The organism is Polynucleobacter sp. UB-Piko-W3, from assembly GCF_018881635.1.
Taxonomy (GTDB): Bacteria; Pseudomonadota; Gammaproteobacteria; order Burkholderiales; family Burkholderiaceae; genus Polynucleobacter.
Genome location: NZ_JACVPY010000002.1, coordinates 632,282 through 689,952 on the forward strand (window position 1 = coordinate 632,282; position 57,671 = coordinate 689,952).

At 46.1% G+C, this 57,671-nt stretch carries 50 protein-coding genes, 4 tRNA genes and 1 riboswitch (2 of these 55 running past the window's edge); of the genes, 21 read left to right on the forward strand and 33 right to left on the reverse strand.

Annotated elements, in window-relative coordinates:
* Positions 1-587, forward strand: the 3' portion of a protein-coding gene (locus ICN31_RS03550; RefSeq protein WP_216258651.1) for an arylesterase. 82 nt of this gene lie to the left of the window's left edge; 587 of the gene's 669 nt are visible here — the last part of the coding sequence; the start codon falls outside the window, past its left edge; its stop codon occupies positions 585-587.
* On the opposite strand, the gene ICN31_RS03555 is transcribed toward ICN31_RS03550, so the two are convergent.
* The 9 genes from ICN31_RS03555 to ispD all read right to left on the reverse strand — a co-directional run bounded on the left by ICN31_RS03555 (position 584) and on the right by ispD (position 9,814).
* The gene (locus tag ICN31_RS03555; protein ID WP_216258653.1) at positions 584-2,047 is read right to left on the reverse strand and encodes a peptidylprolyl isomerase; all 1,464 of its coding nucleotides are present in this window, start codon (positions 2,045-2,047) and stop codon (positions 584-586) included. The genes ICN31_RS03550 and ICN31_RS03555 overlap by 4 nt on opposite strands.
* A gap of 102 nt (positions 2,048-2,149) precedes the next feature.
* Positions 2,150-2,225: transfer RNA gene (locus tag ICN31_RS03560), tRNA-Val, on the reverse strand.
* A 104-nt stretch (positions 2,226-2,329) separates the two neighbouring features.
* Positions 2,330-4,762: an endopeptidase La gene (gene lon, locus ICN31_RS03565; RefSeq protein ID WP_216258656.1), complete on the reverse strand. Its 2,433-nt coding sequence runs from the start codon at positions 4,760-4,762 to the stop codon at positions 2,330-2,332.
* Between the two features lie 178 nt (positions 4,763-4,940).
* The gene (gene clpX / locus ICN31_RS03570; RefSeq protein ID WP_216258658.1) at positions 4,941-6,302 is read right to left on the reverse strand and encodes an ATP-dependent Clp protease ATP-binding subunit ClpX; all 1,362 of its coding nucleotides are present in this window, start codon (positions 6,300-6,302) and stop codon (positions 4,941-4,943) included.
* A 19-nt stretch (positions 6,303-6,321) separates the two neighbouring features.
* Positions 6,322-6,951, reverse strand: a complete 630-nt coding sequence (gene clpP / locus ICN31_RS03575) for an ATP-dependent Clp endopeptidase proteolytic subunit ClpP (protein ID WP_216258660.1) — start codon at positions 6,949-6,951, stop codon at positions 6,322-6,324.
* Positions 6,952-6,993: 42 nt separating this feature from the next.
* Positions 6,994-8,331 (reverse strand): trigger factor, encoded by a 1,338-nt coding sequence (tig, locus tag ICN31_RS03580; RefSeq protein WP_216258662.1) that lies wholly within the window; start codon positions 8,329-8,331, stop codon positions 6,994-6,996.
* A 54-nt stretch (positions 8,332-8,385) separates the two neighbouring features.
* Positions 8,386-8,472, reverse strand: a tRNA-Leu gene (locus ICN31_RS03585).
* Positions 8,473-8,551: 79 nt separating this feature from the next.
* On the reverse strand, positions 8,552-9,055 hold the full coding sequence (gene ispF, locus ICN31_RS03590; protein WP_216258665.1) for a 2-C-methyl-D-erythritol 2,4-cyclodiphosphate synthase: 504 nt from the start codon (positions 9,053-9,055) through the stop codon (positions 8,552-8,554).
* Between the two features lie 9 nt (positions 9,056-9,064).
* Positions 9,065-9,814 carry a 2-C-methyl-D-erythritol 4-phosphate cytidylyltransferase gene (gene ispD / locus ICN31_RS03595; RefSeq protein WP_216258667.1) on the reverse strand — a complete coding sequence of 250 codons (750 nt, stop codon included), beginning with the start codon at positions 9,812-9,814 and terminating at the stop codon, positions 9,065-9,067.
* Positions 9,815-9,837: 23 nt separating this feature from the next.
* Between ispD and mfd the strand changes: the two genes are divergently transcribed.
* Together mfd and serB are read left to right on the forward strand one after the other, a co-directional pair.
* Positions 9,838-13,380 (forward strand): transcription-repair coupling factor, encoded by a 3,543-nt coding sequence (gene mfd, locus ICN31_RS03600; RefSeq protein ID WP_216258669.1) that lies wholly within the window; start codon positions 9,838-9,840, stop codon positions 13,378-13,380.
* 20 nt (positions 13,381-13,400) lie between these two features.
* Entirely contained in the window at positions 13,401-14,288 is an 888-nt protein-coding gene (gene serB / locus ICN31_RS03605; protein ID WP_216258671.1) for a phosphoserine phosphatase SerB, read from the forward strand.
* Positions 14,289-14,296: 8 nt separating this feature from the next.
* On the opposite strand, the gene ICN31_RS03610 is transcribed toward serB, so the two are convergent.
* The 7 genes from ICN31_RS03610 to ICN31_RS03640 all read right to left on the reverse strand — a co-directional run bounded on the left by ICN31_RS03610 (position 14,297) and on the right by ICN31_RS03640 (position 21,917).
* Positions 14,297-15,481, reverse strand: a complete 1,185-nt coding sequence (locus ICN31_RS03610; RefSeq protein ID WP_216258673.1) for an acetyl-CoA C-acyltransferase family protein — start codon at positions 15,479-15,481, stop codon at positions 14,297-14,299.
* A gap of 69 nt (positions 15,482-15,550) precedes the next feature.
* Positions 15,551-16,909: a 30S ribosomal protein S12 methylthiotransferase RimO gene (gene rimO, locus ICN31_RS03615; RefSeq protein ID WP_216258674.1), complete on the reverse strand. Its 1,359-nt coding sequence runs from the start codon at positions 16,907-16,909 to the stop codon at positions 15,551-15,553.
* Between the two features lie 2 nt (positions 16,910-16,911).
* On the reverse strand, positions 16,912-17,472 hold the full coding sequence (gene phaR / locus ICN31_RS03620) for a polyhydroxyalkanoate synthesis repressor PhaR (protein WP_216258676.1): 561 nt from the start codon (positions 17,470-17,472) through the stop codon (positions 16,912-16,914).
* Positions 17,473-17,586: 114 nt separating this feature from the next.
* On the reverse strand, positions 17,587-18,327 hold the full coding sequence (locus ICN31_RS03625; protein ID WP_216258678.1) for a 3-ketoacyl-ACP reductase: 741 nt from the start codon (positions 18,325-18,327) through the stop codon (positions 17,587-17,589).
* 39 nt (positions 18,328-18,366) lie between these two features.
* A complete protein-coding gene (phaC, locus tag ICN31_RS03630; protein WP_216258680.1) occupies positions 18,367-20,007 on the reverse strand; it encodes a class I poly(R)-hydroxyalkanoic acid synthase in 1,641 nt (546 codons plus the stop codon).
* Between the two features lie 111 nt (positions 20,008-20,118).
* Positions 20,119-20,880 carry a peptidoglycan editing factor PgeF gene (pgeF, locus tag ICN31_RS03635; RefSeq protein ID WP_216258682.1) on the reverse strand — a complete coding sequence of 254 codons (762 nt, stop codon included), beginning with the start codon at positions 20,878-20,880 and terminating at the stop codon, positions 20,119-20,121.
* The gene (locus ICN31_RS03640; RefSeq protein WP_370624259.1) at positions 20,877-21,917 is read right to left on the reverse strand and encodes an RluA family pseudouridine synthase; all 1,041 of its coding nucleotides are present in this window, start codon (positions 21,915-21,917) and stop codon (positions 20,877-20,879) included. Before ICN31_RS03640 ends, pgeF begins: the two co-directional genes overlap by 4 nt.
* Here ICN31_RS03640 and ICN31_RS03645 point away from each other — a divergent pair.
* Positions 21,911-22,828 (forward strand): outer membrane protein assembly factor BamD, encoded by a 918-nt coding sequence (locus ICN31_RS03645; protein ID WP_255530904.1) that lies wholly within the window; start codon positions 21,911-21,913, stop codon positions 22,826-22,828. The genes ICN31_RS03640 and ICN31_RS03645 overlap by 7 nt on opposite strands.
* A gap of 81 nt (positions 22,829-22,909) precedes the next feature.
* Here ICN31_RS03645 and alr read toward each other — a convergent pair whose 3' ends face one another.
* On the reverse strand, positions 22,910-24,001 hold the full coding sequence (gene alr / locus ICN31_RS03650) for an alanine racemase (protein WP_216260745.1): 1,092 nt from the start codon (positions 23,999-24,001) through the stop codon (positions 22,910-22,912).
* 74 nt (positions 24,002-24,075) lie between these two features.
* Here alr and lplT point away from each other — a divergent pair, with 74 nt between their 5' ends.
* A complete protein-coding gene (gene lplT / locus ICN31_RS03655; RefSeq protein WP_216258684.1) occupies positions 24,076-25,395 on the forward strand; it encodes a lysophospholipid transporter LplT in 1,320 nt (439 codons plus the stop codon).
* Here lplT and ICN31_RS03660 read toward each other — a convergent pair.
* From ICN31_RS03660 to scpA, 8 genes are read right to left on the reverse strand one after another with little or no spacing between them, the layout of a single operon-like run.
* Complete coding sequence (locus ICN31_RS03660; protein ID WP_216258686.1) at positions 25,392-25,925, reverse strand: DNA polymerase III subunit psi; 534 nt, start codon at positions 25,923-25,925, stop codon at positions 25,392-25,394. The genes lplT and ICN31_RS03660 overlap by 4 nt on opposite strands.
* On the reverse strand, positions 25,922-26,437 hold the full coding sequence (gene rimI / locus ICN31_RS03665) for a ribosomal protein S18-alanine N-acetyltransferase (RefSeq protein WP_216258688.1): 516 nt from the start codon (positions 26,435-26,437) through the stop codon (positions 25,922-25,924). The genes ICN31_RS03660 and rimI overlap by 4 nt, the downstream gene beginning before the upstream one ends.
* Positions 26,437-27,165, reverse strand: coding sequence for a tRNA (adenosine(37)-N6)-threonylcarbamoyltransferase complex dimerization subunit type 1 TsaB (gene tsaB, locus ICN31_RS03670; protein ID WP_216861391.1), 729 nt, complete (start codon positions 27,163-27,165; stop codon positions 26,437-26,439). The genes rimI and tsaB overlap by 1 nt, the downstream gene beginning before the upstream one ends.
* 35 nt (positions 27,166-27,200) lie before the next feature.
* Positions 27,201-27,668: a VOC family protein gene (locus tag ICN31_RS03675; RefSeq protein ID WP_216258689.1), complete on the reverse strand. Its 468-nt coding sequence runs from the start codon at positions 27,666-27,668 to the stop codon at positions 27,201-27,203.
* 9 nt (positions 27,669-27,677) lie between these two features.
* Positions 27,678-29,702 carry an acetyl-CoA carboxylase biotin carboxylase subunit gene (accC, locus tag ICN31_RS03680; RefSeq protein ID WP_216260749.1) on the reverse strand — a complete coding sequence of 675 codons (2,025 nt, stop codon included), beginning with the start codon at positions 29,700-29,702 and terminating at the stop codon, positions 27,678-27,680.
* A 26-nt stretch (positions 29,703-29,728) separates the two neighbouring features.
* Entirely contained in the window at positions 29,729-31,261 is a 1,533-nt protein-coding gene (locus ICN31_RS03685; protein ID WP_216258691.1) for an acyl-CoA carboxylase subunit beta, read from the reverse strand.
* A gap of 10 nt (positions 31,262-31,271) precedes the next feature.
* Positions 31,272-32,297: a methylmalonyl Co-A mutase-associated GTPase MeaB gene (gene meaB, locus ICN31_RS03690; RefSeq protein ID WP_216258693.1), complete on the reverse strand. Its 1,026-nt coding sequence runs from the start codon at positions 32,295-32,297 to the stop codon at positions 31,272-31,274.
* 15 nt (positions 32,298-32,312) lie between these two features.
* A complete protein-coding gene (scpA, locus tag ICN31_RS03695; RefSeq protein ID WP_216861425.1) occupies positions 32,313-34,439 on the reverse strand; it encodes a methylmalonyl-CoA mutase in 2,127 nt (708 codons plus the stop codon).
* 152 nt (positions 34,440-34,591) lie between these two features.
* Between scpA and ICN31_RS03700 the strand changes: the two genes are divergently transcribed.
* Entirely contained in the window at positions 34,592-35,230 is a 639-nt protein-coding gene (locus ICN31_RS03700) for a GntR family transcriptional regulator (RefSeq protein ID WP_216258697.1), read from the forward strand.
* Between the two features lie 71 nt (positions 35,231-35,301).
* On the opposite strand, the gene ICN31_RS03705 is transcribed toward ICN31_RS03700, so the two are convergent.
* Both ICN31_RS03705 and ICN31_RS03710 read right to left on the reverse strand, forming a co-directional pair.
* Positions 35,302-35,655, reverse strand: a complete 354-nt coding sequence (locus ICN31_RS03705; RefSeq protein WP_216258698.1) for a cytochrome c — start codon at positions 35,653-35,655, stop codon at positions 35,302-35,304.
* 13 nt (positions 35,656-35,668) lie between these two features.
* Positions 35,669-36,034 carry a cytochrome c gene (locus ICN31_RS03710; RefSeq protein WP_216258700.1) on the reverse strand — a complete coding sequence of 122 codons (366 nt, stop codon included), beginning with the start codon at positions 36,032-36,034 and terminating at the stop codon, positions 35,669-35,671.
* A 179-nt stretch (positions 36,035-36,213) separates the two neighbouring features.
* On the opposite strand from ICN31_RS03710, the gene ICN31_RS03715 reads away from it, so the two are divergent.
* Entirely contained in the window at positions 36,214-36,672 is a 459-nt protein-coding gene (locus ICN31_RS03715) for a RidA family protein (RefSeq protein WP_216258702.1), read from the forward strand.
* Here ICN31_RS03715 and ICN31_RS03720 read toward each other — a convergent pair.
* Positions 36,669-37,319, reverse strand: coding sequence for an NTP transferase domain-containing protein (locus ICN31_RS03720; protein ID WP_216258704.1), 651 nt, complete (start codon positions 37,317-37,319; stop codon positions 36,669-36,671). The two genes, ICN31_RS03715 and ICN31_RS03720, sit on opposite strands and share 4 nt — an antisense overlap.
* Before the next feature lie 55 nt (positions 37,320-37,374).
* On the opposite strand from ICN31_RS03720, the gene ICN31_RS03725 reads away from it, so the two are divergent.
* The gene (locus tag ICN31_RS03725) at positions 37,375-38,334 is read left to right on the forward strand and encodes an XdhC family protein (protein ID WP_216258706.1); all 960 of its coding nucleotides are present in this window, start codon (positions 37,375-37,377) and stop codon (positions 38,332-38,334) included.
* A gap of 14 nt (positions 38,335-38,348) precedes the next feature.
* Here the strand turns inward: ICN31_RS03725 and parC are convergent, their stop codons facing one another.
* A complete protein-coding gene (gene parC / locus ICN31_RS03730; RefSeq protein WP_255530905.1) occupies positions 38,349-40,790 on the reverse strand; it encodes a DNA topoisomerase IV subunit A in 2,442 nt (813 codons plus the stop codon).
* Positions 40,790-42,778, reverse strand: a complete 1,989-nt coding sequence (locus tag ICN31_RS03735; RefSeq protein ID WP_216258710.1) for a DNA topoisomerase IV subunit B — start codon at positions 42,776-42,778, stop codon at positions 40,790-40,792. Before ICN31_RS03735 ends, parC begins: the two co-directional genes overlap by 1 nt.
* A 79-nt stretch (positions 42,779-42,857) precedes the next feature.
* On the opposite strand from ICN31_RS03735, the gene ICN31_RS03740 reads away from it, so the two are divergent.
* From ICN31_RS03740 to thiE, 10 genes are all read left to right on the forward strand, one after another.
* Positions 42,858-44,078, forward strand: a complete 1,221-nt coding sequence (locus ICN31_RS03740; RefSeq protein WP_216258713.1) for a CaiB/BaiF CoA-transferase family protein — start codon at positions 42,858-42,860, stop codon at positions 44,076-44,078.
* A gap of 3 nt (positions 44,079-44,081) precedes the next feature.
* Positions 44,082-45,308 (forward strand): MFS transporter, encoded by a 1,227-nt coding sequence (locus ICN31_RS03745; protein ID WP_216258715.1) that lies wholly within the window; start codon positions 44,082-44,084, stop codon positions 45,306-45,308.
* Positions 45,305-45,445, forward strand: a complete 141-nt coding sequence (locus ICN31_RS03750; RefSeq protein WP_216258723.1) for a hypothetical protein — start codon at positions 45,305-45,307, stop codon at positions 45,443-45,445. The genes ICN31_RS03745 and ICN31_RS03750 overlap by 4 nt, the downstream gene beginning before the upstream one ends.
* 51 nt (positions 45,446-45,496) lie before the next feature.
* A tRNA-Arg gene (locus ICN31_RS03755) sits at positions 45,497-45,571 on the forward strand.
* Positions 45,572-45,819: 248 nt separating this feature from the next.
* Positions 45,820-46,662 (forward strand): NUDIX domain-containing protein, encoded by an 843-nt coding sequence (locus ICN31_RS03760; RefSeq protein WP_216258725.1) that lies wholly within the window; start codon positions 45,820-45,822, stop codon positions 46,660-46,662.
* A 66-nt stretch (positions 46,663-46,728) separates the two neighbouring features.
* Positions 46,729-46,836: riboswitch (TPP riboswitch) on the forward strand.
* A 70-nt stretch (positions 46,837-46,906) separates the two neighbouring features.
* Positions 46,907-48,814, forward strand: a complete 1,908-nt coding sequence (gene thiC, locus ICN31_RS03765) for a phosphomethylpyrimidine synthase ThiC (RefSeq protein WP_216260751.1) — start codon at positions 46,907-46,909, stop codon at positions 48,812-48,814.
* A gap of 17 nt (positions 48,815-48,831) precedes the next feature.
* Complete coding sequence (locus tag ICN31_RS03770) at positions 48,832-49,980, forward strand: FAD-dependent oxidoreductase (protein WP_370624260.1); 1,149 nt, start codon at positions 48,832-48,834, stop codon at positions 49,978-49,980.
* Positions 49,971-50,168 carry a sulfur carrier protein ThiS gene (thiS, locus tag ICN31_RS03775; RefSeq protein ID WP_088526158.1) on the forward strand — a complete coding sequence of 66 codons (198 nt, stop codon included), beginning with the start codon at positions 49,971-49,973 and terminating at the stop codon, positions 50,166-50,168. The genes ICN31_RS03770 and thiS overlap by 10 nt, the downstream gene beginning before the upstream one ends.
* 13 nt (positions 50,169-50,181) lie before the next feature.
* Positions 50,182-51,003, forward strand: a complete 822-nt coding sequence (locus ICN31_RS03780) for a thiazole synthase (protein ID WP_216258729.1) — start codon at positions 50,182-50,184, stop codon at positions 51,001-51,003.
* Complete coding sequence (thiE, locus tag ICN31_RS03785; protein ID WP_216258731.1) at positions 51,000-51,923, forward strand: thiamine phosphate synthase; 924 nt, start codon at positions 51,000-51,002, stop codon at positions 51,921-51,923. Before ICN31_RS03780 ends, thiE begins: the two co-directional genes overlap by 4 nt.
* Positions 51,924-51,955: 32 nt before the next feature.
* Here thiE and thiD read toward each other — a convergent pair whose 3' ends face one another.
* Entirely contained in the window at positions 51,956-52,840 is an 885-nt protein-coding gene (thiD, locus tag ICN31_RS03790; protein WP_216258733.1) for a bifunctional hydroxymethylpyrimidine kinase/phosphomethylpyrimidine kinase, read from the reverse strand.
* 21 nt (positions 52,841-52,861) lie between these two features.
* Between thiD and ICN31_RS03795 the strand changes: the two genes are divergently transcribed.
* Positions 52,862-52,936, forward strand: a tRNA-Asn gene (locus tag ICN31_RS03795).
* A 388-nt stretch (positions 52,937-53,324) separates the two neighbouring features.
* Positions 53,325-54,356: a tripartite tricarboxylate transporter substrate binding protein gene (locus tag ICN31_RS03800; protein WP_088526163.1), complete on the forward strand. Its 1,032-nt coding sequence runs from the start codon at positions 53,325-53,327 to the stop codon at positions 54,354-54,356.
* A 70-nt stretch (positions 54,357-54,426) separates the two neighbouring features.
* Here the strand turns inward: ICN31_RS03800 and ICN31_RS03805 are convergent, their stop codons facing one another.
* Positions 54,427-56,085: a thiamine pyrophosphate-binding protein gene (locus ICN31_RS03805; RefSeq protein WP_216258734.1), complete on the reverse strand. Its 1,659-nt coding sequence runs from the start codon at positions 56,083-56,085 to the stop codon at positions 54,427-54,429.
* Between the two features lie 161 nt (positions 56,086-56,246).
* Between ICN31_RS03805 and ICN31_RS03810 the strand changes: the two genes are divergently transcribed.
* Positions 56,247-57,116, forward strand: coding sequence for a fumarylacetoacetate hydrolase family protein (locus tag ICN31_RS03810; RefSeq protein WP_216258737.1), 870 nt, complete (start codon positions 56,247-56,249; stop codon positions 57,114-57,116).
* A gap of 17 nt (positions 57,117-57,133) precedes the next feature.
* On the opposite strand, the gene ICN31_RS03815 is transcribed toward ICN31_RS03810, so the two are convergent.
* Positions 57,134-57,671 carry the 3' portion of an SDR family NAD(P)-dependent oxidoreductase gene (locus tag ICN31_RS03815; RefSeq protein ID WP_216258739.1) on the reverse strand. Its footprint extends 194 nt past the window's final position, so the window shows 538 of its 732 coding nt (coding positions 195-732); its start codon lies off the right edge, out of view; it ends in the stop codon at positions 57,134-57,136.

A 57,671-nucleotide genomic window follows, 5' to 3' on the forward strand; every position in this document is an offset into this window, starting at 1 on the left:
CATCAGCAAGCTCAAATTCCACTATTTTGGTAATGGGCGATAGCCTCTCTGCTGAATACGGTATCTCCAGAGGCTCTGGCTGGGTCAAGCTACTTGAGGGGCAGCTTCAAAAGCAAGGTAGCCAATGGACTGTGTTCAATGCAAGTATTAGCGGGGAAACTAGCTCAGGTGGTCTTGCGCGTATTACCAACCTACTGCAGCAAAAGAAGCCCGGCATTGTCATGCTCGAGCTAGGAGCTAATGACGCATTGCGAGGTCTGTCCCTGAATGAGACCGAAAAGAACTTAAGCAAGATAATTCAACTGAGCAAAAAATCAGGGGCCAAAGTATTGTTATTTGGCATGCAAATTCCGCCCAATTACGGTCAGGACTATACAAAGAAGTTTAAAGACCTGTACCCCAAACTTGCTAGCCAAGAAGGAATTGAGTTGGTGCCATTTTTTATGGCAGGAGTTGTCAGCAATGCGGATCTATTTCAGCCGGACAATATTCATCCTAATGAAAAAGCCCAAGCTACTCTTTACAAAAACGTATGGGGCGCTATGGCCCCATATCAGTCACTCCTTAACGGCAAAAGAGCTGATTAGCTACCTGCACCTGTTGAGGGCGGCCTCAATGAATTGATGGTCTTTACTTTTGCGCTATCACGCCAAAAAGCCATAAATCCTGCTAACTCAGCCTGAGCTGCTAGTGCTTGTATCTGCTGTGACTGCGCTTTGTGCACTTTTGCATCTACACCAGCAGGTTGGCGAATCTGATCAACTCGATACAAGGTTGTTCCAATGCCTGGATTAGCAACGGATACATAAGCAGGCAATTTATCTTGGCTTACTGACATTACATCGTCTAGTGCACTACCAACTAGGTTTGCTGGTTTATTGCGAGAAACCCAAACTGCAGCACCAAAACCAGAGGTGCTCTTTGGATCTTTTTGAAGCTCTGTGTAACGCTCTGCAGCAGCAGCTATAGCTAACTTCTCTGCAGATCGCTGACTTACTTGTCTTCTCACTTCAGAAGAAACCTCTGCGAAAGGTAATATCTGAGCAGGATGAAAAACGACCACTCTTGCAGAGACAAAAACACCAGGCGAGATTTGTACTGCCTCGATATTGCGTTTATTTTTTAGGGCTTCATCACCAAACAGCGCTTGCACTACCTTCGGGTTGGCAAGAGGGTGATCTCTTGATACACCACTTGCGCCAGAACGTGTCACACCCTTTTGATTCTGAATACTAAGCTTTAATTTATCTGCAGCGGGCTTCAAGCTATCGGACTGGTCATAAGTCAGATTAGCAAATTGGTCGGCCTTTTCGCTAAAGACTTTTGCCTCCTCTTTAGGGTCGGCCTTGAGCACTATGTACTCAACATCAACGAACTCAGGGCTCTCAAAAAGTTTAGCGTTGGCCTGATAAAAAGCCTGAAGTTCTTCTTGCGTCGGATTTACCTTGGGTAGGTAAGCTTTAGCCTCAAATGGCATAGTTTGTATTTGACGCTCTGTCTCATAAAGCGTGGAAATTATTTCAGAAATTTTCGGGCTGGCTAATTCAGTGCGGGCCACGGAATTGACCAGTTGAGCTATTTTGAGATCAAATGCCTGACTAGCATAGAACTGCTCTTCATTTAAGCCATTATTAACTAAGAGTTGCTTAAAGCGCGCATCGTCAAAGCTACCATCTTCTTTGTACAAGGCTCGAATTTGTGGAATATTTTGTAAACTCTTTACGAGGGCATCTTTGCCAACTTGCAGACGTAAATCTGTTACTGCAAAACCGAGAATGCGTTGCTGTAGTAGCTCATTCAAAATGGCCTGTCTAAATGGAAGGCTTTGGGTAATCTGCGGATTTCCACCAACGCGCTCAGCTTGGCGCTTAGCTGCATTGTCAACTTCCTGTGCAGTAATGGGTTTTCCATTGATCTTCACAAGATCAGTTTCTTTATCCATGAAGCTGGAATAGCTAGAGATTCCAAAAAAAGCAAAAGAAGGAACGATCACCAGCATCAGTGCAAGCTGCATCAGCTTTTGGTGCTTACGGATGGTATCAAACATGAATAAGTTCGCTAGTAAAAAAATATCAACTATGTGAGTGTACTAGGCGGCGGGATTCGGAAGCTTGGACGCCTTGGAACAGGCTCAGAAGAAGTAAACATTTGGTGGGCGCTGAGAGGCTCGAACTCCCGACATTCTGCGTGTAAGGCAGACGCTCTACCAACTGAGCTAAGCGCCCCAAATATTACAGAAAGGATTGTAACCTAAGTGCATAAAAACGCGAGTTTCCCGTCAAATCAGCCCTACATGTAGAGCTAGAAAAGACGGAAAACACCGCTACTTTTAGTGCTTGAGAATCTCGCCTGAAGACAATTTCTCGTTAGCTTTGCTAGCCTCAGATGCTTTCTTAGCAAGTTCTTCAGGTGTTGGGTCTGGCAAGGCTACCGGCATACGCTCCAATGCAAGCTCTAATACCTTATCAATCCAGCGCACAGGAATGATTTCAATTGCATTCTTCACGTTGTCCGGAATATCAATCAAGTCTTTCACATTCTCTTCTGGTATCAAGGCTAACTTGATACCGCCGCGATGGGCCGCCAATAGCTTCTCTTTCAAGCCGCCAATCGGTAGAACCTCACCACGTAAGGTGATCTCACCAGTCATTGCAACATCTGAGCGAATTGGAATTCCGGTGAAAACAGAAACCAAAGCAGTTGTAATGGCAATACCAGCAGAAGGACCATCTTTTGGAGTGGCGCCATCAGGAAAGTGAATATGAATATCTTTTTTCTCAAACGCTTCATCAGTAATGCCAAGAATCTTGGATCTAGAGCGCACCACAGTACGCGCAGCTTCAACGGACTCTTTCATAACGTCGCCAATAGAGCCTGTACGAGTAATAACGCCCTTACCTGGCATGACTGCTGCCTCAATAGTCAAGAGATCACCACCAACTTCTGTCCAAGCGAGACCGGTAACTTGACCAACCTGATTTTCTTTAGCTGCTAAACCAAAGTCATACATCCGCACAGATAAGAATTTCTCAAGATTATCAGCATTGACCACTATTGGAGCGGCCTCTTTCTTCAAGAGCAAAAGTTTCACTACCTTACGGCAAATCTTGCTAATTTCTCTTTCTAAAGAACGAACGCCTGCTTCACGAGTGTAGTAACGAATGATATTGCGAACAGCGCTTTCCTCAATCTTGAGCTCATCCTTTTTTAAACCATTGTTCTTGATTTGTTTCGGGATAAGGTAATTCACAGCAATGCTGGTTTTTTCGTCCTCTGTGTAACCCGCTAAACGAATAATCTCAAGCCGATCTAATAACGGTCCCGGAATATTTAAGGAGTTAGACGTTGCAACAAACATCACATCCGAAAGATCAAAGTCAACCTCGACGTAGTGATCTTGGAAAGTATGGTTTTGCTCTGGATCCAACACCTCTAACAAGGCACTAGCAGGGTCGCCACGGAAATCCATACCCATCTTGTCAACTTCGTCCAAGAGAAATAAAGGGTTACGGACACCAACCTTAGTCAGGCTAGAGAGAATCTTGCCGGGCATTGAGCCAATATACGTGCGGCGATGACCTCGAATCTCAGACTCATCACGCACGCCGCCTAAGGCCATCCGCACAAACTTACGGTTGGTAGCGCGCGCAATTGATTGACCCAAGGAGGTCTTACCAACTCCTGGAGGGCCAACTAAACAGAGAATGGGCGCCTTAACGCGGTCAACACGCTGCTGAACTGCGAGGTACTCCAAAATACGTTCTTTAACTTTATCTAAGCCGTAGTGATCCTCATCCAATACTTTTTCAGCATTGCTCAGGTCGTTATTAATCTTGGTTTTTTTCTTCCACGGAAGATTGACCAAGGTATCAATAAAGTTTCGAATCACTGTAGCCTCAGCTGACATCGGCGACATCAACTTTAATTTCTTGAGCTCAGACTCAGCCTTTTTCAAAGCCTCTTTCGGCATGCGCGCAGCTTTAATCCGCTTCTCGAGTTCCTCGAGGTCGGCACCCTCTTCGCCTTCGCCTAATTCTTTTTGTATAGCTTTAACCTGCTCATTCAGGTAGTACTCGCGCTGGCTCTTTTCCATTTGACGCTTGACACGTCCACGAATACGCTTCTCTACTTGCAAAATGTCAATTTCGCTTTCGAGATCGGCCAAGAGACTTTCTAAACGCTGCACTACATCAGTCATCTCAAGCAGGCGTTGCTTTTGCTCAAGCTTGACTGGCAAATGAGCGCAGATAGTATCTGCTAAGCGGCTTGGATCATCTATACCACCGAGCGAAGACAAAATTTCTTGTGGTACCTTCTTGTTCAGTTTTACATACTGATCAAATTGGGCCATGATTGCGCGGCGCAAGGCTTCAGTTTCATGCGCATCAATGGCATCAATGGCAGTTGGAGTAGCTTCACAGTTGAAGTAACCCAAGCTGTCTTCAATTTGGCTTACCTCTGCACGCTGTACGCCTTCAACCAATACCTTCACGGTGCCATCGGGCAGTTTGAGCATTTGTAGGATGTTGGCAATACAGCCGACCTCATAGAGGTCTTCAATCACTGGCTCATCCTTGGCTGCAGTCTTTTGGGCAACCAATAGGACATTTTTACCGGTCTCCATGGCGGCCTCTAGTGCCTTGATGGATTTAGGGCGACCCACAAATAACGGGATCACCATATGGGGGAAGACAACTACGTCCCGCAATGGAAGTAAGGGTAGTTGAAGCGGTTCAGAGGGTAGTAGTAAGTGGCCAGGCATAGGGCAAATCCTCCAAAGTAATCAAACCTCAAATGTCTCTAAAAGCGCTAAACCACTAAATAAAGACAATATTCATGAGTAGCATACTACCTATATGGGTCGCACTTTTGGAAAATCAAGGGGGAAAAGTGTAAAAAAAGGGCAATATTGCCCCATAAATAGCGAAAACCCTCAGAAATTAAGCCTTTTTGCTTAAATCAGCTTTATCAGGATCTTGTTTGTAGACTAGCAAGGGTTTACCACCCTCAGCAATGCTGCTTTCGTCAATCACAACCTTCTGGACATTATTTAAGGATGGCAAGTCATACATCACATCCATTAAGGAACCCTCCAGAATTGATCGAAGACCACGCGCTCCTGTCTTTCGGGCAATTGCCTTCTTTGCAATGGCTGCAAGTGCTGCATGGCGCACTTCTAACTCAGCACCTTCCATTGTGAGCAATGCTTGATATTGTTTTACCAAAGCATTTTTAGGCTCAGTGAGGATCTGAATTAAGGCATCCTCGTCTAGTTGCATCAAAGTTGCCACGACAGGCAAGCGACCAATCAATTCTGGAATCAAGCCAAACTTAATTAAATCTTCAGGCTCCACTTCAACCAAGAGGTCACTTACACCCCGATCATCTTTACCAGGAACTGTTGCATTAAATCCAATACCAGTTTTAGCTGTTCGTTGTTGAATGACCTTTTCAAGGCCATCAAATGCACCACCGCAAATAAATAAAATATTGGTCGTATCCACTTGCAAGAAATCTTGGTTCGGGTGCTTACGCCCACCTTGTGGTGGTACTGCAGCCATAGTGCCTTCAACCAACTTCAATAAAGCCTGCTGCACACCTTCTCCAGAAACATCCCGAGTAATAGAAGGATTGTCAGACTTGCGTGAGATCTTGTCGATCTCGTCAATATAGACGATACCGCGTTGCGCTTTTTCTACGTTGTAGTCGCAAGCTTGCAATAGTTTTTGAATGATATTTTCAACGTCTTCACCAACATAACCTGCTTCAGTCAGCGTGGTTGCATCTGCCATTACAAATGGAACATCTAGCATGCGAGCCAATGTTTGCGCCAAGAGAGTCTTACCAGAACCAGTAGGCCCAATCAGCAAAATGTTGCTCTTCGCTAATTCAACACCATCCACAATTGCCTTAGCCGGCAATTTAGATTCTTTTTTATCTGCCGTTTCAGCCGGCTTACCATCTTTATCTAACTTCTCTTTTTTTGGCTTTGGTAGGTACTTCAAACGCTTATAGTGGTTATAGACGGCTACTGCCAAGGTCTTCTTGGCTTGGTCCTGACCAATTACATATTGATCTAGGTTCTCTCTAATCTGATGAGGTGTTGGTAAAGAATCATCACCCTCTTCTTTGGGGAGCTTAGCAATTTCTTCTTGAATGATGTCAGTGCAAAGATCAATACACTCGTCACAAATAAATACAGACGGCCCTGCAATCAGCTTCTTAACCTCATGCTGACTCTTACCGCAGAAGGAGCAATGTAAAACTTTATCTGATGTGCTTGGGGTAATCGTATCGCTCAAAATAGTCTTTGCTTAATAATTAAGGACGCTTCTCAATAACCTTATCGATTAAGCCGTAGTCACGCGCTTGCTCTGCAGACATAAAGTTATCGCGATCAGTATCTTTAGCGATAGTTTCAATGGATTGACCTGTGCGATCAGCCAAAATCTTATTTAATCGTTCGCGCAAGTACAAAATTTCACGGGCCTGAATCTCAATGTCAGATGCTTGGCCGCGTGCTCCGCCCAATGGCTGATGAATCATGACGCGAGAATTAGGCAATGCATATCGTTTACCTTTTTCACCTGCGCATAATAAAAATGCGCCCATGCTTGCAGCCATGCCCATACACAGGGTGCTGACGTGGGGCTTGATGAACTGCATGGTGTCATAAATCGCTAAACCAGCAGAAACTGATCCACCAGGCGAATTGATGTAAAGGGAAATCTCTTTGTCTGGATTTTCGCTCTCAAGAAATAACAACTGTGCAATGACCAAGTTAGCTGTTTGGTCGTTTACCTCACCAACCAGAAAAACAACACGCTCTCTTAGGAGGCGGGAGTAAATATCGTAAGCACGCTCACCCCGTCCAGAGGTTTCAATCACCATCGGAACCAAACCTAGACCTTTAGGCTCTAGGTTCTCAGACTGAAGATGGTTCTGGTTCATTTATGAAGGTCCTCTTTAAGATAGATTGATGGCAGCTTTGACTTAGTTTAGCTTGCTTAGCTCTTCAAAGCTTATCGCCTTATCACTTACTTTGGCAAGTGATGTGAAATGTTTAATCACGTTATCTTCAAGGACTATGTTCTCAATATCTTTTAAGCGACTTGGATTGCTATAGAACCAACGAACCACCTCTTTTGGATCTTCGTAAGTAGCCGCTTGTTCGTCGATTTCAGCTTTGATTTGGTCTGCAGTAGCAGCCAAGCCATGTTTTTTCACTAATTCACTAAGAATCAGTCCTAGGCGAACACGCTTTAGCGCCTGCTCAGCAAACAATTCTGCAGGGATCGGAGCATCTTTAGCATTAGGTAAGCCGCGTTGAATCAGATCCTGACGCGCACCTTCAACCAAACGCTCTTGCTCAGAAGATACTAAGGACTTAGGAACTTCAAATTCGCACAAAGTATTGAGCTTGTCCATGACTTCATTTTTCAATAAAGAAGTAATGCGGCGCTTGACTTCGCGATCTAGATTTTGCTTTACTTCAGCACGCATTTTTGTAACGCCGCCTTCTGTAACGCCCATAGACAATGCAAAGGCATCATCTACTGTTGGTAAGTGCGCCCAGTTCACTGATTTCACTGTAATGGTAAATTCTGCTGTTTTACCAGCAACATCCTTACCATGATAGTCAGCTGGAAAGCTCAGTGGAAATGATTTAGTGTCACCCGCTTTGAGACCTAAGCTGGCAGCTTCGAATTCAGGCAACATACGTCCTTCGCCTAGAACATACTCAAAGTTCTCGGCTTTGCCGCCTGCAAACTCAACACCATCAATCTTGCCAACAAAGTCAATGACAACTTGGTCACCGTTTTGGGCTGCTGCATTAGATCCGCCATCACCATGCTCACCGGCTTCGCCACGTGGGTGGTAATGAACTTGTTGCTTACGTAATACGTCGATTGCGCGGTCGATTTCAGCATCACCAATATCTGTCGAGTATTTAGTCACTTCCGCTTGAGAAAAGTCGCCAATATTCACTTCTGGCAACACCTCGAAGAATGCATCAAACACAATCTTGTCGGCGCTTAAATCGCTCTTTGGCTCAAGACGCGGTTGACTTGCTAATGGAATGCCCTCTTTTTTACTTTGCTCATAGAAGAGTTCAGAGGCTTTATCGTACTGAAGCTCGAAATCCACTTGCATGCCATACTGCTTCTCGACCATATTCTTTGGCACCTTGCCTGGACGAAAGCCAGGCATTTTCATGGTCTTACCAAATTGGGCCAAACGAGCATCGCGTGCTTTTGCCAAATCAGCACGAGCGAATTCCAAAGTCATTTTGCGGTCTAAGCTACCTAAATTTTCTATCTGCAAAGCCATTCTCATCTCTTCATTAAAAACAGGATATGTGAAGTCCAAGCCAAGTAGCACTTGTGGTGCGAGGAGGGGGACTCGAACCCCCACACCATTTCTGGCGTCAGGACCTAAACCTGGTGCGTCTACCAATTTCGCCATCCTCGCGAATATCCGCAAACACTGCCAAGCTTAAACTTCACTCTAAAGACCGTAATTCTACAATGCTTGGGGTTTTACAGGATGTTTAGGCCTTGTAGAGTAATGCTACAGCGTGGACTGCAACGGCCTCGCCCCTACCAAGGTGGCCTAGGGATTCATTGGTTTTAGCCTTTAGGTTTACGTGGCTAGGGGTCACCAAGAGGTCAGCAGCGATGTTTCTGACCATTTCAGGCAAAAAATCCGCTAATTTGGGCTTTTGACAAATGATGGTGGCATCCACATTTCCAATTTGAAAACCAGCAGCCTGAAGCTTTTGCAAGGCTGCTCTTAGCAAGATGCGGCTATCCATGTTTTTAAACTGTGGGTCGGTATCGGGGAATAACTGGCCAATATCGTTTAATCCAGCAGCCCCTAGTAAGGCATCGGTTAGCGCATGTAGCAAAACATCTGCATCAGAGTGGCCCAATAATCCTTTTTCATACGGAACATGCACACCACCGAGAATCAGTTTGCGATCGGCCACTAGAGCATGGATATCGTAACCTTGGCCAATACGAAATTGCGGAACATGAGCGTTACTTTGTGTCATATCTATTCTTCATTTATTTTCTGAATTCAACAGTAATTGCATCAAATCCCAATCTGCAGGATGAGTTACTTTGAAGTTTCGGGTTGCACCTTCAATCAGCAATGGCTTTACACCCCTTAATTCCATAGCACTCGCCTCATCGGTAACATCAGCCTCCAATCGAATCGCATCTTGTAATGCATCATGCAGCTCCTGAAGGCCAAACATTTGCGGTGTTTGGGCCTGCCACAAATGCTCACGAGGAATGGTTTTTTCTATACGCGGCATATTTCCAGCAATCGCCAAATCAAGATCAGCCCGCTTTAAGGTGTCAGCTAAACGAACAGCTAATAAACCACCGACATCAGAATCTTGTACTGAGGCAATTAATTTTTTAATTAGCTCAGGTGTAATGCCTGGTCTTGCCGCATCGTGCACCAAGATCCAATCATTGGAAGATATTCCAGACTTTAGTTGTTCTGCCAATGTATTACGGACAGTCTCTTGGCGTGTGGAGCCGCCAGTTGGTAGGAAGTGAATTGGTTTACTTCCCTTTGTAAGGGTTTTCAAGATGGGGTTATCAACAAATCCTGGGGAAACCCCAATCCAAATAGATTCAATTAGCGGGGATTGCATGAAAGCTTCTATGGCGTAAGCAAGCATTGGTCTACCTGCTAATTCTTGGAACTGTTTTGGTAAATCACCGCCTAAGCGAGATCCAGCGCCTGCAGTTGGCAGGAGAGCGTGGCATTTCTTTACGGATTGATTTCCTAGGCTCATACCTGATTCTATAATGAGCCCAGATGTCTGATGCATTAAATCTAGTACCCCCCATACCCGCTCCGCGGGCTGGGCAGCGCTTTACCTTTTCAGGGCTAGTGGGTTCGTCTGATGCAGCCCTGATTGCGCAAACCGCCTTGCGCTACCGCAAGGATTTCTCAGTCATGGTGATATTTTGTGCCCAAGCACAAGAGGCTCAGCGACTTTTAGAAGAAATCCCTGCTTTTGCACCCCTGCTAAAAACCCGTCTGCTGCCCGATTGGGAGATTCTTCCTTACGATCACTTTTCGCCGCACCAGGACTTGGTATCAGAGCGTTTAGCCACCTTGTATGAATTACTCAATGGTAGTTGCGATATTGTTTTAGTACCAGTGACTACTGCTTTACAAAGATTAGGTCCGCCAGACTTCTTATCGGGGCACACCTTCTTTTTTCGGCAAGGCGACAAACTGAATGAAGCAGCACTAAAGCTCCAACTCCAACAAGCGGGTTACGATCCAGTAAGTGCGGTCATGCGACCTGGTGAATACAGTATTCGTGGTGGCCTCATTGATTTATTTCCAATGGGGTCGAGTCTGCCTTATCGCCTAGATTTATTTGGCGATGAAATCGAGCAGATACGCTCCTTTGATCCAGATACGCAAAGAAGCCTTTATCCCGTTAAAGAAGTTCGTCTACTCCCTGGCCATGAATTCCCATTCAATGACGAGGCGCGTACGGCCTTTAGGGGCCGGTGGCGCGAGGTCTTTGAGGGTGACCCTACGCGTTGCTCTATTTATAAAGATGCCAACCTTGGCATCCCCAGCGCAGGCATAGAGTCCTATCTACCTATGTTCTTTGAAAGACAATCCAGCGTATTTGATTACTTCCCAAGATCGGGTGATCCAGTTTGGATTCTGAGCACTGGTGACATTGAAGATGCCATACGGGGTTTTTGGAAAGACACACTCCCACGCTATGAATTTTTAAAGCACGATCTTGATCGCCCCATTCTTCCCCCAAAAGAACTATTCCTCGATGTAGATGAATTCTTCACTGCGGCAAAAGCACACGCACGCTTAGCGCTAGAAAAAGAGACTTCTTCAGGCACACAGTTTCTACAAGTGCCTGATGTTGCCGTTCATCGCAAAGATGCTGATCCAGTGAGCAGTTTGCGTCAGTTGGTTGCTAGCGAAAAAGTCCGCATTCTGATTTGTAGTGATAGTGCTGGCCGTAAAGAGTCCATCCGACAATTGTTTGAAGAAAGTAATTCAGTTGCCGGGCAGGATGGCAAGCCTCTCTATCAACTTCAGCCCGAGGGTTTTGAAACGGTTGCTGACTTTATCAAGAGTGCTTCTGAATTCGGATTAACCACTGCCCCACTCTTTAATGGCTTCTCTTGGCCAGCAGAAAATCTCATTATCGTTACCGAGGCGGAGTTATTCACTTCGACAGCAAGACAGCGTCGTAAAGGAAAAGAGTCAGAGAGCGCCGATCCTGACATGCTCTTTAAGGATCTATCTGAACTGAAGATTGGTGACCCAGTTGTGCATGCTGAACATGGCATTGGTCGTTACCAAGGCTTAGTTCTCTTAAATGTAGCCCCTCCCAAGGAGGCCCCTATTTTTGAAGAGTTTCTTCATCTTCAATATGCAGGCGAAGCCACTTTGTATGTGCCAGTTCAGCAATTACAAATGGTCACTCGCTATGCTGGATCTGATCCTGATTCTGCGCCACTGCATCAACTTGGTTCTGGTCAATGGGATAAGGCTAAGCGTAAGGCGGCTCAGCAAATACGCGATACCGCCGCTGAATTACTCAGTCTCTATGCTGCAAGAGCGATTCGTAAAGGTCATGCCTTTGAGTTTTCGGCTCATGACTACGCCGCTTTCTCAGAGAGCTTTGGTTTTGAAGAAACGCCAGATCAAGCTAATGCCATTGCGGCAGTGATTGGTGATATGACAAGTGGCACACCAATGGATCGCCTCGTTTGTGGTGATGTTGGTTTTGGTAAAACAGAAGTTGCTTTGCGCGCGAGCTTTGTAGCTGTCATGGGCGGCAAGCAGGTAGCCATTCTGGCCCCAACTACTTTATTGGCCGAACAACACGTTGCGACTTGGAAAGATCGTTTTGCAGATTGGCCTGTGCGCATCGTGGAACTCTCGCGCTTTAAAACTACTAAAGAAATTAATGCTGCATTAGAGGCTATTGCCAAAGGTGAAGCTGACATTATTATCGGCACCCACAAGCTACTTTCCAAGGAAACGCAATTTGCCAATCTTGGTTTGGTGATTGTGGATGAAGAGCATCGCTTCGGCGTCCGCCAAAAGGATGCCTTGAAAGCCTTACGTGCTGAAGTCGATATCCTGACGCTAACTGCTACCCCGATCCCAAGAACATTGGGCATGGCAATGGAGGGCTTACGCGAGTTCTCCATTATTGCTACTGCCCCTCAGAAGCGTCTAGCTATTAAAACCTTTGTGCGTCGCGAAGGTGATGGCGTGATTCGTGAGGCAGTACTTCGAGAAATCAAGCGTGGCGGCCAAGTTTATTTCTTGCACAATGAAGTAGAAACCATACAGAATCGCAAGCATGCATTGCAGGAGCTGATTCCTGAGGCCAGCATTAGCGTGGCTCACGGTCAAATGCATGAGCGTGAGCTGGAGTCAGTGATGCGTGAGTTCGTTACCCAGCGTACTAATATTTTGCTGTGTACTACGATTATTGAAACAGGGATTGATGTACCAACTGCGAACACCATCATCATGCACCGCGCCGATAAGTTTGGTTTAGCGCAATTACATCAACTCCGTGGTCGCGTGGGACGTTCGCATCATCAGGCCTATGCCTACCTCATGGTTCCTGATCCCGAAGCCCTAAGTAAGCAGGCACAGTTACGGCTCAATGCCATTCAGGCTATGGAAGAGTTAGGATCTGGCTTCTACCTTGCCATGCATGATTTAGAGATTCGGGGGGCTGGTGAAGTCTTAGGGGATAAACAGTCTGGGGAGATTCATGAAATTGGCTTTCAGCTCTATACAGAAATGCTCAATAGAGCGGTCAAATCCTTGCGCAGTGGCAAAGAGCCCGATTTGCTCTCGCCTTTGCAAGTCACCACTGATGTCAATCTAGGTGTTCCCGCCCTTCTTCCAAATGACTACTGCCCCGATGTCCATGAGCGCCTCTCTTTATACAAACGTTTTGCGGGTACCAATGATTTTTCAGAGTTAATGGGTCTGCGTGAAGAATTGGTAGATCGTTTTGGTGATCTACCAGATCAAGCCAAGTCTTTTTATGAAACCCATCGTCTACGCTTAGAAATGACCGGGTTTGGTATTAAGAAAATTGATGCGACACCGACATCGATTCAAATGCAATTTATCCCCAATCCGCCGATTGATCCCATGAAGATTATTCAATTGATACAAAGCTCAAAATATATCCAGCTCAATGGGCAAGATAAACTCAAAGTACTTCCCCAGAAGGAACGAGAATTTGAGAAACTAGATCAACGCTTAGACGCGATTCGTCAAGTGCTCAGGCGCCTAAATGAATCAGCAGTACTGAGTACCGCAAAAGCCAATTAACCATTGCTATTATTAAAGCTATGCCTAAGCTAAGTCTCATTGCCCTATCTAGAGAGCCAATACAGGAAAAGCTAGTCTTTGAGCTCAAAGACCAAGCAATAACATTTGGAGTCACACTTCATACGGTTGGTGGTCAGATATCAAACGGTGCTTACTATTCGGAACGGTGGGAATCTAATCAGCAGCTAGAAACTACTCAGAGAGAAAATCTACGCGCTATTGCAGCAAGATTGAATAGTGACCTCTGCTTCTTAGATGCTGATCTTCAGCCTACCGATATCAAAGTACTGGCAATGGATATGGACTCTACCCTCATCAATATTGAATGTATTGATGAGATAGCAGACTTCACAGGCAAAAAAGCAGCTGTCGCTCAAATTACTGAAGCGACCATGCGTGGTGAGATCAAAGATTTTCAAGAGAGCCTGCGGCGTCGTGTTGCGCTACTTGAGGGTATTTCAGCCGATGCCCTTGAAGCAGTTTATCGGGAGCGCTTGCAAGCAAATCCGGGGGCAGCCGAGCTCTTAGTAGGAGCCAACCAACGCGGGCTTTACACCCTCTTAGTTTCTGGTGGCTTTACTTTCTTCACAGAAAAACTCCGCCAGCAACTAGGCTTTAAGCAGGCCCAAGCCAACACCCTTGAAATCATCAATGGCAAGCTCACCGGTAAAGTACTCGGCGATATTGTGGATGGTGCAGCTAAAGCAGCTTATCTTGATGAGGCTTGTCGCCTATTGGGGTGTACTAAAGCAAATGCAATGACAATCGGTGATGGTGCAAATGATCTCATCATGATGAATGGCTCTGGTATTAGTGTTGCCTATAAAGCAAAACCCATCGTTAAAGAAAAAGCCGATGCGGCTTTTGACCGAGTCGGCTTGGATGCTGCTTTACTGCTGATTTCTTAGTTAGATGATTACATCCGTTCGAAAATAGTCGCAATACCTTGACCACCACCAATACACATAGTTACCAAGGCGTATTTACCTTGCACGCGCTGTAATTCGTGGACAGCTTTGGTGGCAATTGCCGCACCTGAACATCCAATAGGGTGACCTAAAGCGATCGCGCCACCATTGACGTTGGTTTTAGCGGGATCTAATCCCAAGCCTTTCATTACCGCTAAAGCTTGCGCAGCAAATGCTTCATTCGATTCGATCACATCCATTTGCTCTAGCTTCAGACCAGCACGCTCTAAGGCAAGCTTGCTTGCAGGAATCGGGCCTTCACCCATGATGTGGTTAGGTACACCTGCAACTGCGTAAGAAACTAAACGGGCAATAGGTTTATGACCAGCCTTTTTCGCTGTTTCTGCGTCAGCCAATACAAAGAATGCTGCGCCATCATTAATACCAGAGGCATTACCTGCAGTGACAGAGCCACCTTCTTTTTTGAACACGGCCTTCATCTTGCCAAGAGTTTCCATGGTAGTATCTGGCTTGCAATGCTCATCGGTATCAAACACAACATCGCCCTTACGAGACTTGATAGTGATTGGTACGATTTGTGACTTAAAGCGACCTTCTTTAATCGCATGAGCTGCGCGACGATGGGACTCGACTGCGAAAGCATCCTGCTCTTCACGAGTCAGCTTCCATTTTTCAACGAGATTCTCAGCGGTAACACCCATGTGGCCAACGCCAAATGGATCAGTCAATACAGCGACCATTAAGTCAAGCATCTTGGTATCACCCATACGTGCGCCGCTTCGCATTGCAGGAGAACCATACATGCCGCGTGACATCACTTCAACGCCGCCGCCCACTCCGTAATCGCAATCACCCAGTATGATTTGCTGCGCAGTGGTCACAATCGCTTGTAAGCCAGAGCTGCATAAACGGTTTAGCGACATTGCTACAGATTCCATTGGTAAGCCAGCCTGAATTGCAGCTACACGAGCAACATAAGCGTAACGACTATCCGTTGGAATCGTGTTTCCAACGGTAACGTAATTCACTAATGCAGGATCAACGCCAGAGCGCGCAACTGCTTCTTTCATGACCATGCCGCCGAGCTCTGAGGGCTCAAGGCTACTCAGAGAACCATTAAAGGCACCAATAGCAGAACGAACTGCACTTAAAACAACGACTTCACGACTCATAACAATCCCCTTAGCTGAGCCCAAAAATAGGCTTAATCAATAAAACAACCTTCATTTTTATTACTTTTCTCAAGTTTCCGCTACTAGATCATGCCCTTGGGAGCTGATAACCATAGCACGAATGATTTCTCCTGCGCGATAGCGTTTTGAAGGCTTGCTAGCGGGCAAAACCCTCACCAAACCATCAATTTCAGGGGCATCACCAATAGTCCTGCCAATTCCACCTGACTCATCAACCCGATCAATCAGAACTTGAACTCTTTTGCCAATCTTTTTCGAAAGACGCAAAATTGAAATTTCCTCTGCTTTTGCCATAAAACGTACTCGGCGTTCTTCGCGTATCGCATCAGGAACAGGGCTTTCTAATTGATTTGCGGTAGCACCCTCCACTGGTGAATAAGCAAAACAACCCGCACGATCTATTTGGGCCTCATCCAAGAAGTTTAGTAAATACTCAAACTCTGCTTCCGTCTCTCCAGGAAATCCAGCGATAAAAGTACTGCGAATCACTAAATCAGGGCAAGCGGCGCGCCAAGCCAAGATGCGCTCTAAATTTTTTTCACCACTTGCAGGTCGCTTCATTCTTTTTAGAACATCGGGATGAGCGTGCTGCAGTGGAATATCTAAATACGGAAGCACTCCATATCCATGTTCAGCAAACTCTGCCATTAACGGCAAAACGTCATCTACGTGTGGATAGGGGTAAACGTAATGCAGTCTTACCCAAGCTTGATGCTCACGTGCAATTTGATTTAATGCGTTTACCAAATCAAACATGCGTGTCTTCACTGGCTTGCCGTCCCAAAAGCCAGTTCGGTATTGGATATCGACACCGTATGCACTAGTGTCTTGAGAGACAACCAATAATTCTTTAACGCCTGATTCAAATAAGCGTTTAGCTTCTAAGAGTACCTCGCCAATCGGCCTCGATACCAGATCACCGCGAAGGCTGGGAATGATGCAGAAAGTGCAGCGATGGTTGCAGCCTTCAGAAATTTTCAAATAAGCGTAATGCTTTGGCGTGAGCTTGATTCCTATTGGAGGGACTAAGTCTACAAATGGATCATGTGGTTTTGGTAAGTGCAGATGAATCGCTTGCATTACCTCATCGGTAGCGTGAGGACCTGTAACCGCAAGGACTTTAGGATGAATACTCTGAATCAGATCAGTGCCATCGGGATTTTTTTTGGCTCCTAAGCAACCAGTCACGATGACTTTGCCATTTTCAGCAAGAGCCTCTCCAATAGCAGCCAGGCTTTCCTCTACTGCTGAATCAATAAAACCACAGGTATTAACCACAACGAGATCTGCGCCTGAATAATCTTTTGCAGTCTCATAACCTTCCGCGCTCAGTTGCGTCAGGATAAGCTCAGAGTCAACGAGCGCCTTAGGGCAACCTAAGGATACAAAGCCGATTTTTCCTGCCACAACTATTCTTTTTCAGATTTAGTGGGCTGGGGGGTAAATGGAAAATTACCAAAGAGATTTTGTGAGCCTTGGAGTTGCTCTTGCATCTTCACAAATAAATCTTTGCTTTGCTCCATGTAATTCCCCATCAAACCTTGCATGAGGGGATTTTGGAGATTCATCATCTGAGACCAAGCTTCGGGTGAGCTGCCAGCCCCAAGACCTTTAGTCTGATCACCCAATTTATTATGAATATCCACAAAAGACTGCATGGTCTTTTCGAGATAGTTACCCATCAAGCCTTGCATGGAGTTGCCATAGAAGCGAATGATTTGAGAAAGCATTTGTGAAGAAAATACTGGGGCCCCACCAGCCTCTTCTTCCAGAATAATTTGCAGCAGAATATTGCGTGTCAGATCTTCATCCGTCTTTGCGTCGATTACTTTAAAAACTTCATTTGCCATCACTAAGCCTTTGATATCAGACAAAGTGACATAAGTGCTTGTTTGTGTATCGTAGAGACGGCGATTGGGATATTTCTTAATGAGCCGGTCTTCGCCAGCTCGCTTTGTACGGGTAACCATTTTTTTCCTTACTGAATACTGCAACGCAACATCAGCTTAGTTTATCTCTCGCTTGAAGTAAAGCTAAATAAGCCGTGTTGCGCTTACTCAATATATAAATGCTGCACTGCAGTATTAGCCAGTATGAATGCCGCCGTTTAATGAGAAGTCGGCTCCAGTTGCGTAACCACCATCATCAGAAGCAATCCAACAACAAATAGAAGCGATCTCTTCAGGAGTGCCTAAGCGCTTTACCGGTATTCCGGCAACGATCTTCTCTAAGACATCTTCGCGAATGGCTTTCACCATGTCGGTACCAATATAACCAGGAGAGACCGTATTGACCGTAACGCCCTTGGTGGCAACCTCTTGAGCTAAGGCCATGGTGAAGCCGTGCAAGCCTGCTTTAGCAGTGGAATAGTTTGCTTGACCAAACTGTCCTTTTTGGCCATTTACAGAAGAAATATTGATGACTCGGCCCCAGTTGTTCTCAACCATACCTTCGATTACTTGCTTGGTCACGTTAAATAATGAATTGAGATTGGTATCAATAACGGCCTTCCATGCGTCAGGCGTCATCTTACGGAAAACGCTATCCCGCGTAATACCTGCATTGTTCACTAATACATCAACGCGACCTACCTCAGCCTTGACCTTATCAAAAGCTGCAACTGTACTGTCCCAATCGGACACATTGCCCTCCGAAGCGATAAAGTCATAGCCTAAAGCTTTTTGCTCCCCAAGCCATCGATCCTTTCGCGGAGAATTTGGACCACAACCAGCGATCACCTTAAATCCATCTTTTGCTAAACGTTGGCAGATAGCGGTACCGATACCACCCATACCACCAGTAACATACGCGACTTTTTGAGACATTACGTTCCCCTTAAAAAAACTTCGTTCATTGTTGCTCTTCTAACTTCCTTGAGCTGCTTTTTCTTTTACATAAATCCCAGGTGCAGCTTCCATTTTTTTGTACTTCGCATTACCAAATTTTTTAGTTGCGGGCTTTTGCTCACCTCCAAATTGTTCGAGCCACTGGGTGTAATCAGGCCACCAGCTACCAGTAATCTGTTTTGCGCCTTCTAGCCATTCATGAGCCGTTGCTGCAATCTTGTTGTTCTCAAAGTAATAACGTTTGTTCTTTGCAGGTGGATTGATAACTCCTGCAATATGACCAGAGGCACCAAGTACAAAACGATTCTTACCCTTTAAGAGATGAGTTGATTCATAAGCAGATTGCCACGGGACAATATGATCTTCTTGTGAAGCGTATATATAGGTAGGACACTTGATCTTGCCCAAATCAATCTTCTCGCCACAGATAGTAAGCTTGCCTGGTTTAACCAGATCATTCTGCAGATACGTATGGCGCAAGTACCAGCAATACATATTGCCCGGCAAATTCGTTGAGTCGCCATTCCAATAGAGCAAATCAAATGGTGGCGGAGAATTACCCTTGAGGTAGTTTTCAACAACATAGTTCCACACCAAATCATTCGGGCGTAGAAAGGAAAAGGTATTACCCAGATCTAAGCCAGACATCATGCCGTATTTGCCGTCCTTACTGCCTTTGCCGCCAATCGTTTTTTCACGCATCTCGACCATGCCTTCGTCGATGAAGACATCCAAAATACCCGTGTTCGTGAAGTCCAACAAGGTTGTCAATAAGGTCAAGCTGGCTACTGGATGTTCATTACGGGCCGCTAGAACTGCCAAGGCTGATGTCGTTAGTGTGCCGCCAACACAAAAACCTAGGGCGTTAATCTGCTTGGTATTGCCAATCTCTTTGACAGCCTCGATTGCTTTAATCACGCCCTCACCTACATAGTCATCCCAACTGACCTGCGCCATAGAAGCATCAGGATTTTTCCAGGAGACCAAGAACACAGTATGTCCTTGGGAAACCATATGACGAACCACCGAGTTATTAGGCTGCAGATCCAGGATGTAATACTTATTGATACATGGTGGCACCATGAGATACGGGCGCTCAAAGACCGTTTCTGTGAGTGGTGTGTATTGAATGAGTTCAAATAGCTCATTTCTAAACACAATGTGCCCTTCTGTTGTGGCAATATTTTCACCAACCTCAAAAGCGCTCTCATCAGTTTGAGAAACTTTGCCCTTCTTCATATCGCCAAGCAGATTTGCAATTCCTTTTTGAATTGACTCCCCTTGGGTACTAATAATGTTTTCTAGAACTTCTGGATTGGTTGCAATGAAGTTCGATGGTGAGAGTGCATCGATCATTTGCTCAGTTGTAAACAAAATCTTCTGTTTAGTCTTTTCATCAGTCTCTACTGCTTTAGCTAAAGACATGAGGTGCTTTGAGTTCAGTAAATACGTTGCTGCAATTACTTTGCTCCAAGAGGAATGCCAGGCTTTACCAGCAAAGCGACGATCTTTCACTTCAATCGCCTCAGGATTGGTCGCAATATGGGCTAACTCTGCAAAGTATTCTTTTTGAATTTCCGCCAAACGCTCTGATGGAATCATCGCCATATGATGCGGCGCCAAAGATGGTGTTGCACTGGGATTCATGCCTGCAAACATAGTGCTCTCTTCAATTAATTAAGTTCATTCTCGATCTATATAGTTTATATAGTTATACGCAATAACCCTAGCCGTAGGGCTAAGCTAGTGTTTACCCGCAACAATTAAGGTCTACGGGGATATCCAGATGAGCGAGGCAAAGCGCCCGGTAACCCCGTCACGACGATAGGAGAAAAACTGCTCCCGATCCAAAACTGTGCACAGGTCGCCACCAAAGGTGGAGGTGACTCCAGCTCTTTTGAGGCGGTCTCGAGCGAGTTGATAAAGATTAGCTAAATACTTGCCAGGCTTATTGGCGATCGGCAAAAAGCAATGCTTCATATCATGCAGACCACATTCCTGAAAGCGCTCCACTACATCTTCGCCGACTTCAAAAGATTCTGGACCAATCGCTGGGCCCATCCAAGCAATGAAATCACAATCGCTCGATGGATGGGATAGCTTGAGCATTTCACGTACTGTGTTTTCTAATACGCCCTCACATAAACCACGCCATCCAGCATGGGCGGCGCCAATGACTGTGCCATCAGCATTAGACAGTAGTACGGGTAGACAGTCAGCAGTCATGATCGCCAAGACTTCATCTGGAATATTGGTCACCGCAGCATCGGCTTCATAAGGCTTGCTAGAAAACTGAGAGCGGCTAGCTGGGGTGCTAACTTGAATACTATGAGTTTGCTTCAACCAAATAGGCTCTGCGGGAAGATGCTTTCTAATCAATTTACGATTAGCAATCACCCTAGCGGGATCATCTCCAACATGATCCCCAAGGTTGAGTGTGTCGTATGGCAAGGAGCTGACGCCTCCTTGCCTTGTTGTCACTAGGGCATGAATAGCACCTGGAGCCGGCCATGTTGGTTTAATGGCATTCATGACTGATGGTCATTCTGAATGGATGCTAGCAAAGCCTCTTCTTTTGGCAATACTTCTTCGCTCATGCCAACTTGCAGTAACAGCTCCATCAAATCAGGAGGTGGCAGGCGAAACCAAGTCATCCACTCTTGACTGATTGGATGTTGCAGGCTTAAGGCATAGGCGTGTAAGGCTTGGCGTTCAAACAGCAGTGTCTTTGCTGCCCCCGGAGTTTTTTTGCGGTAAACAGGATCACCTAGAAGAGGAAAGCCAAGGGATTCCAAGTGAACGCGAATTTGGTGTGTGCGCCCGGTTTCTAAGCGACACTCCAATAAAGCAAGAGGGGCCTCACTAAAGCTTCCCTTTGCTAAGCGACGAAATAGAGTAGCTGCAGGCTTTCCTTGTGCGTTACCAGCAGCCATGCGAAGACGATCACGCTGATCTCTGCCAACAGTTGCTAGCACTTTGCCTTGATTTGGTGCGCCGCCCCAAACCCAAGCTAAATATCGACGACCTACAGTTCGCTCTTGAAGCTGTCTTACCAAAGACGTTTGAGCTTGAGCAGTTCGAGCAACCACCATTAATCCCGAGGTGTCTTTGTCCAAGCGATGAACAATCCCAGCTCTAGGTAATAACTTCAGCTCTGGATAACGAAATAAGAGTCCGTTTAATAGGGTGCCTGACCAATTTCCAGCGGCTGGGTGAACTACTAGTCCTGCTTGCTTATTAATTACGATGAGGGATTGGTCCTCATAAACAATGTCCAAAGGGATATCTTCAGGACTAAAGGCAAATTGCTCTGGCATCTCCTGTGGAAAGACCTTAATACTCTCACCACCATGCAGTAAATAGCGGGCTTTAGTCACTTTCCCGTCAACCATCACAGCCCCTGCCTCAACCCAGGCTTTGAGTCGATTGCGAGAATAATCTGGCAAAGACCCCGCTAGAACCTTGTCGAGCCTCTCCCCTGCCATCTCTAAAGGGATATCTAGGGAGATGAAATCCTCTTCATCGATATAATCAATAGGATTCGAATCAGGAGTTTGCGGCAATGCCACGCTTAAAGAGCCTTTCAGTTTTGTCCGACGTAATATCAGACGCCAGTTTAAGGCTTGCTGGAAATGTTGCCTCACTAAAAAAATCCCCTATTCCGAATATCGGCCCATTGGCCCTGCTTTTAGTTATCTTGATGGCAGCACTGTTTCTGAGCGGATGTGCGGGTAGTGATGGTCAAAAAGACGATACTGATATTTGGTCAGAGGCCAAACTCTATTCTGAGGGAACCGACAAGTTAAATGATGGTGACTTTGCTAAGTGCGGTAAATACTTTGAGAAGTTAGAAGCACGCTTTCCATTTGGCCCGTATTCGCAGCAAGCACAAATTAATTCTGCTTATTGCTACTGGAAGGCACAGGAACAAGCCCAAGCTTTAGTTGCCATTGATCGATTCATCAAGCTTCATCAAGGAAGCCCTAATTTAGATTACGGCTACTATCTTAGAGGTCTCATTACGTTCAATGATGATTTGGGTTGGCTTGGTAAATTTACGGGTCAAGATTTAAGCGAGCGTGATCCACAGGCAGCCAAGGATGCATTTGAGTCTTTTAAAGTTGTTGCTGAACGCTTCCCCAATAGCAAATATGCTCCTGACTCTTTGGATCGAATGCGCTATATCGTTAACTCTTTGGCTGAAGCTGATGTGATTGTGGCCCGGTATTACTTTCAACGTGGGGCCTACTTAGCCTCAGCCAATCGTGCGCAACTCGTCATTCGGGACTATGACCGCGCTCCTGCAGTAGAGGAAGCGCTCTATATTCTGTATCAATCCTACAAAAAATTAGGCATGGCGGATCTGAGTAACGATACAGCCCGCGTATTTAAGCTCAACTTTCCGGATAGCCAAATGCTAGAGACTGGACAGCGAGTACAAAAAGAACGCAGATGGTGGCAGTTCTGGGTTAAGCCTTAATCATTGAAGGTCACATATAAATCCCATTCATATGAATGGAATTTTTTCTTCTAGGGTCTATTTCTTATTTCCGTTGTGGCTTTACTTAACAACAACGGGGACCCGTGGAGCCACAGCGCACAGTAGCTCATAGCCGATGGTGTCGCTCATTTGTGCAACATCATCCACTGGTACTTTGTCACCCCAGAGCTCAACAGTACTGCCAATTTTTGCATGGGGTGCTTTGCGCAAATCAATACTCAACATATCCATAGATACACGGCCGACGATAGGACAAACTACGCCGCCGTCTTTGCTGCCATCATTGACCCAGACTGGTGTCCCATCTTTAGCATGACGAGGATACCCATCGGCATAACCACACGCCACAATACCAATCCTCATTGCTTGCGGCGCTTCAAAGCGACCACCATAGCCAACGCGATCGCCTTTTTCTAATGCCTGAATATCAATGATTTCACTCTCGAGTTGCATCACTGCTTTTAAGTGTGCGTTCTTGATATCTGCATATAGCCCGGTGGGTGATGCACCGTAAAGCATGATTCCTGGCCTCACCCAATCTCCGAGAGCATTTCGATGCCACAATATGGCAGCAGAATTAGCCAATGATGTAGGGGCATCTAAGCCCTCAATCGTGTCATTAAATAACTCTAATTGACTGCCGACTGTAGGCAAGCGATCAACTTGATCCGCATTTGCGAAATGCGTCATGTGATGCATTTTGTTCCCAGCAGCATGTAGGCGGTGAAACGCAGTTCTATAGGCCTCAGGTTTTAAGCCTAAGCGATTCATGCCGGTATTCATTTTCAGAAAAATATTGAAAGACTTATGGGCTTTGTATTTTTCTAGCCATTGAACTTGCATCTCGCAGTGCACAACTAAGTCACACGACAACTTCTCTGCCAAGGCCAATTCATTTTCATGAAATAACCCTTCTAAAAGTAGGATTCGTCCTTGCCAGCCAGCCTCCCTTAATCGCAGCGCATTTTGCATATTTAATAGTGCAAAACCGTCTGTAGAAGCCAAACCTTTCAATGCCGCCTCAAAAGTATGGCCATAAGCACTAGACTTCACAACGGCCCAAATCTTGGACTCTGGAGCAAGCTCCCGAACTCTGTTTAAATTGTGCTGAAAGGCATCAGTGTGAATAGATGCCAAAATTGGCCTATTTATTAAGCCATTATCAAAAGCGCCCATATTCACCCCTCCTTTCGTGTTTTAATGGATTCAATGACTAGATTGTACGAATGAACCGTAGTTTTTACACCATTATGGCGGCGCAATTTTTTTCGTCGCTTGCTGATAATGCATTGCTGATCGCAGCAATTGCCCTTTTGGCCCAGCTTCATGCTCCGGCCTGGATGACCCCTTTACTCAAATTGTTCTTCGTATTGTCCTATGTGCTGCTGGCAGCCTTCGTAGGCGCCTTTGCAGACTCCCGCCCCAAGGGCAATGTCATGTTTATCACCAATACAATCAAATTTGTAGGTTGCGTCGTAATGCTGTTCGGAAGTCACCCATTGCTGTCTTATGCGATCGTGGGTCTTGGGGCTGCCGCTTATTCTCCAGCCAAATATGGCATTTTGACTGAATTACTTCCTCCAGAAAAGCTCGTAGCTGCCAATGGCTGGATTGAAGGTCTGACCGTAGGCTCAATTATTTTAGGCACTGTTTTGGGCGGCGTCTTGATTAGTAGTACAGTTTCTGGAAGCCTCTTGGCATTAGACGTTCCAACCTTAGAGACCGGAATTGATACCCCTGCAGAATCAGCTATCCTGATCATCATGATGATTTACATCATCGCCGCACTAATCAATCTCAAGATTCCAGATACTGGTGCGCGCTATGTTGCTCAAAAGGCTAACCCCATTGAGTTGATCAAAGATTTTTCTGTGTGCTTTAAAACTTTGTGGAATGATCGCTTAGGTCAAATTTCATTAGCTGTGACGACCTTGTTTTGGGGTGCTGGTGCTACTTTGCAATTTATTGTGATTAAGTGGGCTCAGGTTGCTTTACATATGAACCTATCCCAAAGCGCTATTCTGCAAGCCATCTCAGCTATTGGTGTTGCTGGCGGCGCCGTTTGGGCTGCTTCACGAGTACCGCTGCGCAACTCATTAAAAGTGCTCCCTTATGGTATCGCTATGGGTCTAGTGGTTTGTGTGATGGCCATCTACAACTCTAATATGCTGCCCGATGTAACTGTAATGACAATCGGCAAGATGGAAGTTAGCCTGAATTTGTTGCCTGCCTATTTCTTGCTGATAGTGGTTGGATGGCTTGCAGGTTATTTTGTTGTACCAATGAACGCTCTACTTCAGCATCGCGGTCATGTTCTAATGTCTGCTGGCCACTCTATTGCAGTTCAAAACTTTAATGAGAATATTTCAGTGCTGATGATGTTGGCAATGTATTCGATGTTGATCTGGTTTGATGTGCCCATTCCTTACGTCATCATTGGCTTTGGATTTGCTGTTAGCGCCATCATGTGGCTGGTGATTAAGCGTCACGCGAAGAACCAAGCTGAATATGACTCAATGCACCTGATTGGTGAGCACAAGCATTAAATATTTTGCAGTACTGACTTCGCTAATAGTAGATCCTGCCAGAGCAATGCCTTATCTTTTGGCTTGGCAACCAACTGAGCTAAATCAAATGAGGCAATCACTGGGATTTCTTCATCAGAACCATTATTTAATGCCAGAATAGTTTCGCGCAGCTGCGGCAATGCATCTCGCTCACCCGTAATTTTTTGAGCAACAGCACCGCCAAAGGCAAGCGCCACAACTGGCAAACCATTATCGGGAGCTTGGAGCTGCTTTAAATCATCGCTAGCATTCTTCCATGACCACTCTTGGGGTCCTAAGCCCAAAGCTCGAATCATGCTCTGAAAGAGAGTCTGCGCATCACCCTGTGGTTGTGTTCCAAAAAACCACCAATATCCTTGAGGCGTCTTTTCAACTGCTTCCACGCTCTTGGTATCTGTAGTCTGAATAGCTACTGAAGAGCTTGCGGGTGGAGATGAGCCATTACTATCCCTAGTTGACCACTGGGTGATACCCATTTCTTTTAAGAAGGTAGATTGTGTATTGCTCATGCCTCTAGCTTAATCGATTTAGCCATTACTAAAGCATCTTCCCTGGCTCCTAATTGGGGGTCGGCTGGATAGTAGTTTTTACGTATGCCTATTTGCTCATATCCTATTTTTTGGTACAGGGCGACTGCAGCTGCATTTGATGGCCTGACTTCAAGAATCATTCTAGGCATCTTTTGTTGGGCTGCAACACCTTCAATTGCCGCCATTATTCTGGTGGCTAATCCGAGCTGGCGTAATTTTGGTGAAACCGTGATGTTGAGCAAATGCAATTCATCCACAGCAGGAAAGAGGATGCAATAGGCCCATAAGATGTCTGGATCTAAATACGAGCCTTTGACGACTTGATCTACTTGTGGGCGAATGCAATAGGCCCAGTGGCCTGCGGCTAGAGAGTCTGTGAAGTTGCCTTTGGTCCAAGGGTGAAGATGCGACACCGCTTCAATTGCTAGAACAGCATCCAAATCTGCAGCCTGCATCGGCAAAAAAGAAAGTTCAGCAATACTCTCAGACATTACTTCAACAACTCCAGGCGCTCTTGTGTGGTTAATGCTACTTTGTCACGCACATACAGTGGCTCGAGTTCTCGCACATTAATTTCCCGCCCCTCTTTGAGCGCTTGCTTTGCAAAGTCTAGGATGCCTAAGGCGCTTAAGTGAATTTCGATATCAAGAGCATTAGAGGGCAGTGTCATCTTTGCTTTAGAAAATAATCGATCGCCGTAGGCTTTAATGGCATTACCTGCTAAAAAAGATACATCAGTGAGATCTAATTCTTCCGGTTTTGATAAATGAATATCGCCAATACGTTTTGGTAGATGCTGTTTCTGAATAGCGGTCTCGTATTTGGCCCAGTAGATTTCATCCATACGCGCATCGATGGCAATGGTAAAGTTTCTTGGCTTAATCTTCTCAAAGTCATGTCTTTTCGATAATTGAGCTGCAATGGCATCCACACTAGTAACCGGCACAATGGGCAGATCGCATGAAACTCCAAGGCCTTGAGCTGCAGCAACACCAAGCCGGACGCCTGTAAAAGCTCCAGGACCAATGCCAACAGCAATCGCATCAAGCTCATTTAACTTCATGTTTGCTTGCTGTAGAAGAGCTTTTACCCAAGGTAAAACTAGTTGGCTAGCGCCAGCCGACGCTAACTCATGTCGGAGAATGGGTGTTTCATCACCTAAAGATAAAGCCACCGAACACCAAGCTGTTGAGGTGTCGATGGCTAATATGCGCGTCAATTTGAACTCTTTTTTAGTTTGCTTGGAAAGTCGAATTATGAACCCAATTCTGCTATTACTTCGGGGGGAGCTTGAACAAGTTCAAGTAAGACTCCCTCTCCACTTATGGGGAACTCATCATTCCCTTTGGGATGAATAAAAGTGATGTCATATCCTGCTGCACCTTTACGGATTCCACCAGGAGCAAACCGTAGCCCATTCGCGGATAACCACTCAACTGCTTTAGGCAGATCATCCACCCATAAACCGATGTGATTTAAAGGAGTTTGATGCACTGCAGGCTTCTTTTCAATATCAAAGGGCTGCATCAGATCTACCTCAATTTCATGAGCGCCTTTGCCAATCGAACAAATGTCTTCATCCACGTTTTCACGCTCAGAAACAAAGGTGCTTTTATAGTTAAAGCCGAGCATATCAACCCACAACTTCTTGAGGCTATCTTTACTTTCTCCACCAATAGCGATTTGCTGAATGCCCAAAATTTTGAACGGCTTAGCTGACATAACTACTCCTTATTCAAAGCGAATGATGAGCTGATCAACCGCCAAGCTATCACCTTCTTTAGCGCATATCTCTGAGACGACACCGTCTTGTAACGCAGAAATCGTATTTTCCATTTTCATGGCTTCGATGGATGCGAGTTTTTGTCCGGCCGTTACAGCGTCACCAACCTTAATGGCTATCTTTGTCAAGAGACCAGGCATCGGTGACATCACTAATTTGGAGGTATCAGGCGGCAACTTCACTGGCATACGCCTCTGTAACTCAGCACCAAGGGGGCTTAGCACCATGCACTCAAAGTGAGTGCCGTCGAGAGTTAGCAGATGTCGCACACCCCGTCGTTCAACCTGTGCAGTCACTTTGTGGGTGCCATTCATGGTGGCATGAAGGCAAATTTGCCCCGGACGCCAATGACTCACTATGTCATAGCGACTGACACCATCAGGCTCATCGATATACACCGAATAGATGCCATCTTTTAGCTCAACACGAATAGGAACTTCAACAGGATCATGCATGGACCCTGATTTTTTACCAGTGACCACAACAAACTTCTTTGCAATGATCATTTCATGACCGGGCAACTGACCATCAATCATTTTGATGTGCTCTAGATAGCGATAGCGCATAAATGCAGCCAATGCAGCTAAGCGCTTTGGGTCAACCGGTTGGACGGAGTCCTTTTTAAATCCCTCTGGATACTCCTGTGCAATAAACCCAGTAGTGAAATCTCCACTCACAAAACGGGGGTGCTGCAATAAGGCTGCCTGAAAAGGAATATTTGAATGAATGCCCCGAATCACAAAGTCATTTAGAGCCGAACGCATTTTCTCAATCGCTTCTGCCCGATCCTTGCCGTGAACAATTAACTTTGCAATCATCGAGTCGTAATACATTGGGATTTCGCCGCCCTCGTACACGCCCGTATCTACTCTTACACCGTTGACTGACTCTGGTGGTCGATATTTCACTAGGCGGCCAGTAGACGGTAAAAAGTTGCGGAATGGATCGTCTGCATTAATACGACACTCCATTGACCAGCCATCTAATTTCACATCTTCTTGCTTAAAAGCCAGCTTTTCCCCAGCGGCAACACGAATCATCTGCTCAACGAGGTCAAGACCCGTAATCGATTCAGTTACTGGATGCTCAACCTGTAAACGGGTATTCATCTCCAGGAAGTAAAAAGACTTGTCTTTTCCAACTACAAATTCCACTGTGCCGGCAGACTGATAATTGACCGCTTTAGCCAAGGCAACTGCTTGTTTGCCCATTGCCTTACGAGTTTCAGGATCGATAAATGGGGAAGGCGCTTCTTCAATCACTTTCTGATGACGACGTTGAATCGAGCAATCGCGCTCATTCAAATACACCACATTGCCATGAGAATCGCCCAAGATCTGAATTTCAATATGGCGTGGACCTTCAACAAACTTCTCAATAAAAATACGATCGTCTCCAAAACTACTCATCGCCTCAGTTTTGCAAGCAGCAAAACCCTCGGAAGTTTCTTTGTCATTAAATGCCACACGCAAACCTTTACCACCACCGCCTGCCGAAGCTTTAATCATGACGGGATAGCCAATACCTTGTGCAATCTTGACCGCTTCGTCGCTAGTTGCAATCGCCTCATTGTGGCCAGGGATCGTATTGACCTTAGCCTCTATAGCCAACTTCTTAGAGGCAATTTTGTCTCCCATGGCCGCAATCGATTGGTATTTTGGGCCAATAAAGATGATCCCCTCTTCTTCACAACGTTTGGCAAACTGCTCGTTCTCAGATAAAAAGCCATAGCCGGGGTGAACTGCTTGTGCACCAGTATCTTTACAAGCTTGAATGATCCGATCGATCACCAAATATGATTCCCTAGAGGGTGCAGGCCCAATGCAAACAGCCTCATCTGCTAATTGCACGTGTCGCGCTTCCTGATCAGCCTCTGAGTAAACAGCAACCGTCTTAATGCCCATCTTCTTGGCAGTACTCATTACACGGCATGCGATCTCACCGCGGTTGGCAATGAGTATTTTCGTAAACATTTTTGTAGTCATGATTTGTCGCGCCTTTACAGGGGAATATTGCCGTGTTTACGCGCAGGATTTTTTAACTCTTTATCTTTCAACATCGCTAATGAACGAGCGATGCGCTTGCGGGTTTCGTGGGGCAGAATCACATCATCTATATAGCCACGACGTCCTGCCACAAATGGATTTGCAAACTTAGCCTTGTACTCAGCTTCACGGGCTGCAATTTTTTCTGGATCCGATTTTTCTTCGCGGAAGATAATTTCTACAGCACCTTTTGGCCCCATTACCGCAATCTCTGCAGATGGCCATGCGAAGTTCACATCACCCCGTAAATGTTTAGATGCCATCACGTCATAGGCGCCACCGTAGGCTTTACGGGTAATCAAGGTCACTTTAGGTACAGTGCAATCTGCGTAGGCATAAAGCAATTTAGCGCCGTGTTTGATAATGCCACCATACTCTTGAGCGGTTCCTGGCATAAATCCTGGAACATCAACCAAAGTCACCACAGGAATATTAAAGGCATCGCAAAAGCGCACAAAACGCGCAGCCTTGATAGAGGCCTTAATATCTAAGCAACCAGCCAAGACCAAGGGCTGATTGGCGACGATACCAATAGAACGGCCTTCCATACGCCCAAAGCCAATCACAATATTTTTGGCGTAATCAGGTTGAAGCTCAAAGAACTCCCCGTCATCCACAATCTTTGCAATCAACTCCTTCATGTCATAAGGTTGATTTGGATTGGATGGGACGAGTGTATCTAATGAAAAATCAGGCTCTTCAGTTCGATTAGCGCCTTTAATGAGTGGCGGCTTTTCGCGGTTCGATAGTGGTAAATAGTTAAAGAAACGCCGTAGCATCATGATCGCATCAACATCGTTATCAAATGCCAAATCACAAACACCGGAAACGGTGGAGTGCGTAACTGCTCCACCCAATTCCTCTGAGGTGACATCCTCATGTGTTACCGTCTTGACCACTTCTGGGCCGGTAACGAACATATAGGAGCTATCTTTAACCATGAAAATGAAATCAGTTAGCGCTGGCGAATACACGGCACCACCTGCGCACGGACCCATGATCAAAGAAATCTGCGGAATTACACCAGAGGCGGTTACATTGCGTTGGAAAATCTCAGCATAGCCGCCCAAAGAAGCAACTCCTTCTTGAATGCGTGCACCGCCAGAGTCATTTAGACCAATCACGGGAGCACCCACCTTGAGAGCTTGATCCATAATCTTGCAAATCTTTTCTGCATGGGCTTCTGACAAAGATCCACCTAATACTGTGAAGTCTTGAGAAAATACAAACACGAGACGACCATTAATCATGCCGTAACCGGTCACTACACCATCACCCGGAACCGTTTGATCGGCCATTCCAAAATCGTGACAGCGATGTTCAACAAACATATCCCACTCTTCAAAAGTGCCCGCATCAAGTAGGAGTTCAATACGCTCTCGGGCAGTGAGTTTGCCCTTTGCATGCTGAGCGGCAATACGCTTTTGCCCGCCACCTAATCGGGCAAGCTCACGTTTGGCTTCGAGCTGTTGAATGATTTCCTTCATGTGCTGCTCCTTAGAAAAATTCATGGCCCATGGATTCCAGGAGGCGTCTTGCCGCCACTGAAGCTGCCATAGTTCCTTGATTTACCTGTGCAATCAAGATTGGTAAGAGCTCTTGAACTTGCGAGTTGTTCCGAAATGCGTTCTTTAATCCTGCATCAATGCGATCCCACATCCATGCACCTGCTTGTTGTTTGCGACGACTCTCAAATTTGCCGTTAGCCTTTTGCAACTTTTCAAAATGAGTCACTTTGTCCCATAGCTCAGGCACACCCTTGCCCTCAAGCGCACTCAAGGTAATGACGGTGGGATGCCAAAACTCCTGCTGATGCGAGGCGTGATCTGGGTTTCCCTGAAAGCCGAGCAAACGCAAAGAACTCGTAATGAATAATTGCGCACGCATCGCTGCATCGGGATCAATATCGACTTTATTAATGGCAATCAGATCTGCGATTTCCATGACGCCTTTTTTGATGGCTTGCAGGTCATCTCCAGCATTGGGTAACTGCATCAGTAAGAACATATCAGTCATACCAGCAACTGCAATTTCACTTTGACCAACACCTACTGTCTCAACGATGATGACATCAAAACCAGCCGCCTCTGCAACCAGCATGGCTTCGCGAGTCTTCTCTGCAACACCACCCAGCGTTCCAGAAGATGGGCTGGGTCTAATAAAAGCATCTTCCAAAACTGAGAGACGCTCCATGCGGGTTTTATCACCTAGGATAGATCCGCCAGACAGGCTTGAAGATGGATCAATGGCCAACACGGCAACCCGGTGACCTTTTTCAATCAGGTAAAGACCAAGGGCTTCGATCAGTGTGGACTTGCCAACGCCTGGGACCCCAGAGATACCCAAGCGAAATGAGTTCCCAGTCTTGGGTAACAGGGTGTTGAGTACATCATCTGCACGCTTGCGGTGATCTAAGCGAGTAGATTCAAGCAAAGTAATGATCTTTGCTAGAGCGCGTCGCTGCTTCAGCGATGGTGCGCCAGTGAGATCGCTCACTAAGATCTGATCAGCAGATTCAAGCATTTAATGGGACCTGAGTTAAGCTGGTTTTACCGATTTACGAATTTGCTCCAGCACATCCTTAGCGGAAGCCGGAATGGGTGTACCTGGGCCATAAATACCCTTCACACCGGCCTCGTAGAGAAACTCATAGTCTTGTCTTGGGATCACGCCGCCCACAAAGACGATAATGTCGTCCGAGCCTTGTTTTTTAAGCTCTGCAATGATGGCAGGCACTAAGGTCTTATGACCTGCAGCTAAGGTAGAGACACCTAAGGCATGAACATCGTTCTCAATAGCCTGACGCGCGCACTCTTCAGGCGTTTGAAACAGCGGGCCGATATCCACATCAAATCCCAGGTCCGCATAGGCAGTAGCGACTACCTTAGCACCGCGGTCATGTCCGTCTTGACCCAGCTTGGCAATCATCACCCGCGGGCGACGACCAAAATCTTTGGCAAAGTCAGCGATTTCTACTTTGAGTTTTTCCCAGCCCTCGGCTGAGTCATAGGCAGCTGCATACACTCCGGTCACCTTTTGAGTATCGGCGCGATGGCGCCCGTAAACTTTCTCCAATGCATCAGACACTTCACCAACCGTGGCACGTAAACGAATGGCATTAACCGCCAATTCCAATAAGTTTCCGGTGTTGTCATCAGCAGCTTTTGTTAATGCTTCTAGTGCGGCTAATACTTTCTTGCTATCACGCTTTGCTTTGATTTGATTTAAGAGCGCAACTTGACCCTCACGAACGCGATTGTTATCGATCATTAAGACGTCAACAAGATCTTCTTTATCGAGTTTATATTTATTGACACCAACAATCACATCGGCGCCTGAATCTATCTTGGCCTGCTTTTCAGCAGCAGAAGCTTCAATCTTCAATTTGGCCCAACCACTTTCAACCGCCTTAGTCATGCCACCCATAGCATCAACTTCTTGAATAATTTCCCAGGCCTTATCCGCCATCTCTTGTGTGAGGTTCTCCATCATGTAAGAACCAGCCCAAGGATCAATCACGCTAGTGATATGGGTTTCTTCCTGAAGAATTAATTGCGTGTTTCTTGCAATCCGACTTGAAAACTCTGAAGGCAATGCAATCGCCTCATCAAAGGAGTTGGTATGTAAGGACTGAGTACCACCAAATACGGCAGCCATTGCTTCAACAGTTGTTCTCACGACATTGTTATAGGGGTCTTGCTCAGTCAATGACCAGCCCGATGTTTGGCAATGGGTGCGCAACATCAAGGACTTTGGATTTTTTGGCTCAAACGACTTCATGATGCGCCACCACAATAATCTTGCAGCACGTAACTTAGCAACTTCTAAGTAGAAGTTCATACCAATAGCAAAAAAGAATGACAAGCGACCTGCAAAGCCATCCACATCCAATCCTTTGGCAAGCGCTGTTTTGACATACTCTTTACCGTCGGCCAATGTAAAGGCTAATTCCAGAACTTGATTAGCGCCCGCTTCTTGCATGTGATAACCCGAGATCGATATCGAGTTAAATTTAGGCATGTGCTTAGCGGTGTATTCAATAATGTCACCAATAATGCGCATTGAGGGCTCTGGTGGATAGATATAGGTATTGCGTACCATGAACTCTTTCAGAATGTCGTTCTGAATCGTTCCAGATAATTGCTCTTGTTTAACGCCTTGCTCTTCACCTGCCACGATATATCCAGCCAGTACAGGCAATACAGCACCATTCATGGTCATGGAAACAGAAACTTTGTCCAATGGAATACCATCAAACAAAATCTTCATATCTTCTACAGAATCAATCGCAACACCGGCTTTACCAACATCACCAGTAACCCGTGGATGGTCTGAGTCATAGCCACGGTGTGTAGCAAGGTCAAATGCAACGGATACGCCTTGACCACCAGCAGCTAAAGCTTTGCGATAAAACGCATTGGATTCTTGGGCAGTTGAAAAACCGGCGTATTGACGAATTGTCCATGGACGTACCGAGTACATCGTTGCTTGAGGACCTCGTATATAAGGTTCGAAACCTGGCAAGGTATCGGTGTAATTAAGGCCTTGTGTATCTGCAGCGGTATAGAGGGCCTTAATATGAATGCCATCTGGAGTGTTCCATCCGAGTTTTTCAAGATCGCCGTTTGGCGCTGACTTCTGGGCAGACGTTTTCCAGTCATCCAAATTGGACTCTGGAACTGCTGGCCATGCACTACCTGAAGACCGTCTTTTTTCTGAACTCACAAGGTGCTCCTAGTCAATTTGTTGCATTGCATCTAATCTACTAATTCTGCTTGACAATTTAGGATTTGTCTAGTTAATATGTATACATAATTATGAATACAAAACTGAACAATAGGCCTCTATATGAGGACGTAGCCGACAGGCTTCGTGATCAGATATTTGCCAAACAATTAGCCCCTGGCAGCTGGCTAGATGAGCAATCATTAGCAGAACAATTTGGGATCAGCCGAACACCCATGCGAGAAGCGATCAAGGCATTGGCATCTGAGGGGCTAGTGACAATGAAAATGCGCCGCGGCGCCTACGTAACAGAGGTCAATCGGGGTGATTTAGTGCAAATTTTCACTGTTTTATCACTTTTAGAGGGGCAAGCAGCGAAAGAAACAGCCGTTAAAGCTACAGAAGAGGAGTTAAATCTCTTAGATCACTTGCATCATCGTCTAGAAACCGCTGCCGCAGACCGAGATATTGAGCAATTCTTTGAAATCAATAGCAAATTTCATGAGCTAATCCAGCAAATTGCTGGTAATCGTTGGATGAATGGTGTGATTGATGATTTAAGAAAGGTGTTGAAATTACACAGAAAAGACTCCCTAACGAGCACGGGAAGACTTCAAAACTCCCTCATTGAGCATCGTGAGATTCTGAGGGCAATTCTTAAACGGGATGAGTTGGCAGCTGAATCTGCGATGCGAAAACACTTCGCAAACGGCTTAGAAGCCTTAAGATAGTATTAAAAGCCTATAAATAAGAATGGCTTAGATTGCTGCTCTAAGCCATTACTTTATTTAAGAAAAAAAGCTTACTTTCTAATAACAAAGTTTCCAGGTAAGGAGGCAATGTACGCAGCAATGTCTTGCATATCCGCATCAGAGTATCCCTGAACTAGTGCTCCCATGATGGCGTTGTTACGACCATATTGTGGATTGCTACCCCCTACTTTGTATGCCTTTAGCACATAGTAAAGATAGTCAGGGTATTGACCTGCCAGTTTTGGATAGATTGGCAGGATGGGTGCATTGAGTCCAGCGCCATGGCAAGAAACACAATTGCCCTTCTCTACCAAGGCCTGACCCTTATCTACGCTAGCAGCACTAGCAACATTCACTAGGCCAATACTGGAAAACAAAACTGCGGTAATTAGTGCAAATTTCATAAACGTATCTCTATCACTTCAATGGGTTTTTAGGTGAGCTGGCTGTTTGCGCAGCATAGTATTCGCCAAGGTCGGCCATATCTTGATCAGAAAGGCTGCCAGCAATAGCACGCATGGTTGGATGCTTTCTTTCGCCCTTCTTGTAGGCCGCTAATGCACTTGCAATATAGGCTGCATTTTGACCGCCGATCATGGGCACTTTATAGACCAATGGGTAATCAGCGCGGTATTCAGGTATAGAGTGACAGCCAACGCAAAGCCATACTTTGGCATTTGCAGCAGTCGCATTCCCCTTCACTTCATTGGCTTGGGCAGCAAAACCAGCGAGCACTAAACCAGTAGCCAGTAGCAATCGAGGAAGATTTGTTCTTTTTTTCATAGAAATCAGTTTTAATGAGTTTGATTTAATTCGAGTGGACACATTATAGCGGACTGATGCCTCTAGAAGCGCTATTTGACAGATTGAAGCCCCCAAAATCCTTAAAAATCTCGCAAAGAAGATGGGGCCAAAGCGCTTACCAGTAAGATTCATCATCTACCTAATACGGACTCTTCATCATGAATAAACCCTATCTTGATCGCCTGAAATCTCTAGGGATTGAGCTTCCCACGGCTGGCCCGCCTGCAGCGGCTTACGTGATGGCCAGAACTACTGGCAATACGGTTTTTCTATCAGGCCATATCGCCAAGAAAGATGGCAAACCTTGGGTCGGAAAATTGGGTGAAGACATGAATACCGATGCTGGTAAGGCTGCCGCAAGATCAGTAGCGATTGACCTCATCGCCACATTACAAAATCATTTGGGATCACTAGATCGCATCAAGTCCATCGTCAAAGTCATGGGATTGGTCAATTCTACCGATCAATACACCGAACAACATTTGGTTATGAATGGCTGCTCAGAGTTACTTGCTGAAGTCTTTGGCGATGAAGGCAAGCACGCCCGCAGTGCATTTGGTGTGGCACAAATTCCCTTGGGCGCTTGCGTTGAAATTGAATTAATCGCCGAGATTTAAAAGCGCTTTAAATTAAATTCAGACAGGTCAGCTTCGGTATCAACGTCTGCAATATATGCTGAATTGTCTGTGGCAAAAATCTGCACTAACTCTGGATGGTGATCCATGTAAGGTCTACAGACCATTTTGGGTATTGCCAAAATATCTGCAATGACTTTATATGAGAATACGACTGGGTTACCTCGTTGCTCTCCCACCATGGGCAATACCATTTCTGTGGACTGATCCCGCTGCTCAAATTGCTTCAGCAATGCATCAATCTCCATAGCGCCCACGAGAGGTTGATCGCATAGAGCAACTAAGAGCGCATCGTAATCGCTCTTTAAAGCCTCAAGTCCTAAACGCACTGAAGATGCTTGCCCTCGTTCTGGATGAGGGTTGCGTACTGATTGAATTGGTAAATCATGATTTCGTCGGAGCTGTTTTAACTCTGCCTCAATCTCTTGTTCATGAAAGCCAGTCACAACGATAAATTCAATTGGTGAGGATGCCTTAAGCGCCAGGCAAAAATGACTTAAAAGGCTTTTGCCCTCTTTATGCAGAAGCGCCTTAGGAATTGAACCCAGACGACTGCCCTCGCCCGCAGCTAGCAAAAGCACTGCCAAGCGAAGATTTGCTGAACCAAGTTGCTCGCCGAAAGATGTCATTAGGGTGATAATAAATAGGAAACTAGAAAAATAAACAATAAAGATCACTCACTGCATGAATAGTACCGATTTAAGCGTCCTTTGCTCTGCTGTCAATTGGCTGAAAGCTGGTCATTCTGTGGCTATTGCTACGGTTGTTCAAACCTGGGGGTCTGCCCCAAGGCCAGTTGGTTCTTGGCTTGCCATTCGTGATGATGGTCAAGTAGCTGGCTCTGTATCGGGTGGCTGTGTCGAAGATGACCTAATTCGTCGCGTACAAACAGAAATTCTGACTAGAGCCACTCCTGAAATGGTGGTCTATGGAGTAAGTCAACAAGAAGCGGCACGCTTTGGTCTTCCTTGTGGCGGAACTCTGCGACTGCTCGTTGAGCCCAAACCTGAGCTGGCAACACTAGAAAAACTGCTTGAGCAAATTTCTTCGCATCAAATCACCCGGCGTACCGTCAACATCGGTACCGGCATATCCACACTAAGTGCCGGTTCTCGTCATGATGAGTTTCTTTGCAATGACAAAGAAATGCAAACTACTTATGGACCACGTTGGCGCATGGTCATCATCGGTGCGGGTCAGCTATCGCTCTACACAGCAGACTTTGCACTAGCATCTGATTTTGAAGTGATTGTGATTGATCCGCGTGAGGAATACGCAGAAGGCTTAAATCGTGACGATATTATTTTCTTTAAGGGCATGCCCGATGATGTATTGCTTGAAATTGGAGTTGACCCCCATACTGCTGTCGTAGCGCTGACTCATGATCCCAAGCTAGATGATATGGCCTTGATGGAGGCATTAAAGTCCCCTGCTTTTTATGTGGGTGCATTAGGTAGTCGCAAGAACACTCAAAAACGGAAAGAGCGTCTCTTGGAGTTTGATCTGAGTCAAGAGCAGGTAGACAAACTCCATGGCCCAGTGGGCTTATATATCGGGGCGCTCACTCCACCAGAAATTGCAGTGTCGATTCTGGCAGAGGTGATTGCCGTGAGGTACGGAATTAGCATTCCAAAGAAAAACTAAGCGCTCTAGTTTGCTCAGTTCGCCTTAAGCTTGCCGTCTTTCAGACGTGGTTCAACAAAGTGCCCTTTGCGTGCGCGGTTGCCAGCAAATGATTTGAGTGTCTTCGCATCCAGATTGAGCTCTGTTGGCTTTCCAGCACGACCAGCACCAGCATAAGTTGCGCCATCTGATCCAACAGCAATTGCAGATGCTAAGAATTCTTTATCGTCTAAGCCCATCAGGATGACACCCTTACCGCCAGTGGGTAGCCGTTTAAGTTCATCCAATGGGAAAACCAGTAATTTAGACGCTTGCGATAAACAAGCTACTTGCTTCATACCAGTCTGAACTTTAACTGCGCCTAGGGGCGCATCACCAATCAATTTGGCATCAATGCTGACAAAAGATTTACCCGCTTTATTGCGAGTACTCATATCTGCTACGTTAGCCAAAAAGCCATAACCTGCTTTAGTAGACAGCAGCACTAAATCATCTTGCTGACCGGCGTAGTAAGCAACCATTTGTGAGCCAGCAGCCAAATTAACAAAGCTGGTTAATGGAGAACCATCGCCACGCGCTCCTGGCAATTCACTGACGGGCACTGTGTAGACTCGTCCATCGCTACCAAAGCCCTGCATCACATCAACAGTACGAACCTCAAAGGTGTCATACATGCCATCACCCGCTTTAAAGCTAAATTGGGTGGGATCATGTTCATGACCTTGACGAACACGCACCCAACCTTTTTGGGAGACGATGACTGTCACTGGTTCATCAATGACTTTGGTTTCTGCAATCGCACGCTTGTCTTCCTGAATTAAGGTGCGACGATCATCCCCAAAATCCTTGATATCGGATTCGATTTCTTTGATGATGCGCTTACGTAGAGTGGAATCGCTTTGTAGCAAGCCGTCTAAATCATCGCGCTCAGCTTTGAGCTCTTTGAGCTCTTGTTCAATCTTGATGCCTTCAAGACGAGCTAACTGACGCAAACGAATATCGAGAATATCTTCAGCCTGGCGATCGGATAACTTGAATTCTTTAATCAAATCAGCCTTAGGTTCATCACTATTGCGAATAATCTTAATGACCTTATCAATATTGAGAAGAACGGTTAAGCGCCCTTCCAATATATGCATGCGATCTTTCACTTTACCCAAGCGGTACTGGGTGCGGCGAGTGACTGTGGCAACCCTGAATTCAACCCACTCGGACAGAATTTCTTTGAGTCCTTTTTGACGTGGACGACCATCATTACCAATCATCACCAAGTTCGTCGGCGCATTAGATTCCAGCGAGGTATGAGCCAATAAAAGATTTACAAACTCATTAACGTCAATATTTTTGCTCTTGGGCTCAAACACCAAGCGTACTGCGGCATCTTTACTCGATTCATCACGAACACCATCCAATACATTCAGAATGGTGGACTTCAGATTATTTTGCTCAGGAGTTAGGGTCTTTTTACCAACCCTCACCTTTGGATTGGTGATCTCTTCAATCTCTTGGAGTACGCGCTGAGAAGAAGTAGCTGGCGGTAATTCATTCACAACGATTTGCCACTGACCGCGGGCTAATTCTTCAACTGACCAGCGAGCGCGCACCTTAATGCTGCCGCGGCCAGTCTCATAAATTTGGGCAATCTCTGCTGTTGAAGAAATAATTTGTCCGCCGCCCGGATAATCAGGGCCCGGCATGATTCCTAGTAAATCAGTGGTAGATAGCTTTGGCGACTTCATCAAAGCAATGGCAGCACTCGCAACTTCACGCAGATTATGAGAAGGAATTTCTGTTGCCATACCAACGGCAATGCCCGATGCACCATTGAGAAGAACAAATGGCAGGCGTGCTGGTAATAGCTTAGGTTCCTGAAATGAGCCGTCATAGTTGGGTGCGAAATCAACCGTACCTTCATCAATTTCACTTAATAACAAGCCTGCAATCTTGGTTAAACGGGCTTCGGTATAACGCATGGCAGCTGCGCCATCACCATCGCGTGAGCCAAAGTTGCCTTGACCATCAATTAAGGGATAACGTAATGAAAAGCTTTGCGCCAAACGCACTAATGCGTCATAAGCAGATTGATCGCCATGAGGATGGAACTTACCGAGCACATCACCCACCACCCGGGCACTCTTGACTGGCTTAGCATCCGCACGCAAACCCATTTCGCTCATGGAGAACAAAATACGGCGTTGTACTGGCTTCTGACCATCCGATACCTCTGGTAAAGCACGGCCTTTCACTACGCTAATCGCGTAGTCAAGATAAGCCCGCTCAGCGTAAACCGCTAAGGTCAAGCTATCTTTGCTATCCTCATTGAGATCTATTGTCTTTGGATCATGTGGATCATTTGGGCCCTGAGGTTTCTTTGAAGTAGTTTTCATCTTAGGAGACTCCTCCACCTCAATAGAATCAGAAAATAGATCGGCCTGCTGAACTGCAGACTTCTTAGCTGGAGTTTTTTTCGTTGCCATTAAATATCCGCCTCAACTTCATTGCCGCGCTCTTCCAACCAATCGCGTCTTGCTCCTGATTCAGATTTGCCCATCAGCATATCCATAGTTTTAAAAGTTTCATCTTCGGTCCAAGAACCTAAGGTGACTGGCAATAAACGACGAGTATCTGGATTTAGGGTGGTATCCCATAATTGCTCAGCACTCATTTCTCCCAAGCCTTTGAAGCGAGAGATTTGCCAGGCAGATTCTTTAACACCATCTTTGCGCAATTTATCTTCAATTGCTTGCAGCTCACTAGCATCAAGCGCATAAATTTTTTGTGCTGGCTTCTTACCGCGTGCTGGCGCATCAACCCTAAACAATGGCGGCCTAGAAATATGCACATGGCCCAAATCAATTAGCTTGGGGAAATGCTTGTAGAACAAAGTTAACAAAAGCACCTGAATATGAGCTCCATCGACGTCCGCATCTGACAGAATACAAACCTTGCCGTAACGAAGGTTTGATAGATCGGGATCATCATTCAGACCATGGGGATCTACGCCAATGGCTACAGCAATATCGTGCACCTCATTGTTAGCAAATAAGCGATCACGCTCTGCTTCCCAAGTATTGAGAACCTTACCGCGTAGAGGCAAGATGGCTTGATATTCTTTATTACGACCCATTTTGGCTGAACCACCCGCTGAATCACCTTCCACGAGGAAGATTTCATTCATGGAGATGTCTTGACTCTCGCAGTCAGTCAGTTTTCCTGGGAGCACTGCAACGCCGGAAGATTTTTTCTTCTCTACCTTTTGACCAGCTCTAGTTCTAGCTTGAGCTTGCTTGATGACTAAGTCAGCGAGTTTGCGACCATAATCTACGTGCTGGTTAAGCCAAAGCTCTAAAGCAGACTTTGCATAGCCTGACACCAGTCTGACTGCATCGCGAGAATTTAGACGCTCTTTAATTTGCCCTTGAAACTGCGGATCCAATACTTTGGCAGACAAAATAAAAGAGGCGCGGGCAAAAACATCCTCAGGCATCAGCTTGACACCTTTTGGTTGCAAGGCATGCATTTCAATAAAACCTTTGACAGCATTAAAGAGACCTTCACGCAAGCCGCTCTCATGTGTTCCGCCAGCAGGCGTTGGAATGAGATTCACATAGCTCTCGCGAACAGGTGCGCCATCTTCGGTCCAGCAAACCACCCAAGCAGCGCCCTCACCTTCAGCAAATGAATCCTCTTCCCCTGTGCCTGTAGCATATTGCTCGCCTTCGAACGGAGGAATCACTTCTGGCCCATGTCCAGCTTGTGCAATAGCTTCATTTAGGTAGCCACGCAAACCTTGGGAATATTGCCAAGTTTGAGTCTCACCCGATTTTTCTTGTATGAGAGTCACTTTCACGCCAGGCAATAGAACTGCCTTAGAGCGTAAAAGGCGAATCAGGTCAGCCATTGGGATGGCTGAGCTATCAAAATACTTGCCATCAGGCCACGCACGGACACGCGTGCCATGGGATTTATCTTCTTTGGATGCTGTCTTTGTTTTGAGTTTCTCAATGACTCTGCCATCTGCAAAAGTCAAAGTAGAAATCTGCCCATCACGCCAAACGGTTACCTCTAATCTTTTGGATAACGCGTTGGTGACAGAAACACCAACACCATGCAAACCTCCAGAGAATGCGTATGCACCACCAGAACCTTTTTCAAATTTGCCGCCAGCGTGCAATTGGGTAAATACGATTTCAACTACGGGGAGTTTTTCAGTAGGATGCATTCCTACTGGAATACCTCGACCATCATCTTCCACGCTGACGCTGCCATCGGTATGCATAGTGACAATGATTTGCTTACCAAATCCACCCAATGCCTCATCCGAGGCATTATCCAAGACCTCTTGGATAATATGTAAGGGATTGTCGGTTCGGGTGTACATTCCAGGCCGCTGACGGACTGGTTCTAAGCCTTTTAGGACCTGAATCGATGATTCGCTGTATTCGGAAGTTTTACGGGTAGCCATGCGCGCAAATTGTAGCCATGTCTGAGCTCAAAGCGGAACTTTTCCAGAATTCCCCTGTCATCCATGCCAAAATCAGGGCATGGGAGCCTTAAGTCATATTCGTGTTTTAGACCTTAGCCGGGTGCTAGCAGGCCCTTGGTGCGCCCAAAACCTAGCAGATCTGGGTGCTGACGTGATTAAAGTTGAGCGTCCTGGCTCTGGGGATGACACCCGCCATTGGGGCCCTCCTTTCGCTAAAGATGCCGATGGTCAGGAAACTGCGGAATCTGCCTACTTTATTTGCATCAATCGAAACAAGCGCTCTATCACGATCGATATTTCAAAACCTGAGGGTCAGGACATCATTCGCAAGCTTGCAGCAGAGTCGGATGTGGTGATTGAAAACTATAAGGTTGGTGATTTAGCTAAATACGGACTTGATTATGAGAGTCTTAAGAGGGTAAAGCCTGATCTTGTCTATTGCTCGATTACAGGTTTTGGTCAAACTGGTCCTTACGCACATCGCCCTGGTTACGACTTCATTATTCAGGGTATGGGTGGTTTTATGAGCGTTACCGGTGAGGCTGATGATTTTGAAGGGGCTAGCCCCCAAAAATCGGGTGTTGCCATTGCCGATATTTTTACTGGTATGTATGCCTCCTCGGCAATTCTGGCAGCCATCATCCACCGTGATCACACCGGTGAAGGTCAATACATCGATATGTCTTTGCTTGATACGCAGATTGCAGTAATGGCCAATATATCGAGCGCCTATCTCACTACCGGCGAAGTTCCTAAACGTTGGGGGAATACCTCTCCTATCATCGTCCCTTATCAAACCTTTCCAACATCGGATGGCTGGATGATTGTGGCTGCTGGTAATAATGGCCAGTTCAGACAATTTGTAACAGTGGGTGGTGAGGCTCATTTGGCTGATAACCCACTTTATGTCAATAATCCTTTGCGTGTTCAACACCGCAAGCAACTAGTTTCTCTGCTAGAGCAAATGACTCGCAAGAAAACTAAAGGGGAATGGATTGCTTTATTAGAAGAGGCAAATGTTCCTTGCGGCCCTATCAATGACTTCAAAGAAGTATTCGAGAATGAGCAGGTCATCTCCAGAAATGTTCAACTCAATGTACCGCACCCTACTGTCGGCAATATGAAATTGGTTGCCAGCCCAATGAAGCTTTCTAAAACACCGACTGAAGTTCGCATGGCACCACCGACATTAGGCCAACATACCGAAGAAATCTTACATGATCGCCTCAATCTTGATAACAAAGCGATCCATGAGTTGCGCGACAAAGGAATCATTTAAGCCATGAGCACTATCAAACCATCATTGACTATCAAACAAGTCCTCATTTTTGGAGGCTTCATGGTCACCATGTCCATGGGAATTCGTCATGGCTTTGGTTTATTCAATTTACCGATCACCTCTGCCAATGAATGGGGTCGTGAAACGTTTGCCTTAACCATTGCCCTGCAAAATCTGACTTGGGGCGTATTCCAGCCGATTACAGGCGCACTGGCTGATCGCTACGGAGCATTCAAGATCATGGTGGCTGGTGGCCTCCTATATGCATTGGGTTTGGCTGGGATGGCAGTTTCTACCGATATCGTCAATTTCACTGTTGCTGGTGGCTTGATGATTGGTCTAGCACAAACAGCAACCACCTATAGCGTGGTCTACGGAATCCTAGGTCGAAATGTTCCGGCCGATAAACGGGTTTGGGCGATGGGTATTGCTGCAGCCGCAGGCTCTTTTGGTCAGTTCCTCATGATTCCTGCTGAGCAAGGTTTACTGAGCGCTTTCGGTGCACAAGACGCGCTCTTATTGTTAGCGCTGATGGCTAGCCTCATGATTCCAACCGCATACATGTTACGCGAGAAAAATTTTGTTCAGAACAATCATCTAGGTGATCAAACAATTAAGCAGGCCGTCAAAGAAGCTATGGGCAATCCCAGCTTTCGTTTGCTGACCTTAGGTTATTTTGTTTGCGGTTTCCAGGTAGTCTTCATTGCAGTGCATCTTGCGCCCTATCTCAAAGATCTGTCGTCAACTTATCCAGCAGTTGCATCTCCTGCAGTAGCGACTACTGCTCTAGCCTTAATTGGTTTATTCAATGTTTTTGGGACCTTTGGTGCTGGCGTCTTAGGGCAACGCTTTCCGAAGCGCTATTTACTCTCTGGTATTTACTTGACCCGATCCATCGCGATTATCGGCTTCCTACTGCTCCCCTTAAGCCCAACGAGTACCTATATATTTGCTGCAATGATGGGGCTCTTATGGCTTTCAACTGTGCCACTGACAAACGCCATCGTTGCGCAAATCTTTGGCGTTAAATACCTTAGTATGCTTTCTGGTCTAGTGTTCTTTTCTCATCAACTGGGTAGCTTCTGTGGCGCATTTTTGGGTGGCTATTTATTTGATCGCACAGGATCCTATTTAATCGTTTGGGAAATTGCGATTGCACTGGGCGTCTTTGCCTTTTTAGTGAACTTACCGGTTAAAGAACGGGCTATCAGTCGCACAGTCAACGCATGAATATGAAATTTTCTTTATGGCAATGCGTGTTTTATAGCTTTACTCTTTTTGTCTTGCTGCTTATTTTTTCTGCTTACTTTGCGCCTGACATGATGGTTGCTATCACCAATCAAGTTTGGGCTTTGTGTGGATGGTAAGGAGTTCTGAGAAAGTATTTTTCCATAACACAGATTGATATTGGATTCAAACTCGCCGTAGCACAATGGATAGTGCACATGCCTCCTAAGCGTGGGATACAGGTTCGATTCCTGTCGGCGGGACCACAAAAAAATCAAAACTTATCCACAGGCAATGTGGATAAGTTGGCAAAAGTTTTCCTAAGTCTTAGATTTGTATAGAGTGAGCTGACTTGCTTAAACTATTGGCAGATACTACTAAGTGTTCTGTTGCGTTTACATATGAAAATATGTTCATCTACACTGCCAAGTTTTATGTTATGGGGGAGGCTAATGCAAAGTCCCAAACACCTAGAAAAATACTAAAACTGGCAAGTTACCTTAAACTCGAAGCGATGAATAGTCTATCAACCAGTTCGCTCGCTGCCTTAGAAGAAATGCTTCAGAATACGGCGCGTTCTGCTCCGGCTGACTTCATGCCAATCCATCTTTCTCGTGGCCTTGAGAAACCGCAAGTCATTGGTCACTTAAATCCAGAATTCATCCCATACTTGCAAGACTCGCTTAAAGCAGAATCTATCCCTCTCATCACCATGAAAAACGACTGCTTAGCGATTCAATTGGGTCGACCTCAAGCGCTCTCTGCCAGCCTTTCTCTGTTGGCTGACAAAATGCGTATAGGCGGCTATGTTCCCGGATGGCGTAATGAAGATTTTGCTTGGCTTGATCAACACGGTCACCAGTGCTTTCGTTTGGAGCGCGCCGCATTTCGTACTTTTGGATTTCGAAGTATGGCAACTCATATCAATGGCTACACCAAATCTGGCCTCCTTTGGTTGGGTAGACGCAGTGAAACAAAGTCGACTGATCCAGGCAAGCTAGACAATATGGCAGCTGGTGGTATTTCTGCTGATGAGACGCCTTGGGTTTGTGCGAAACGCGAGCTTTGGGAAGAAGCGGGAGTACCTCCGCAAATTGCCGATCAAGTTGAACCTATTGGTCGCATCCATATGCGTCGCCCTATTCCTGGGCGAGGCTTTCATGATGAGCAGCTCTTTATCTATGACTTAGAGCTAGCTGATCAGTTTGTTCCAAGCAATCATGATGGTGAAGTCAGTGGCTTTATTCAGATCTCCTTAGCCGAAGCTGCTGCCCGCATACTGGCTGACGAATTTACGAGTGACGCAGCTTTTGTCACGGCTGACTACATCCTGCGGCGCAATAAATCCCTTTTTTAGGCCTTTTTAGGGCCCTTCTAGAGAGTCCTGAACCCAAACCCCATTTCATGGTTAAATCTTTACTTAAGGATGAAACAGGGGTGCCCTCTAAAGCAGAATATGCCAGAGGCGCTGAGAAAAACCCTAGAACCCGATCCAGGTAATGCTGGCGTGGGAAGTTACATCAGACCGACACCCGGTTTCGTCCATCTACAACTGTAAGGAGATGGACGTGAGTACAAACAAAGAAAAAACCAAACATGAAATTCCAAGCTTAAAAAGCTTAGAGCGAGACTTTGGTCAGAAGTTCGCTTACCCTGCTTCAACCAAAACCTATTTACAAGGTTCACGCCCTGACGTTAAGGCGCCGATCCGCATGATCGAGCAGCTTGCAACGCGCGTTGGCGAGGAAATGATCCCTAATCCACCAGTGCCGGTCTATGACACCTCAGGTCCTTATAGTGATCCTGAGATTGTGATTAATCTGGAAAAAGGTTTGCCAAGACTTCGTGATACTTGGATTACTGAGCGTAACGATACGATTCAATTGTCAGGGCCTAGCTCTGAATATGGCGTTGCCCGCGCTCAAGATGAAGCCACCCAGAACTTACGCTTTTCGCACATCAGCGCACCACGCGTTGCTAAAGCTGGTAGCAATGTTAGCCAGATGTATTACGCCCGCAAAGGGATTGTTACCCCAGAAATGGAATACGTTGCCCTGCGTGAGTCAATGGGCCTGGAGCAACTGCGCAAGGACCCAGCCTACAAGCAGCTCCTGAAGCAACATCCAGGCAAGTCTTATGGTGCAAATCTGCCTGATATCGTCACAGGTGAATTTGTACGCTCTGAAATTGCTGCTGGTCGCGCAATTATTCCTGCGAACATCAATCACCCTGAATTAGAGCCCATGATTATTGGTCGTAACTTCCGCGTGAAGATTAATGGCAACTTGGGTAACTCTGCTGTGACTTCCTCCATCAACGAAGAAGTCGAAAAGATGGTGTGGTCCATTCGTTGGGGTGCAGACACCATCATGGATCTTTCCACTGGTAAGCATATTCATGAAACCCGTGAATGGATTATTCGCAATTCACCAGTGCCCATTGGTACAGTTCCAATTTACCAAGCTTTGGATAAAACGGGTGGCATTGCTGAAGATCTCACTTGGGAAATGTTCCGTGATACCTTGGTTGAGCAAGCTGAACAAGGTGTGGACTACTTCACCATCCATGCCGGTGTATTGCTGCGCTACGTTCCCTTAACTGCTGATCGCATCACTGGCATTGTGTCTCGTGGCGGCTCGATTATGGCCAAGTGGTGTTTAGCGCACCATAAGGAAAACTTCCTCTACACCCGATTTGATGAAATCTGCGAGATCATGAAAGCCTATGACGTGTCATTTAGCTTGGGTGATGGCTTGCGCCCTGGTTGTATTGCAGACTCGAATGATGCTGCTCAGTTCGGTGAACTTCATACTTTAGGTGAACTTACTGCCAAAGCTTGGAAGCATGATGTGCAAGTCATGATCGAAGGCCCTGGCCACGTTCCAATGCAGCGCATTGAAGAGAATATGACTGAAGAGCTCAAGCATTGCTTAGAAGCCCCCTTCTATACCCTAGGACCATTGATCACTGATATTGCTCCTGGTTACGATCACATCACCAGCGGTATTGGTGCAGCTCAAATCGGTTGGTACGGCACAGCGATGCTCTGCTATGTCACTCCTAAAGAGCACTTAGGTCTGCCTGATAAGGAAGACGTGCGCGAAGGTATCATTACTTACAAGATTGCTGCTCATGGTGCGGATTTGGCTAAGGGCTTACCTGGTGCACAGGTCCGCGATAACGCCCTATCAAAGGCCCGTTTTGAGTTCCGTTGGGAAGATCAATTCAATCTAGGTTTAGATCCTGAGCGTGCACGTGAATATCACGATGCTACGCTGCCTGCTGAAGGCGCCAAGATTGCTCACTTCTGCTCTATGTGTGGTCCAAAGTTCTGCTCCATGAAGATCACTCAAGAAGTGCGTGACTACGCTGCAACTCTGGATGCTGATGGCAATCCTAAAGTAGGCAAAGTGATTCCGATTACTGCAGATGTTTCGACAGACCCTGAAAAGGGCATGGAAGAAATGTCAGCAGAGTTTCGTAAGCGCGGTAGCGAAATTTACCAATAAAGTATTGCACTTTGACTGTGAATAGCACCTCCCTCTCGCACCGCAAGTATGCGATCGTCGGTGGCGGCCTGATGGGCCGTCTGCTGGCGGTTGCGCTTGCCCAGCGAGGCGCGCAAGTAGATCTATTTGATAAAGGCGATGCAAATGCTCATGGCTCTGCTGCCCGAGTGGCTGCTGCGATGCTGGCACCTCTCGCAGAATCTGTCATCACAGAAGATTCGGTAGTACGGATGGGTATTTATGGTCTATCTCGCTGGAAAGAGTTGATCGGTCAACTGTCAACTCCAGTATTTTTTCAACAAGATGGCACCTTAATTGTGTGGCATCGGCAAGATGCTAGTGAAGCGCAGCGATTCACGACCCACTTAGAGCGTAACTGCCGCAACAATGCATTATTACAATTGCCGCAAAAGCTAAATACTGAAGCAGTACGTGACTTAGAGCCAGGTCTTGCTGAGCGTTTTACTCAAGGATTGTTTTTGCCTAATGAGGGGCAGCTTGATAATCGCCAATTGTTGGATGCTCTGCTTTTAGAGCTCGGCATTCTCAAAGTTCATTGTTATTGGCATACGCAAGCCCATCCCGATGATCTTCGCAAAGACCAAACTTATCAGACTGTAATTGACTGTCGCGGTACTGGTGCTTTGGATGTTTGGGCTTCTAATGGCGCTAATACCTTACGCGGGGTGCGCGGTGAAGTCATTCGTTTGCATGCGCCCGAGGTCAAACTCAAGCGCCCAACCCGCCTCATTCATCCACGCTACCCAATCTATATTGCCCCAAAAGAAAATGACATCTATGTCGTTGGCGCAACCGAAATTGAATCAGATGACTTATCCGAGATGAGCGTGCGCTCTGCTATGGAATTACTCAGCGCCGTGTATACCGTGCATAGCGGTTTTGCTGAGGCCCGTATTTTAGAAATGGCAACCCAATGTCGCCCAACTCTGAAAAATAATCTTCCAGAGATCAAGACACGCAAAGATAAAGACCTCTGCGATGTGATGATGATCAATGGTTTGTATCGCCATGGCTACATGATCTCTCCGGCGGTTCTAGACTGCGCCTTAGAGCTCTTAGCTTCGGGCGAAAGCAAAACTGCTTTGGAATTAGGCTTGAATATTAGTAAAGAAGCCAGCAATCAAGAGGCTAGCGTATGCGCGTAATAGTCAATCAAGTGGAGTATGAGCTCCCTGCCCAGAGCATGATCTCGGATGTACTCTCTTTAATTGATGCCCGGCCACCTTATGCTGTGGCTGTCAATCTGAACTTTGTTCCCAAGACTCAGCATAGAGAATTTTTGCTCAATGAGAATGATCAAGTTGAAGTGATCGCTCCAGTTACCGGTGGCTAAGATACGAGAATTCATGACAGCTCCATTACCCAATAATCTCAATAGCGCCGATGCCTTAGTGCTATACGGTGAGAGCTTTGCTAGCCGCCTGCTATTAGGAACCTCGCGCTATCCCTCTCCACAAGTGCTGGAGAATGCAGTTCAAGCCTCCAATCCGGCAATGATTACAGTGAGTCTGCGCCGCCAAGGAACATCCACTACAGAAGCACATAGTGGCTTTTGGGATCTCTTAAAGAAGATGGCTGTTCCAGTTCTACCCAATACTGCTGGCTGTCACAGCCCTCAAGAAGTAATCACGACTGCACAAATGGCACGTGAGGTATTTGATACTGACTGGATCAAGCTCGAATTGATTGGTGATGATTACACCCTGCAACCGGATACTTTGCGCTTGGTTGAAACAGCGCAAACCCTAATTAAAGATGGCTTTAAGGTTTTGCCCTATTGCACTGAAGACCTCATTTTGTGCCAACGTTTAGTTGATGTTGGTTGCCAAGCAGTCATGCCTTGGGCAGCGCCGATTGGCACAGGTCAAGGCCCGTTAAATCCTTATGCTATGAAGTTGCTGCGTGATCGCTTAAAAGTCCCTCTCTTAGTTGATGCAGGCTTAGGCCTTCCATCCCATGCCTGCACTGTAATGGAATGGGGATTTGATGGCGTGTTACTCAATACCGCCGTTGCGCTTGCTGAAGATCCGGTAGTGATGGCAAAAGCCTTTGCGATGGCAGTCGATGCTGGTCGTGCAGCCTATTTATCTGGAGCCATGAAGCCCCAAGAATCTGCGCAGGCAAGCACACCGTTGGTTGGAACTCCTTTTTGGCATCAGAGCCAATGAGTTTAATTCGGGATCTTGCTGATCAAATTGTGTCAGCCCATGGTAATGGTGATCTATGCCTACCTATTCCAGCATTCAGCATCAGCGCACCGCCCCCCAGAATTGATAATGAATCTGCTGCTGATCATTACGAGCTTGCTGGCGCGCTCGCAGCAATCAATATGGGCTTTATTGAATCGGATGCCAAAGTATTGGGTAAGGCTTGGTCCCGCATGGTACAGGGCGATGGCGGCTTTGATGCCTTGAAGTGGCCTAACAGACCAGAGCACTTTGGTTTACTGCCTTGGACTCGTAATATGAATCCCAATGCTTTCCCAGAATGCCCAATGCGTTTAGGTTTATACGGCATCATGCCCGATGCAGATTGGGTAAAGCGGATGGTTGATGCGCAGCTTCCAACGGTCCAATTGCGTTTTAAATCTGAAGATAAATATAAAATCAGAAAACAAATCAAAGAAGCAGTGAAAGCAACAAAAGGCAGTGAGACCCTGCTCTTCATTAATGATTATTGGGAGCAAGCAATTGATGAGGGCGCTTATGGCGTTCACCTTGGTCAAGAAGATATGGCGATTGCGGATTTAGACAGAATTCGATCAGCAGGTTTGCGCTTAGGTTTAAGCACTCATGGTTATGCCGAGATGGTTTACGCCGATCATTTCTGCCCTAGCTATATTGCAATGGGCGCAGTTTTTCCAACCAATTTGAAGAAGATGCCCACTGCACCGCAAGGCTTAGGCCGCCTCTATCAATATGCCAAACTCATGAATCACTATCCATTAGTGGCGATTGGCGGGATCGATGAAGATAGTATTCGTGCAGTTGCTAAGAGTGGTGTTGGTTCCGTAGCTGTAGTTAGAGCAATTACTCAAGCCAAAGATCCTAAGGCTGCGGTGAAACACTTGCAAGAGCTCATGCAGTAGTGAGCAAGAAGCTGAAAGGCTTTTAGTGCTTACTAGTACTTGTCTTTTTCATCTAGTAGAGCGGTTGGGTAAAAATCATGCATATGCCATAAAGGCCCCGGACCTTCCCCAATACTTAAGAAACGCCCTGCCTCTAAGCCAGCCTCTACATAGGCAATCGCTTTTGCCACAGCATGACTTAAATCATGACCATCAGCTAAATATGTCGCAGTCGCAGAGGCTAAGGAGCAGCCTGTGCCATGAGTATTGAGAGTATTGACGCGGTAGTGTTTGAATTCTTTTGATTGGGTGACTTTTAAACCATCCTCTAGAGTTTTCCACATCAGAAAATCAGTAATTTGGGTATGTGTAGCATCTAAGTGCCCACCTTTAATCAGGACAGCTTGCGGGCCCATCTCCAATAATTGATGCGCGGCCAGTTTGAAATCATCTGCACCAGCAATATCACGACCTAACAATAATGATGCCTCTTCCATATTAGGGGTAATCAATGTTGCCATCGGAAACAATTCTGTGATCATTGCTTGCGCTGTGTCATCGCCTCCTAGACTAGCGCCTGAGGTCGCCCGTAAGACGGGATCCAGAACAATGCGTTTCACGCCATGACGGTGCAATGCTTTGGCTACAGTTCGGACAATTTCTGGGCTAGCAAGCATTCCAATTTTGACAATATCTACCCCAATATCTAACAAGACAGCATCAATCTGGGCCTCAACTACATCCAGATCTACGTCCTGTATACGAGTGACCCCGAGGGTATTTTGAGCGGTGATGGCAGTAATCACCGACATACCATAGCCTCCAAGCGCAGTGATCACCTTCAGATCAGCTTGTAGCCCCGCTCCGCCACCGCTATCTGAACCGGCGATAGTCAGTACTCTAGGTATCTGAACGGATGTAGGAAGGGAGGACTTCATCTTGCTATAATATCCGCTTATTCCTCGATAGCTCAGCGGTAGAGCAGCAGACTGTTAATCTGTTGGTCCGTGGTTCGATCCCACGTCGAGGAGCCAAATACATCAAAAGCCCCTACTGAAAAAATAGGGGCTTTTGCTTTTGGTGGCTTACGGTAAGATTTAAAGACTCAATTTTAGGCGAGATAAAAATGATGGACGAATATGCTTTTATCGGCCTTTACCTCTTCTTTGGCGCATGTTTTGGCTTTTTGACTTACTCACAACGGCACTTGTTTAGCGAAGGACCTCGCAAGGTAAATGACTCAGATCAAACCTCGCCCCTAGAAGGTCGAATTTTTTGGGTCATGGTTTGTACCTTCCTATGGCCGATCATGGTCATCACTAGAATCAATACTGCTTGGGTGCTTTTCAAACGAAAAAAGCAGTCTAAAAAGTAATCCTATAAGATCATCATCAGGATGAGTCTAATCAACAGGAGATGACAATGATTCAAATCAGTCTTTTTAATGCAATAGGCAGAACAACTCAGTTCATCATAGTTTTTATAGCCCTATTGGCTGTTAGCGCTCAACCAAGCTTAGCCCAATCAGATTATCCAAACAAGCCAATCCGATTTGTTATTCCTTTTCCTGCTGGTGGCTCAACCGACAATATTGCTAGGCCACTTCAAAATGAACTCCAAAATACAGTGAAGTGGAATGTCGTTGTCGACAATAAACCCGGCGCAGGCGGCAATATTGCCGCAGAAATCGTTGCTAAAGCACTGCCTGATGGCTACACCTGGTTAATGGCTTCTGTAGGTACTCATGGCATTAATCTTCCTCTTTACACTCAAGGTGGAGGAAAGCTACCATTTGATCCCATTAAAGATTTCACGCCAATCTCTCTGGTAGCAGAGTTACCGAATGTCTTGGTTTTAAATCCGGAGTTTGCTGCTAAGAACAATATCAATACCGTCAACGATTTGATTGCCTATGCTAGAGCTAACCCTGGCAAGGTTAATATGGCCTCCAGCGGTAATGGCACATCAATCCATATGGCTGGCGAGCTCTTTAAGTCCATGACTAAAACCTATATGGTTCATCTGCCATACAAAGGAAGTCCTCCCGCAGTAATCGACCTCATGGCAGGCAATGTAGACATTATGTTTGATAACCTGCCTTCTTCAATTAGCTTTATACGTGCGGGTCGCTTAAAAGCATTGGCAGTGACTAGCGCTAAGCGCTCAGCTGCCTTGCCAGATTTACCAACCGTTGCTGAAGCAGCCAATTTACCAGGCTATGAGGTAACCTCTTGGTTTGGAGTTGTTGGCCCTGCAAATATGCCTGCAGATATTGTAAGCAAAGATAGTGCTGTCCTGATAGCGGCCATTAACAGCCCATCAGTGAAAGAAAAGTATCTGGCGATGGGTGCGCAACCGGTTGGCAATACGCCTGCGCAATTTAGTACCTTCATTAAAAATGAGATCACAAAATGGACTAAGGTTGTAAAAGATTCTGGGGCAAAAGTAGATTAATCTTTTAAACCTACTAAGCAAAAGAGGAGCGCTGCTCCTCTTTTTATTCCCTACCCTGTACTTATTCTTTTCACTTACCTAATTGAGAAAGTAATTTACTAGGTGAGATTACTTCTTGATCTAAGACCAATTCTATTAATGCACCCTTTTTGCTAGCAAGTGCTTTTGCAAATACCGGTGCAAACTCTTCAGTCTTTGTGACCCTAAATCCGGGCATCCCAAAGCTATCTGCAAACTTTACAAAATCTGGATTGGTTAAGTCAGTTGCCATCACACGCGACTTAAATTCTCTTTCCTGGTGCATACGAATCGTTCCCAGCATACTGTTGTTAACTACTAAAACAATGGGGAATGCATCGTAACGCGCAGCCGTTGCTAACTCCTGGCAGTTCATCATAAAATCGCCATCGCCACAGACTGCAATTACAACCTTCTCAGGGCTTGCGATCTTAGCAGCGATTGCTGCAGGTAAACCATAGCCCATAGAGCCATTCGCAGGGGCTAATTGAGTTTTATGAGATCCATAAGGATAGAAGCGGTGTACCCAGGTCGCAAAGTTGCCAGCACCATTGGTCACAATGGCATCACGCGGTATAGAGCTTGGCAGTGAATTCATAATCTGGGCTAGTTGCAAATCACCCGGTGTACTTACTGGGCTAGAAAAGGCTAAATATTCAGCATGCGCTGCTGGCATAGCTGCGCGATCATACTGATTCCCCATCTTGACATTCTTGAGCGCTGCACAGAAATTTTCTGGGCTGCAGTTAATGGCAAAGTCTGGGCGATAAACGCGACCCAGATCTTCTGCGCCTGGAAGTACATGAATCAGTTGAGTTTGAGTTTGGGGGATAGAGAGTAAGGTGTAACCCGCCGTGGTCATCTCGCCTAATCGCTCGCCAATGACTAACAAGGCGTCGGCCTCACCAATACGCTTGACTAAGGATGGGTTAGCCCCTATTCCCAAATCACCTGCAAATGCAGGATCGAGGTTATCAATCAGATCTTGAGACCGAAAACTAGTGGCTACTGGAATATTTTCTTGATTGGCCCAATTACGTAAATTATCACAGGCGCCGCTATTCCAGTTGCCACCACCGGCAATAATCATGGGCTTTTTCGCTGATGTGAATACTTTCATCGCTGCATCAAACTGCTTGGTATCCAATCCTGGCTGAACGATATGGGCTGGTTTAGTAGGATTGTCTTGACCAGACATGTACAACACATCTTCGGGTAAAGCGAGTACAACCGGGCCTTTACGCCCTGCTTGAGCTACATGAAAAGCATGCGAAACAAATTCATCAATACGATCAACCCGATCAATACTACCAACCCACTTTGCACATTCTGAATACATTCTGCGATAGTCGATTTCTTGAAAGGCTTCGCGCTCAACCATGTCTGTGCCAACTTGGCCAACGAGTAAAACCATCGGGGTTGCATCTTGATATGCCGTATGCATGCCGATCATGGCATTAGAGGCGCCAGGTCCACGCGTGACCATCATCACTCCAGCATGGCCAGTCAATTTTGCATAGGCCTCAGCCATGTAAGCGGCGCCACCTTCTTGACGGCAAGTAATAAAGCGAAAGTTAGGATGGTCTACCAGCCCATTTAAGAGCGGCAAAAAGCTTTCGCCGGGAACTCCAAAGGCGATATTGACGCCTTGTCTAACTAAGGCATTTGCCAGTATCTGACCACCATTGATTGTCTTGCTTGGTGTCTGCATTCTATTTTTATACTTTCTGATGGATCTTATAGGTCTTGTATGTCGTGGTGTTCAAATACGCCAAATAGAAAGTTATCACACTTTTACTATGTCTCAGAGTCAATCGGGCTGTCCTATACTGCGGGAACAGACTATAAATCAATCAATTGGGAGGCGCTGAGATGAGGTTATTTGGCTTTAAGGGGGTAAATGGATATGAAGGCGTAGGAGCACTCTCCAAAGGCGGCCAAGATAACTTTATTGATATCTGTGCGACAGACTCACTGATCCCCAATAGCATCCAAGAAATCATTCAATCCCAATCGCATTTAGATCGAGTGGGTGCTGCCATTGCCAATTCCAAAGCGATCACTGGCAAGCTCAATACGATCACTTTCAAAGCGCCGATTGAACGTCCAGGGAAAATTGTTTGTATGGGCCTGAACTATGCTGACCATGCCAAAGAAGGTGGCAACGCTAGACCGCAATATCCGAGTTTTTTTATGCGCGGGCCTAGTTCAATGACGGCGCATTTAAGTCCGATTGTGCGACCTAAAGTATCTGACAAACTCGATTACGAGGCAGAGCTGGCTTTTGTTGTTGGCAAGAAGGCTAGGCATCTCACACTAGAGAATGCCTTAGATTGCGTGGCTGGTTACAGCATCTTTAATGACGGCAGTATTCGAGATTACCAACGCAAAACCACTCAGTGGACAATTGGTAAGAACTTTGACCAAACTGGCGCTTTCGGTCCATGGCTAGTCACACCAGATGAGCTTCCCCCTGGATGCCATGGTTTAAATATTCAATCTCGTTTAAATGGTCAAGTCATGCAAAACGCTAATACCAAGGATTTTTTATGGGGCGTTGCAGAAACCATTGTGCTGATTTCTGAATGTATGACTTTAGAGCCGGGGGATGTTGTCATTACCGGCACGCCTGCTGGTGTGGGTTACGCAAGAACGCCCCCGGTCTTTATGAAACCGGGAGATATCTGCGAAATCGAAATTGAATCCATTGGCGTACTACGAAACACCATTGCAGATGAGTAATCTACCCTTAACTAGTTTTAGCTCGCATTACTGAGTCCGACAGTCATACCGCCACAAACGTAGAGCGTTTGACCAGTAGTAAAGCTAGAGCGGTCATCGATTAAGTAGGCTGCTGCGTGCGCTATATCTTCTGGTTGCCCCATTCTCTTGACTGGAATGTTTTCAATAATTTTGATGGTCTTTGGAGCGTTTGGTGGATTACCAGAGGTAAACAGTTCTGTTGCAATCGGGCCTGGCCCAATGGCATTGACGGTAATGCCATATTGAGCCAACTCCAGAGCCCAAGTCCTCGTCATTCCTTGTAGCCCTGCTTTCATGGCGGCATAGGCAGTACGCTCTTCTTTACCCAGTGCTGCACGACTTGCGATATTGACTATCCGTCCGAAGTTTTCTTGTCGCATTTGGGGGAGTAATTGCTGGGCAAGCACCATAGGCGCCTTTAAGTTGAGAGCATAAACAGCATCAAAATCTGCTGCACTCACATCCTCCAGAGCGCCTGGCTTAATAATGCCTGCATTGTTTACTAGCCTGAGTACTTTAGTGCGATTGGTAATT

Excerpts from the sequence above, each read along its gene's own strand:
- thiD (WP_216258733.1), bottom strand. The coding sequence starts at position 52,840 with ATGAAGTCCTCCCTTCCTACATCCGTTCAGATACCTAGAGTACTGACT.
- ICN31_RS03610 (WP_216258673.1), bottom strand. The coding sequence starts at position 15,481 with ATGAGTCGTGAAGTCGTTGTTTTAAGTGCAGTTCGTTCTGCTATTGGT.
- ICN31_RS03555 (WP_216258653.1), bottom strand. The coding sequence starts at position 2,047 with ATGTTTGATACCATCCGTAAGCACCAAAAGCTGATGCAGCTTGCACTG.
- thiS (WP_088526158.1), top strand. The coding sequence starts at position 49,971 with ATGCGCGTAATAGTCAATCAAGTGGAGTATGAGCTCCCTGCCCAGAGC.
- ICN31_RS03625 (WP_216258678.1), bottom strand. The coding sequence starts at position 18,327 with ATGTCTCAAAAAGTCGCGTATGTTACTGGTGGTATGGGTGGTATCGGT.
- ICN31_RS03675 (WP_216258689.1), bottom strand. The coding sequence starts at position 27,668 with ATGTCAGCTAAGCCGTTCAAAATTTTGGGCATTCAGCAAATCGCTATT.
- ICN31_RS03740 (WP_216258713.1), top strand. The coding sequence starts at position 42,858 with ATGGGAGCCTTAAGTCATATTCGTGTTTTAGACCTTAGCCGGGTGCTA.
- ICN31_RS03725 (WP_216258706.1), top strand. The coding sequence starts at position 37,375 with ATGAATAGTACCGATTTAAGCGTCCTTTGCTCTGCTGTCAATTGGCTG.
- ICN31_RS03705 (WP_216258698.1), bottom strand. The coding sequence starts at position 35,655 with ATGAAATTTGCACTAATTACCGCAGTTTTGTTTTCCAGTATTGGCCTA.
- lplT (WP_216258684.1), top strand. The coding sequence starts at position 24,076 with ATGAACCGTAGTTTTTACACCATTATGGCGGCGCAATTTTTTTCGTCG.
- ICN31_RS03760 (WP_216258725.1), top strand. The coding sequence starts at position 45,820 with ATGAATAGTCTATCAACCAGTTCGCTCGCTGCCTTAGAAGAAATGCTT.
- accC (WP_216260749.1), bottom strand. The coding sequence starts at position 29,702 with ATGTTTACGAAAATACTCATTGCCAACCGCGGTGAGATCGCATGCCGT.
- clpP (WP_216258660.1), bottom strand. The coding sequence starts at position 6,951 with ATGAACCAGAACCATCTTCAGTCTGAGAACCTAGAGCCTAAAGGTCTA.
- ICN31_RS03660 (WP_216258686.1), bottom strand. The coding sequence starts at position 25,925 with ATGAGCAATACACAATCTACCTTCTTAAAAGAAATGGGTATCACCCAG.
- ICN31_RS03780 (WP_216258729.1), top strand. The coding sequence starts at position 50,182 with ATGACAGCTCCATTACCCAATAATCTCAATAGCGCCGATGCCTTAGTG.
- phaC (WP_216258680.1), bottom strand. The coding sequence starts at position 20,007 with ATGTTTGCAGGCATGAATCCCAGTGCAACACCATCTTTGGCGCCGCAT.
- meaB (WP_216258693.1), bottom strand. The coding sequence starts at position 32,297 with ATGCTTGAATCTGCTGATCAGATCTTAGTGAGCGATCTCACTGGCGCA.
- tig (WP_216258662.1), bottom strand. The coding sequence starts at position 8,331 with ATGGCTTTGCAGATAGAAAATTTAGGTAGCTTAGACCGCAAAATGACT.
- ispD (WP_216258667.1), bottom strand. The coding sequence starts at position 9,814 with ATGAGCCTAGGAAATCAATCCGTAAAGAAATGCCACGCTCTCCTGCCA.
- ICN31_RS03645 (WP_255530904.1), top strand. The coding sequence starts at position 21,911 with ATGCCACGCTTAAAGAGCCTTTCAGTTTTGTCCGACGTAATATCAGAC.
- pgeF (WP_216258682.1), bottom strand. The coding sequence starts at position 20,880 with ATGAATGCCATTAAACCAACATGGCCGGCTCCAGGTGCTATTCATGCC.
- ICN31_RS03700 (WP_216258697.1), top strand. The coding sequence starts at position 34,592 with ATGAATACAAAACTGAACAATAGGCCTCTATATGAGGACGTAGCCGAC.
- rimI (WP_216258688.1), bottom strand. The coding sequence starts at position 26,437 with ATGTCTGAGAGTATTGCTGAACTTTCTTTTTTGCCGATGCAGGCTGCA.
- ICN31_RS03720 (WP_216258704.1), bottom strand. The coding sequence starts at position 37,319 with ATGACATCTTTCGGCGAGCAACTTGGTTCAGCAAATCTTCGCTTGGCA.
- serB (WP_216258671.1), top strand. The coding sequence starts at position 13,401 with ATGCCTAAGCTAAGTCTCATTGCCCTATCTAGAGAGCCAATACAGGAA.
- ICN31_RS03745 (WP_216258715.1), top strand. The coding sequence starts at position 44,082 with ATGAGCACTATCAAACCATCATTGACTATCAAACAAGTCCTCATTTTT.
- ICN31_RS03710 (WP_216258700.1), bottom strand. The coding sequence starts at position 36,034 with ATGAAAAAAAGAACAAATCTTCCTCGATTGCTACTGGCTACTGGTTTA.
- lon (WP_216258656.1), bottom strand. The coding sequence starts at position 4,762 with ATGCCTGGCCACTTACTACTACCCTCTGAACCGCTTCAACTACCCTTA.
- ICN31_RS03810 (WP_216258737.1), top strand. The coding sequence starts at position 56,247 with ATGAGGTTATTTGGCTTTAAGGGGGTAAATGGATATGAAGGCGTAGGA.
- ICN31_RS03685 (WP_216258691.1), bottom strand. The coding sequence starts at position 31,261 with ATGAAGGAAATCATTCAACAGCTCGAAGCCAAACGTGAGCTTGCCCGA.
- ICN31_RS03805 (WP_216258734.1), bottom strand. The coding sequence starts at position 56,085 with ATGCAGACACCAAGCAAGACAATCAATGGTGGTCAGATACTGGCAAAT.
- ICN31_RS03750 (WP_216258723.1), top strand. The coding sequence starts at position 45,305 with ATGAATATGAAATTTTCTTTATGGCAATGCGTGTTTTATAGCTTTACT.
- ispF (WP_216258665.1), bottom strand. The coding sequence starts at position 9,055 with ATGACACAAAGTAACGCTCATGTTCCGCAATTTCGTATTGGCCAAGGT.
- ICN31_RS03715 (WP_216258702.1), top strand. The coding sequence starts at position 36,214 with ATGAATAAACCCTATCTTGATCGCCTGAAATCTCTAGGGATTGAGCTT.
- parC (WP_255530905.1), bottom strand. The coding sequence starts at position 40,790 with ATGGCAACGAAAAAAACTCCAGCTAAGAAGTCTGCAGTTCAGCAGGCC.
- ICN31_RS03735 (WP_216258710.1), bottom strand. The coding sequence starts at position 42,778 with ATGGCTACCCGTAAAACTTCCGAATACAGCGAATCATCGATTCAGGTC.
- thiE (WP_216258731.1), top strand. The coding sequence starts at position 51,000 with ATGAGTTTAATTCGGGATCTTGCTGATCAAATTGTGTCAGCCCATGGT.
- ICN31_RS03800 (WP_088526163.1), top strand. The coding sequence starts at position 53,325 with ATGATTCAAATCAGTCTTTTTAATGCAATAGGCAGAACAACTCAGTTC.
- phaR (WP_216258676.1), bottom strand. The coding sequence starts at position 17,472 with ATGGTTACCCGTACAAAGCGAGCTGGCGAAGACCGGCTCATTAAGAAA.
- mfd (WP_216258669.1), top strand. The coding sequence starts at position 9,838 with ATGTCTGATGCATTAAATCTAGTACCCCCCATACCCGCTCCGCGGGCT.